36 protein-coding genes, 4 tRNA genes, 1 other RNA gene and 1 pseudogene are annotated in these 40,708 nt (G+C 71.5%); 14 read left to right on the plus strand and 28 right to left on the minus strand.

Annotated elements, in window-relative coordinates:
• The first annotated feature begins 155 nt into the window (after positions 1-155).
• Entirely contained in the window at positions 156-359 is a 204-nt protein-coding gene (locus N5I75_RS26700; protein WP_476681411.1) for a DUF6274 family protein, read from the plus strand.
• 480 nt (positions 360-839) lie between these two features.
• Here N5I75_RS26700 and bldC read toward each other — a convergent pair whose 3' ends face one another.
• Together bldC and N5I75_RS26710 are read right to left on the minus strand one after the other, a co-directional pair.
• Positions 840-1,046: a developmental transcriptional regulator BldC gene (gene bldC, locus N5I75_RS26705; protein ID WP_003949541.1), complete on the minus strand. Its 207-nt coding sequence runs from the start codon at positions 1,044-1,046 to the stop codon at positions 840-842.
• A gap of 521 nt (positions 1,047-1,567) precedes the next feature.
• The gene (locus N5I75_RS26710; RefSeq protein ID WP_476681413.1) at positions 1,568-2,419 is read right to left on the minus strand and encodes a DUF8083 family protein; all 852 of its coding nucleotides are present in this window, start codon (positions 2,417-2,419) and stop codon (positions 1,568-1,570) included.
• A gap of 241 nt (positions 2,420-2,660) precedes the next feature.
• Between N5I75_RS26710 and N5I75_RS26715 the strand changes: the two genes are divergently transcribed.
• Complete coding sequence (locus N5I75_RS26715; protein WP_476681415.1) at positions 2,661-3,782, plus strand: Leu/Phe/Val dehydrogenase; 1,122 nt, start codon at positions 2,661-2,663, stop codon at positions 3,780-3,782.
• Positions 3,783-4,045: 263 nt separating this feature from the next.
• Positions 4,046-4,312, plus strand: a complete 267-nt coding sequence (locus N5I75_RS26720) for a DUF3073 domain-containing protein (protein ID WP_394432651.1) — start codon at positions 4,046-4,048, stop codon at positions 4,310-4,312.
• Between the two features lie 186 nt (positions 4,313-4,498).
• Here N5I75_RS26720 and purM read toward each other — a convergent pair whose 3' ends face one another.
• On the minus strand, positions 4,499-5,569 hold the full coding sequence (purM, locus tag N5I75_RS26725) for a phosphoribosylformylglycinamidine cyclo-ligase (RefSeq protein WP_476681417.1): 1,071 nt from the start codon (positions 5,567-5,569) through the stop codon (positions 4,499-4,501).
• A 51-nt stretch (positions 5,570-5,620) separates the two neighbouring features.
• Positions 5,621-7,147, minus strand: coding sequence for an amidophosphoribosyltransferase (purF, locus tag N5I75_RS26730; RefSeq protein WP_476681418.1), 1,527 nt, complete (start codon positions 7,145-7,147; stop codon positions 5,621-5,623).
• 294 nt (positions 7,148-7,441) lie between these two features.
• On the opposite strand from purF, the gene N5I75_RS26735 reads away from it, so the two are divergent.
• Complete coding sequence (locus N5I75_RS26735; RefSeq protein WP_476681420.1) at positions 7,442-7,537, plus strand: putative leader peptide; 96 nt, start codon at positions 7,442-7,444, stop codon at positions 7,535-7,537.
• A 107-nt stretch (positions 7,538-7,644) separates the two neighbouring features.
• Positions 7,645-9,069, plus strand: coding sequence for a sulfatase family protein (locus N5I75_RS26740; protein WP_476681422.1), 1,425 nt, complete (start codon positions 7,645-7,647; stop codon positions 9,067-9,069).
• Between the two features lie 24 nt (positions 9,070-9,093).
• On the opposite strand, the gene N5I75_RS26745 is transcribed toward N5I75_RS26740, so the two are convergent.
• The 6 genes from N5I75_RS26745 to purS form a co-directional block, all read right to left on the minus strand.
• On the minus strand, positions 9,094-9,978 hold the full coding sequence (locus N5I75_RS26745; protein ID WP_476681424.1) for an META domain-containing protein: 885 nt from the start codon (positions 9,976-9,978) through the stop codon (positions 9,094-9,096).
• Between the two features lie 116 nt (positions 9,979-10,094).
• Positions 10,095-10,922, minus strand: coding sequence for a maleylpyruvate isomerase family mycothiol-dependent enzyme (locus N5I75_RS26750; protein ID WP_476681426.1), 828 nt, complete (start codon positions 10,920-10,922; stop codon positions 10,095-10,097).
• Positions 10,923-10,947: 25 nt separating this feature from the next.
• Positions 10,948-11,460: an ArsR family transcriptional regulator gene (locus N5I75_RS26755; RefSeq protein ID WP_476681428.1), complete on the minus strand. Its 513-nt coding sequence runs from the start codon at positions 11,458-11,460 to the stop codon at positions 10,948-10,950.
• Positions 11,461-11,581: 121 nt separating this feature from the next.
• Positions 11,582-13,843: a phosphoribosylformylglycinamidine synthase subunit PurL gene (gene purL, locus N5I75_RS26760; protein ID WP_476681430.1), complete on the minus strand. Its 2,262-nt coding sequence runs from the start codon at positions 13,841-13,843 to the stop codon at positions 11,582-11,584.
• Entirely contained in the window at positions 13,840-14,523 is a 684-nt protein-coding gene (gene purQ, locus N5I75_RS26765; protein ID WP_476681432.1) for a phosphoribosylformylglycinamidine synthase subunit PurQ, read from the minus strand. Before purQ ends, purL begins: the two co-directional genes overlap by 4 nt.
• The gene (gene purS / locus N5I75_RS26770) at positions 14,520-14,819 is read right to left on the minus strand and encodes a phosphoribosylformylglycinamidine synthase subunit PurS (protein WP_476681434.1); all 300 of its coding nucleotides are present in this window, start codon (positions 14,817-14,819) and stop codon (positions 14,520-14,522) included. The genes purQ and purS overlap by 4 nt, the downstream gene beginning before the upstream one ends.
• Positions 14,820-15,162: 343 nt before the next feature.
• Here purS and N5I75_RS26775 point away from each other — a divergent pair, with 343 nt between their 5' ends.
• The 8 genes from N5I75_RS26775 to N5I75_RS26810 all read left to right on the plus strand — a co-directional run bounded on the left by N5I75_RS26775 (position 15,163) and on the right by N5I75_RS26810 (position 20,192).
• A complete protein-coding gene (locus N5I75_RS26775) occupies positions 15,163-15,483 on the plus strand; it encodes a histone-like nucleoid-structuring protein Lsr2 (RefSeq protein WP_476681436.1) in 321 nt (106 codons plus the stop codon).
• A 134-nt stretch (positions 15,484-15,617) separates the two neighbouring features.
• Positions 15,618-15,689: transfer RNA gene (locus N5I75_RS26780), tRNA-Gly, on the plus strand.
• A 79-nt stretch (positions 15,690-15,768) separates the two neighbouring features.
• Positions 15,769-15,844: transfer RNA gene (locus tag N5I75_RS26785), tRNA-Gly, on the plus strand.
• Positions 15,845-15,972: 128 nt separating this feature from the next.
• Positions 15,973-16,956: an ABC transporter ATP-binding protein gene (locus N5I75_RS26790; protein WP_476681438.1), complete on the plus strand. Its 984-nt coding sequence runs from the start codon at positions 15,973-15,975 to the stop codon at positions 16,954-16,956.
• On the plus strand, positions 16,953-17,735 hold the full coding sequence (locus tag N5I75_RS26795; RefSeq protein WP_476681440.1) for an ABC transporter permease: 783 nt from the start codon (positions 16,953-16,955) through the stop codon (positions 17,733-17,735). Before N5I75_RS26790 ends, N5I75_RS26795 begins: the two co-directional genes overlap by 4 nt.
• Positions 17,736-17,760: 25 nt before the next feature.
• Entirely contained in the window at positions 17,761-19,074 is a 1,314-nt protein-coding gene (locus N5I75_RS26800; RefSeq protein WP_476682313.1) for a sensor histidine kinase, read from the plus strand.
• Positions 19,075-19,462: 388 nt separating this feature from the next.
• On the plus strand, positions 19,463-20,071 hold the full coding sequence (locus tag N5I75_RS26805) for a response regulator (protein ID WP_476681442.1): 609 nt from the start codon (positions 19,463-19,465) through the stop codon (positions 20,069-20,071).
• Between the two features lie 45 nt (positions 20,072-20,116).
• Positions 20,117-20,192, plus strand: a tRNA-Gly gene (locus tag N5I75_RS26810).
• A gap of 55 nt (positions 20,193-20,247) precedes the next feature.
• On the opposite strand, the gene N5I75_RS26815 is transcribed toward N5I75_RS26810, so the two are convergent.
• From N5I75_RS26815 to ffs, 6 genes are all read right to left on the minus strand, one after another.
• On the minus strand, positions 20,248-21,150 hold the full coding sequence (locus tag N5I75_RS26815; RefSeq protein WP_476681444.1) for a phosphoribosylaminoimidazolesuccinocarboxamide synthase: 903 nt from the start codon (positions 21,148-21,150) through the stop codon (positions 20,248-20,250).
• A 91-nt stretch (positions 21,151-21,241) separates the two neighbouring features.
• Positions 21,242-22,687, minus strand: a complete 1,446-nt coding sequence (locus N5I75_RS26820; RefSeq protein WP_476682315.1) for a N,N-dimethylformamidase beta subunit family domain-containing protein — start codon at positions 22,685-22,687, stop codon at positions 21,242-21,244.
• Positions 22,688-22,979: 292 nt separating this feature from the next.
• Positions 22,980-24,806 (minus strand): hypothetical protein, encoded by a 1,827-nt coding sequence (locus N5I75_RS26825; protein WP_476681446.1) that lies wholly within the window; start codon positions 24,804-24,806, stop codon positions 22,980-22,982.
• Positions 24,807-25,268: 462 nt separating this feature from the next.
• Complete coding sequence (gene purD, locus N5I75_RS26830) at positions 25,269-26,528, minus strand: phosphoribosylamine--glycine ligase (RefSeq protein ID WP_476681448.1); 1,260 nt, start codon at positions 26,526-26,528, stop codon at positions 25,269-25,271.
• Positions 26,529-26,652: 124 nt separating this feature from the next.
• The gene (locus N5I75_RS26835) at positions 26,653-28,950 is read right to left on the minus strand and encodes a DNA polymerase III subunit gamma and tau (RefSeq protein WP_476681450.1); all 2,298 of its coding nucleotides are present in this window, start codon (positions 28,948-28,950) and stop codon (positions 26,653-26,655) included.
• 86 nt (positions 28,951-29,036) lie between these two features.
• Positions 29,037-29,131, minus strand: an RNA gene (gene ffs, locus N5I75_RS26840) — signal recognition particle sRNA small type.
• Between the two features lie 73 nt (positions 29,132-29,204).
• On the opposite strand from ffs, the gene N5I75_RS26845 reads away from it, so the two are divergent.
• Positions 29,205-29,292, plus strand: a tRNA-Ser gene (locus N5I75_RS26845).
• Positions 29,293-29,354: 62 nt separating this feature from the next.
• Here the strand turns inward: N5I75_RS26845 and N5I75_RS26850 are convergent.
• The 12 genes and pseudogenes from N5I75_RS26850 to N5I75_RS26905 form a co-directional block, all read right to left on the minus strand.
• Positions 29,355-30,635, minus strand: coding sequence for a tyrosine-type recombinase/integrase (locus tag N5I75_RS26850; protein ID WP_476681452.1), 1,281 nt, complete (start codon positions 30,633-30,635; stop codon positions 29,355-29,357).
• Between the two features lie 78 nt (positions 30,636-30,713).
• Positions 30,714-30,947 carry a helix-turn-helix domain-containing protein gene (locus N5I75_RS26855; RefSeq protein WP_476681454.1) on the minus strand — a complete coding sequence of 78 codons (234 nt, stop codon included), beginning with the start codon at positions 30,945-30,947 and terminating at the stop codon, positions 30,714-30,716.
• 467 nt (positions 30,948-31,414) lie between these two features.
• Positions 31,415-32,890 (minus strand): ATP-binding protein, encoded by a 1,476-nt coding sequence (locus tag N5I75_RS26860; RefSeq protein ID WP_476682317.1) that lies wholly within the window; start codon positions 32,888-32,890, stop codon positions 31,415-31,417.
• A 2-nt stretch (positions 32,891-32,892) separates the two neighbouring features.
• A complete protein-coding gene (locus N5I75_RS26865) occupies positions 32,893-33,726 on the minus strand; it encodes a bifunctional DNA primase/polymerase (RefSeq protein ID WP_476681456.1) in 834 nt (277 codons plus the stop codon).
• Entirely contained in the window at positions 33,723-34,799 is a 1,077-nt protein-coding gene (locus N5I75_RS26870; RefSeq protein WP_476681458.1) for a DNA cytosine methyltransferase, read from the minus strand. Before N5I75_RS26870 ends, N5I75_RS26865 begins: the two co-directional genes overlap by 4 nt.
• A gap of 89 nt (positions 34,800-34,888) precedes the next feature.
• Positions 34,889-35,272, minus strand: a complete 384-nt coding sequence (locus tag N5I75_RS26875; protein WP_476681460.1) for a hypothetical protein — start codon at positions 35,270-35,272, stop codon at positions 34,889-34,891.
• Between the two features lie 17 nt (positions 35,273-35,289).
• Positions 35,290-35,739 (minus strand): hypothetical protein, encoded by a 450-nt coding sequence (locus N5I75_RS26880; protein WP_476681462.1) that lies wholly within the window; start codon positions 35,737-35,739, stop codon positions 35,290-35,292.
• A gap of 166 nt (positions 35,740-35,905) precedes the next feature.
• Positions 35,906-38,005 (minus strand): plasmid transfer protein TraB, encoded by a 2,100-nt coding sequence (gene traB / locus N5I75_RS26885; RefSeq protein WP_476681464.1) that lies wholly within the window; start codon positions 38,003-38,005, stop codon positions 35,906-35,908.
• A gap of 13 nt (positions 38,006-38,018) precedes the next feature.
• The gene (traA, locus tag N5I75_RS26890) at positions 38,019-38,600 is read right to left on the minus strand and encodes a plasmid transfer protein TraA (RefSeq protein WP_476681466.1); all 582 of its coding nucleotides are present in this window, start codon (positions 38,598-38,600) and stop codon (positions 38,019-38,021) included.
• Positions 38,601-38,617: 17 nt separating this feature from the next.
• Positions 38,618-39,133 (minus strand): hypothetical protein, encoded by a 516-nt coding sequence (locus N5I75_RS26895; RefSeq protein WP_476681468.1) that lies wholly within the window; start codon positions 39,131-39,133, stop codon positions 38,618-38,620.
• A 31-nt stretch (positions 39,134-39,164) separates the two neighbouring features.
• Positions 39,165-39,557, minus strand: a complete 393-nt coding sequence (locus N5I75_RS26900; RefSeq protein ID WP_476681470.1) for an RRQRL motif-containing zinc-binding protein — start codon at positions 39,555-39,557, stop codon at positions 39,165-39,167.
• Positions 39,557-40,557: pseudogene (locus N5I75_RS26905) on the minus strand (DUF2637 domain-containing protein). The gene N5I75_RS26900 and the pseudogene N5I75_RS26905 overlap by 1 nt, the downstream one beginning before the upstream one ends.
• Positions 40,558-40,708: the final 151 nt, after the last annotated feature.

The raw sequence follows: 40,708 nt of genomic DNA on the forward strand, positions 1-40,708 counted from the left end.
TTCAAATCCCGTCAGGACCGCAGTGAAGTAGAGGCCCGCACCGGAAGGTGCGGGCCTCTACGCGTGTGCCCCGGGTTCTTGACTCCGGCACGGGCTCTGGGTACGCCGGAACGAGAGGCACGTCCGGCAGGAGACCAGGGCGGGAGGCGGACCCCATGGCGGCACCCGTACAACGTCACGAAGTGCGGGCGCTCCTGCGCGCCCACCTCTCCGCCGCCTCCGGCCACCGCCACCTGACCCGGCACTGCCCGATCTGCCACCGCCTGCTCCGTCTCGCCCTGGACCCCGCCACGGAGGCCCAGGACGGGCCCGAGAGCGTCCGGGAGGAGGGCGGGGACGAAAGTCCCCGGAAGCAGTGACCAAAGCCGTCCCACGCGCCCCTCAGGAAGTGGCACCCTGAGGACAGGTTCCGGGCAGATACCCCTTTAGCGCACAGGCGTCATCAGCAACAAGCTCCCCGGGGTGTGACGGTGTCACCGAACTAGTTTTGGAAACACCGTTTCTTACACCCTCCCTACAACTGCTCAATTTAATATGTGCAATTGCACTGCCCTCACAGCTGACCGCCAGGTACCCACCAGGGACCGATCAAGCACCCACAAGGGCGCCCACAGATCACCGTCCCGGCACGCCGGCCGCCTCCTCGGGCGCACAAAAAAGATCGCGCTGGACCCGGCGGAGTCCAGCGCGATCGACGACGCACCCGTGATGCAGTTGAGATGACGCTTCAGTGGGCGTGGGTCCTGTTGGGGCAGAACCCGCGTCGTGTGGAGCTAGGGGTGGGCGCGGTACGGGTTGGGGGGCCCGAAACGCCCGGTAATGCTGCGTTCTGCGGTGTCTCAGGCCTCGCTGCGCTGCTGCGGGATGCCCGCAAGCAGGGCGCGGACCTCGGCCTCGCGGTAACGGCGGTGCCCGCCGAGCGTGCGGATCGACGTGAGCTTGCCAGCCTTGGCCCAGCGCGTGACGGTCTTCGGGTCCACGCGGAACATCGTGGCGACCTCGGCGGGGGTCAGCAGCGGCTCGGCATCAGGGGTGCGAGCGGTCATGAGCGGCCTCCTCGGGAGAACCGAACCTTCTCGGTTCTTTCCTTTAAATTCTGCACCTTGACCCGCGTTGCCCGAAATGGCGGACACGGGTCGAGTCGGTTATAGGACGAACGGCTTGTCCTCGGCACTACAACTACACCATCCGTCCAGCCTCGTCGGCCAAACCGATGGAATTGCCCTCCCAGGTGTTCATCAGCGACGGAAGCCGATGGACCATGCCATAGCGGACAGTCACGCCACAGTGACGATCAGTCACAGAGCGATCAGGAGTCGTCAGACCCCCCAACGGCAGTGCAATGCTGAGCAATCCGTCCATGGCTGCCTATGGATGGACATAGATGGACGGATGGCGCCCTCCCCGGGCTCCTTGTCCTATTTTGGCACGAGGAGGGGCGATGGGCGCAAGGGTGAAGTTAGTGCAGTCCGTCACGCTTGAGTCAAACGCCCGGATCGGGACGTAGGTCCCGAAGAGACCCGCGCGCCCCGCCAGTTGACGCGCCCTCTGACGCGCCGCCGGTGTCTCAGTTGGCCTGGCGCCTGTCCCGCACCGCGCGCCACCGCTCCACGAGCCGGGCGTACGCCTCGCTCGCTCCGTCCGCGTCGCCGCGACGGAGTGCTTCGATTCCCTCGGCGACATCGGCAGCCGAGTGATCCTCGTCGAGCAGGTCCGGAGGGAGAACGTACACAAGTCCGCCGTAGTCGAGTTCGACGTACGAGCGCGGGTGGAACTCCTCGAGCCAGCGCCCCACGTCCACCAGGCCGTCGATCAACGGCCCCTCGTCGACCGCGTCCCGCAGCGCCTTGAGGCCGCGCGCCACCCGGCGCCGGGCCTGCACCATGGGGGTGCGGTAGCGCAGCGAGGGCCCACCGGCCGCGTCCCCGGCAGCCTTCGCCTCGTACACCCGCTCCTCGTCCGAGACCAGCACGAACCAGTTGATCGGCACCTGCCACGTCTCCGTGCGGATCCACGGCCGGGCGTCCGGATTGCGCTCCAGCCAGCGCTCGTAGTCCCCGGCCGCTTGGCGGCGCACCACCGGCGGGAGCACCGCGTCCAGGAGCGGGGCCGGCAACTGGCCCGGCAGCTCGTCCAGGGCCTGCCAGCCGCGCAGCCGCGTGCGCCACGGGCACACGCACAGGACGCCCTCGATCTCGGCCACGAACGCGTCGTCGCTCTCGTGCACCGGCACCGGGACCGGCGGCACAGGCAGCAAGTCGGCCAGAGAACGGCGGAGTTCGTCCTGGTAGGAGGGGTGGTGCTCGCGCTTCGCGTACCGCTCCCAGTGGTCCCGCTCGGGTTGCGGGAACGCCGCGAGCGGCTCGTACACACGCAAGTACGCCGCATACGGAACGGTCACCGGCGACACCTCGGGCACGGCTGCTCCCTCCCCCGCCCATCGGTTGGAAATCACTGCAAATCGTCCCACGACGGGCTACCGCGGGACGCGGCGGGATTCGACCGTACTTCCGCCGCCGCCCCACGCGAGAGAGTGATCCTCGGCACTGCGGCCGTGGCGGGCCCCCACACGTTCTAATCTCTTGCCCACGAACGGTGGAGAGCCCGCCACCCGCACGGGATTCCGCCCAACCGCCGCTATGTACTTGGGAGTCACCACAGTGACCGATGTGACCGGCGACCCTGTCACCACCTCCGGCACCACCAGCGCCCCGGACGTCCTGAACACCCTCTTCCACTCGGACCAGGGCGGGCACGAGCAGGTCGTGCTCTGCCAGGACCGCGCGAGCGGCCTGAAGGCCGTCATCGCCCTGCACAACACCGCCCTCGGCCCGGCCCTCGGCGGCACCCGCTTCTACCCGTACGCCACCGAGGCCGAAGCCGTCGCCGACGCGCTGAACCTGGCCCGCGGCATGTCGTACAAGAACGCCCTGGCGGGGCTCGACCACGGCGGCGGCAAGGCCGTCATCATCGGCGACCCCGCCGTGATCAAGAGCGAGGCGCTGCTGCTCGCCTACGGCCGCTTCGTCGCCTCGCTCGGCGGGCGCTACGTGACGGCCTGCGACGTCGGCACGTACGTCGCCGACATGGACGTGGTCGCGCGCGAGTGCCGCTGGACCACCGGGCGCTCCCCCGAGAACGGCGGCGCGGGCGACTCCTCCGTGCTCACCGCCTTCGGCGTCTTCCAGGGCATGCGCGCCAGCGCCCAGCACCTGTGGGGCGACCCGACGCTGCGCGGCCGCAAGGTGGGCGTCGCGGGCGTCGGCAAGGTCGGGTACCACCTGGTCGGGCACCTGCTCGCGGACGGTGCCGAGGTCGTGGTGACGGACGTGCGCGCGGAGTCCGTGCGCCGGATCACCGACCAGTACCCGTCCGTCTCGGTCGTCGCCGACACGGAGGCGCTGATCCGCGTCGAGGACCTCGACATCTACGCGCCCTGCGCGCTCGGCGGCGCCCTGAACGACGACTCCGTGCCGGTGCTCACGGCGAAGGTGGTGTGCGGCGCGGCCAACAACCAGCTCGCGCACCCGGGTGTGGAGAAGGACCTCGCCGACCGCGGGATCCTGTACGCCCCGGACTACGTGGTGAACGCGGGCGGTGTCATCCAGGTCGCCGACGAGCTGCACGGGTTCGACTTCGACCGGTGCAAGGCCAAGGCCGCGAAGATCTTCGACACCACGCTTTCCATCTTCGCTCGCGCAAAGGCGGATGGTATTCCGCCGGCCGCCGCGGCCGACCGGATCGCCGAGCAGCGGATGGCGGAGGCGCGCTCGTCCCGCTGAGCGCGGCGCGGACATGACCAGAGTCACGCTCTTCGGCGGGTCGCGGGTCCAGAAGAGGTTAAAATCGCAGCTGACCAGCGAGGACAGGGCTCCTTGCTGGTCCTGTGGGCAGGCGCGTCCTGCGGGCGACGTACCGTATGGGCGTGGGCTCAGGTACCGTGGAAGCCCTACGGACCGGTCTCCTCACGGGGAGCCCGTTCTAGATCATGAACGCGTGTCAAGACTCTGGGGCCGTCGAGCCCCGTATCCGAGGGGGTCGAGCCATGGGGCGCGGCCGGGCAAAGGCCAAGCAGACGAAGGTCGCCCGCCAGCTGAAGTACAGCAGCGGCGGGACTGACCTGTCGCGTCTGGCCAATGAGCTGGGCGCATCGACGTCGAACCCAGTATCGAATCAGCCGCCGAACGGCGAGCCTTTCGATGACGACGACGAGGAAGACGACCCGTACGCCCGCTATGCGGATCTGTACAACGAGGGCGAGGACGAGGACTCCGACGAGTCCGGTCCGTCGTCTCAGCGCCGCGGCGCTTGACCTCGTGACAGCTGCCGGCACGTAATCGATCTCAGCTGACGCTGTTCTCAGCCGACTGATTTCCGCTTACTGCTGCACTCTCACCCGGTCCGGAGTGGTCCACCACGCCGGACCGGGTTTTGTGCTGTCCACGGCCGTGACGGCAGGGGGAGCCGCTGCCCGCCTTGCGACGGGCAGCGGGTCCGTCTACTTGGCGTAGTCGCCGGTCAGCTCGGCGCCCGTCGGGTGTGCGCCGCGGGCGGTGATCTCGCCGGCCACCCACGACTCCACGCCGCGGTCCTCGAGCGTGGCGAGCGCGACGTCGACCGATTCCTGCGGCACGACCGCCATCATGCCGACGCCCATGTTCAGCGTCTTCTCCAGCTCCAGACGCTCCACCCGACCGGCCTTGCCGACGAGGTCGAAGATCGCGCCCGGCGCCCACGTGGAGCGGTCCACGGTGGCGTGCAGGCCGTCCGGGATCACCCGGGCGAGGTTGGCCGCGAGGCCGCCGCCCGTGATGTGGCTGTAGGCGTGCACCTCGGTGGTGCTGGTGAGGGAGAGGCAGTCCAGGGAGTAGATCTTCGTCGGCTCCAGGAGCTCCTCGCCGAGCGTCCGGCCCAGCTCGTCGACCTGCTGCTCCAGGGCCATCCCGGCGCGCTCCAGGAGGACGTGGCGGACCAGCGAGTACCCGTTCGAGTGAAGCCCGGAGGACTCCATGGCGATGACCGCGTCACCCTCGCGGATGCGGTCGGGGCCGAGCAGGTTCTCGTACTCCACGACGCCGGTGCCGGCGCCCGCGACGTCGAAGTCGTCCGGGCCGAGGAGGCCCGGGTGCTCCGCCGTCTCGCCGCCGACCAGGGCGCAGCCCGCGAGGACGCAGCCCTCCGCGATGCCCTTCACGATGGCCGCGACCCGCTCGGGGTGGACCTTGCCGACACAGATGTAGTCGGTCATGAACAGCGGCTCGGCGCCGCACACCACGATGTCGTCCATGACCATCGCGACGAGGTCGTGGCCGATCGTGTCGTACACGCCGAGGCGGCGGGCGATGTCGACCTTGGTGCCGACGCCGTCCGTGGCGGAGGCCAGGAGCGGACGCTCGTACTTCTTGAGGGCGGAGGCGTCGAAGAGGCCGGCGAAGCCGCCGAGGCCGCCGAGGACCTCGGGCCGCTGCGTCTTCTTCACCCACTCCTTCATCAGCTCGACGGCGCGGTCGCCCGCCTCGATGTCCACGCCAGCGGAGGCGTAGCTGGCACCGGAAGAGTCAGAAGACATGGGTGAGAGAGCTTTCGTGTCGAGGCTGCGGAGGTCGGGTCGCGGAGGGGGTTACGGACGACGGATCGCGTCGTTCGCCGCCATGGCCGCCGGGCCCGCCGCCAGCTCCGTCTCCAGGAGCTGCTTGCCGAGCAGCTCGGGGTCGGGGAGGTCCATCGGGTACTCGCCGTCGAAGCAGGCGCGGCAGAGGTTCGGCTTGGCGATGGTGGTCGCCTCGATCATGCCGTCGATGGAGATGTACGAGAGCGAGTCGGCGCCGAGCGAGGTGCCGATCTCGTCGACCGACATGCCGTTGGCGATCAGCTCCGCGCGGGTCGCGAAGTCGATGCCGAAGAAGCACGGCCACTTCACGGGCGGGGACGAGATCCGGATGTGGACCTCGGCCGCGCCGGCCTCGCGGAGCATACGGACCAGGGCGCGCTGCGTGTTGCCGCGGACGATCGAGTCGTCGACGACCACGAGCTTCTTGCCCTTGATCACTTCCTTGAGGGGGTTCAGCTTGAGCCGGATGCCGAGCTGGCGGATCGTCTGGCTGGGCTGGATGAAGGTACGGCCCACATAGGCGTTCTTCACCAGACCGGCACCGAACGGGATCCCGCTGGCCTCGGCGTAGCCGATCGCGGCCGGCGTGCCGGACTCCGGGGTCGCTATGACGAGGTCGGCCTCGACCGGGGCCTCGGCGGCGAGGCGGCGGCCCATCTCCACGCGGGAGAGGTACACGTTCCGCCCGGCGATGTCGGTGTCGGGGCGGGCCAGATAGACGTACTCGAAGACACAGCCCTTCGGCTTTGCTTCGGCGAAGCGGGACGTTCGCAGACCGTTCTCGTCGATTGCCACGAACTCGCCCGGCTCGATCTCGCGGACGAACGAGGCGCCGCAGATGTCGAGCGCGGCGGACTCCGAGGCGACGACCCAGCCGCGCTCCAGGCGGCCGAGGACCAGCGGGCGGATGCCCTGCGGGTCGCGGGCCGCGTACAGGGTGTTCTCGTTCATGAAGACGAGCGAGAACGCGCCCTGGACCTGGGGCAGCACCCTGGGCGCCGCCTCTTCTATGGTCAGCGGCTTGCCGTCGTCGTCGACCTGCCCTGCGAGCAGCGCGGTGACGAGATCGGTGTCGTTGGTGGCGGCGACCTGCGTCGCACGCCCGTTCTCCTTGGGGAGGTCGGCGACCATCTCGGCGAGCTGCGCCGTGTTGACCAGGTTGCCGTTGTGGCCGAGCGCGATCGAACCGTGCGCGGTGGCGCGGAACGTCGGCTGGGCGTTCTCCCATACGGAGGCCCCGGTGGTCGAGTAGCGGGCGTGACCGACCGCGATATGACCTTGGAGGGAGCCTAGGGAAGTCTCGTCGAAGACCTGGGACACGAGGCCCATGTCCTTGAAGACGAGGATCTGGGAGCCGTTGCTGACCGCGATTCCCGCGGATTCCTGGCCCCGATGCTGGAGGGCGTAGAGCCCGAAGTACGTGAGCTTTGCGACCTCTTCGCCCGGAGCCCAGACACCGAAGACGCCACACGCGTCCTGGGGGCCTTTCTCGCCGGGGAGCAGATCGTGATTGAGTCGACCGTCACCACGTGGCACGTTTCCGAGTGTAGGCGAGATCGACCACTGGTCCGAATTGGGGATAGGCGGTTCCTACGTCGTGGAGGGGCTCGCGCGGTTGGTGGAACGCACTGGACGCGCGTAGCGCGGGGTGGGTCCGAGGGGCGTTCGGGCCTGTGATTCCAGGGCTGCAGCGCCGTTCACCGGGGTAAACAGAGGGGCGGCCGGGGGTGGGGGCGCGTGCGCGGCCGAGTGTGACGGGACGCACTCCGGGCGTCCGCACTACGGACCCTCGTTGACAGGTGTAGGTCACGCTCGGCATGGTCCTGGATCATGCAGCCCCTCCTCCGTGACCGCACGGTCACCCTCGTGGAGCGCCGGCACGTCGACCTCGTCCGTGTCGCCAGCGCGATCTGTCGCCGCGGCTGAGCCGTAACACCGCCTGATCTGTCACGGGTTCCGCTCCTTTGCGCCGGAGGAGCGTGACGCCGTCCTGCCCTGCGCTCTTCCCCCTCTCCTTTCCTCGGAGCCCTTTCATGCCTTCGCATGCCTCGAAACTGTCCCGGCGCGCTTTCGGCGGGGTGGTCGGCGCCTCCGCGACCGCCGCCGCGCTCGGTGCGGCGGCCACGCCCGCCGATGCCGCCTCCGGTGCTGAGGAGCGGCTGTTTCGCGCCTCCCCGGGGCGGCCCGCCAAGCGGCCGAACATCCTCTTCATCCTGGGCGACGACCTGGGCTGGGCCGACCTGTCCTCGTACGGCGCCCCGCACATCAAGACCCCGAACCTGGACAGGCTGGCGCGGCAGGGCGTCCGGTTCACCGACGCGTACAGCGGCTCCGCCACCTGCTCGCCGACCCGGTTCAGCCTCTACACAGGCCGCTATCCGGGCCGTACGAAGGGCGGGCTCGCCGAGCCGATCGCCGACCGGTCCGTCGGGCTCGACCCGAACCATCCGACGCTCGCCTCGCTGCTGCGCGGCGCCGGGTACGCGACCGCGCTGATCGGCAAGTGGCACTGCGGCTACCTGCCGGACTACTCGCCGACCAAGTCCGGCTGGGACGAGTTCTTCGGCAACTTCGGCGGGGCCCTGGAGTACTACTCCAAGCTCGGGCTCGGCGGCGAGTACGACCTGTACGAGGGCGACGTGCGCGAGGGTGACGCCGAATACAAGGACCTGCGGTACTACACGCGGATCCTGACGGAGCGGGCGAGCGAGTACGTGCGTCGGGACCATGGCGGCAAGCCGTGGCTGCTCAACCTGAACTTCACCACTCCGCACTGGCCCTGGATCGCCGACGGGGACGAGGAGGAGAGCGCCGAGGTCGTCCGGCGGATCAAGGCCGGGGACGGCCGGGCGCTGTTCCACACCGACGGCGGCTCCGTCGAGAAGTACACGGAGATGGTGCAGGACCTGGACCGGTCCGTCGGCCAGGTGCTGAAGGCGCTCAAGGAGTCCGGGCAGGAGAAGGACACGCTCGTCTTCTTCGCCTCGGACAACGGCGGCGAGCGGTTCTCCTACAACTGGCCGCTCTCCGGCAACAAGGCGTCCCTCCAGGAGGGCGGCATCCGCGTGCCGACGATTCTGCGCTGGCCCGCGCGGCTCGACGGCGGGCAGGTCAGCCACGAGCCGGTCTTCACGCCCGACTGGACGGCGACGCTCCTGGAGATCGGCGGCGCCCGGCCCGACCGCGCCCACCCGCTCGACGGGACCAGCCTCGCCGGGTACCTGCTGCGCGGCGAGAAGCTGCCCGAGCGCGATCTGTTCTGGCGGGTGCGCGGGGAGCGGGCCGTGCGGCGCGGGAACTGGAAGTACTACCGCGGCAAGGGCGGCGCGGACCAGCTGTTCGATCTCTCCGCCGACCGGCGCGAGCAGGCCGACCGGGCCGCCGACGAGCCGGAGGTGCTGGCCGAGCTGAAGGCGGCGTGGGAGAGGACGGACAAGGAGCTGCTGCCGTACGCCTGATACCCCGGCTGATCCACTCGCCCGCTACTTCTTCACCGCGGTGAGGCCGATGCCCGTGCCGTCGGGGGCGGTCAGGGTGAGGGTGTCGCCCTTGATCTCGTACGCCACGGTCGCGTCACCGGTCGCCTTGTCGGTCGCGTCGCCGCCGAGGACCTTCTTCATCGTCTTCTCCACCTCGGCGGCGTCACCGACGCAGCCCATCTTGGTGCTGGTCAGGGTGGAGAAGGCGATGCGGCCGTCCCTGACGGCGGCCTTGGCGCTGCCGCTGTTGCAGCCGAGTCGGGCGTCGACGTGGCCGTCCTTGCCGAAGACGAGCCGGGCCCGGTCCCGTACCGCCTTCGGCAGGGACTCGGCGACGTCGTCGTGGTGCAGGGTGTCGACGGTCCAGCGGGTGCCGGTGAGCGCGGCGTCGTCCTGCGCGGGCCTGCTGGTCAGGGTGACGGTGTCGCCGTTGGCCCGGGTCAGGGTCAGCCGGTCGTCGCCGTCGGCCTCGACGGTGTTCTTGTCGGCGAGCGCGCGGGCGAGGCTCTTCTCGAACGCGCCCTCCTTCTTGTCGGCGCAGGCCATGAGGGTGGTGCGCACCTTGCCCAGGTCGACGCTGTCACCGTCGACCTGGGCCTGCGCGTCGAAGTCGTTGCAGCCGTAGTTGCCGCGCACCCGCTTGTCCGAGACGAACTGCAGATGTGCGGTGTCCGGTGCCTTGGTCGTCGTCCCGTCCACCGTCATGCTCCGCACGTGCCAGGTGACACCGGTGACCGGGGCGCCGCCGACCTCCACCGTGCCGGGGGCCTTCGCGCCGGACGCGTTGTCGTCGGACGCCTTCTCGTTCCCGCAGGCCGCGACAGTGGTGAGCGCGACCAGGGGCAGAGCGGCGGTGAGCAGGGCGCGGGTACTGCGTTGCGTGAACATGCCGATGTGACGGGACGACCCCCGTGTTCGGTTCCGTCCCTTCGCCCCCGCCCGGCAGGACCGTCAGGCCATGATCGGCAGAACCGTCCGTCGGTCATGATCGGCAGGACGATCCGTCAGGCCATGATCGGCAACACGCCCGTCAGATCGGCCCGTTCACCGCTGGCGCTGACGAGCGCGTCGTCGATCGCCACCGACCAGCGCGTACGCCCCGTGGCCAGGCGGACCCAGGTGAGCGGGTCCGTCTCGACGACGTTCGGCGGGGTGCCGCGCGTGTGCCGGGGCCCCTCGACGCACTGGACGACGGCGAACGGCGGGATCCGCACCTCCGTCGAGGCGCCCGGCGCTTTCACGGCGAGCGCGTCGGCGAGCAGCCGCGTACAGGCGGCCAGCGCCTGCCGGTCGACGGGGACGTCGAGCCCCGGCACCGCGTCGTTCAGGTCGTCGGTGTGCACGACGAGTTCGACGGTACGGGTGACCAGGTAGTCGGCGAAGGTCATGGCACCGGCGCCCACCGCGAGCACCCGGCTGTCGGCGGTCTCGTCCAGGTTCGCCGCGAAACGCTCCTCGGTCCGGGCCAGGAGCGCCGGGAGGTCGGGGTTCTCGGCGGCGATGGTCCGGCTGCGGTCGGCGATGCCCCCGGCGTTCGCCGCCGTGGCGAACGGCCAGTCGAGCGCGGCGACCTCGGCCTTGCCCGGCTCCGGCTGCTCCAGGGCCCGGTCGATCGCGCCGAGCGCCATCGACAGATGCGCGAGCAACTCCCGCACGGTCCAGTCCCCGAGCCGCGTCGGCGCCGCGAGCTGCTCGGGCGTGAGGGTCCCGGCCGCCTTCCGTACGTTCCCGAACTGGGCGAGCACGGCATCGCGGATCTTGGCGGGGGCGTAGGAACGGGTGCGCTTCTTGCCAGGGGCGCCCGCGCCCCTGCCGGCCGGCGGAGGAGTCATGACGGCGACCCTACGCCCGTACGGTTCAGGCCGGTCTCGCCGCGGTCAGGGCCACCAGGAGCGGCACGACCCGGCCCGCCGGCACCTCGTAGCGCCCCCGGCCCGCGGAGCGCAGCCAGCCGGCGGCGGTCAACTGGCGCAGGTGGTGGTAGATCTGGCCGCTCGTCCCCACGTCGTCGAGGTCGGCCAGCTCGGTCGCGGAGGTACGGCCGCCCAGGACCTCGCGGAGCAGTCTGAGCCGCAGGCCGTGGCCCAGCGCCGCGAACGCCTCCGCCACGTCCGTCCAGTCGGACGCCAGCAGCTCGTCGGTGACGGCGCCGTACTGCCACTCGTATCCCCCGCTCTCCTCCCCGCCCGGCAGCCGCACCGCCCCGGTGAACAGCACCCCTCCGCTCGCGACATCCGCCAGCTGCTCCTTCAGCCCGTCGAGCGCCCAGAACGTGCCCGGGGCTGCTGCCGCCGGGCCGCTCGCGCGCCCGCTCTCCATGGCGTCGAGCCTCCGCTCCAGCTCGGCGACCCGCTGCTCCAGATCCGTCATGTGTCGAGATTACGTAATTACGTAGGACCGAACAATCCCTCGTTCGGGCGATCCCGAACACGACGGAGTCCCCTGCCCGACCCGGGCAGGGGACTCCGAAACGGAGGAAACGCAGGAACGCTTACGCCAGCAGCGCCGGGATCGTCCCCTCGTGCGCCTCGCGCAGCTCGCTCAGCGGCAGAGCGAACTCGCCCTGCACGTCGACGGTCGCCTCCGCGCCCGAACCGTCCACGACGCCGATGCGCGTGACCGGCAGACCCCGCGCCCCGCACATGTCGGTGAAGCGGAGCTCCTCGCTGCGCGGGACGGCGACGACCGCGCGGCCCGCCGACTCGGAGAAGAGGAACGTGAACGCGTCGAGGCCGTCCGGGACGACCAGGCGCGCGCCCTTGTCGCCGAGGAGCGCCGACTCGACCACGGCCTGGATCAGACCGCCGTCGGAGAGGTCGTGCGCGGCGTCGATCATGCCGTCGCGCGAGGCCGAGATGAGGATGTCGCCGAGCAGCCGCTCGCGCTCCAGGTCCACGGCCGGCGGGAGACCGCCGAGGTGGTCGTGGACCACCTGCGACCAGGCCGAACCGCCGAACTCCTCGCGGGTGTCACCGAGGAGGTAGAGCAGCTGGCCCTCCTCCTTGAACGCGACCGGCGTGCGCCGCGCCACGTCGTCGATGACACCGAGGACCGCGACGACCGGCGTCGGGTGGATGGCCGCCTCGCCCGTCTGGTTGTACAGCGAGACGTTGCCGCCGGTCACCGGGGTGCCGAGCTGCTGGCAGCCGTCGGCCAGACCGCGGATGGCCTCGGCGAACTGCCACATGACGGCCGGGTCCTCGGGCGAGCCGAAGTTCAGGCAGTCGGAGACGGCGAGCGGCTTGGCGCCCGTCGTCGCGACATTGCGGTACGCCTCCGCGAGGGCGAGCTGCGCGCCCGTGTACGGGTCGAGCTTCGCGTACCGGCCGTTGCCGTCCGTCGCGATGGCGACGCCGAGGCCGGTCTCCTCGTCGATGCGGATCATGCCCGAGTCCTCGGGCTGCGCGAGGACGGTGTTGCCCTGCACGAAGTGGTCGTACTGCGAGGTGATCCACTTCTTGGACGCCTGGTTCGGCGAGGAGACCAGCGCCAGGACCTGCGCCTTCAGCTCATCGCTCGAAGAAGGGCGCGGCAGCTTGCCCGCGTCGTCGGCCTGGAGCGCGTCCTGCCACTCGGGGCGCGCGTAGGGGCGCTCGTAGACCGGGCCGTCGTGCGCGACCGTGCGCGGGTCGACGTCGACGATCTTCTCGCCGTGCCAGAAGATCTCCAGGCGGTCGCCGTCGGTCACCTCGCCGATGACGGTGGCGATGACGTCCCACTTCTCGCAGATCTCCAGGAAGCGGTCGACCTTCGAGGGCTCGACCACGGCGCACATGCGTTCCTGCGACTCGCTCATGAGGATCTCCTCAGGAGAGAGCGTGGAGTCGCGCAGCGGTACGTCGTCAAGGTCGACGCGCATACCGCCCGAGCCGTTGGACGCCAGCTCGCTCGTCGCACAGGAGATACCCGCCGCGCCGAGGTCCTGGATGCCGACGACGAGCTTCTCGGCGAACGCCTCCAGGGTGCACTCGATGAGCAGCTTCTCCTGGAACGGGTCACCGACCTGCACCGCGGGACGCTTCGACGGCTTGGCGTCGTCGAAGGTCTCGCTCGCCAGGATGGAGGCGCCGCCGATGCCGTCGCCGCCCGTCCTGGCCCCGTACATGATGACCTTGTTGCCCGCGCCGGACGCCTTCGCGAGGTGGATGTCCTCGTGTCGCATGACGCCGATGGCACCGGCGTTGACCAGCGGGTTCCCCTGGTAGCAGGAGTCGAAGACGACCTCGCCGCCGATGTTCGGCAGGCCCAGGCAGTTGCCGTAGCCGCCGATGCCGGCGACGACGCCGGGCAGCACGCGCTTGGTGTCGGGGTGGTCGGCGGCGCCGAAGCGCAGCGGGTCCACCACGGCGACCGGACGCGCGCCCATGGCGATGATGTCGCGCACGATGCCGCCCACGCCCGTGGCCGCGCCCTGGTAGGGCTCGACGTAGGACGGGTGGTTGTGCGACTCCACCTTGAAGGTGACGGCGTAGCCCTGGCCGACGTCCACCACACCGGCGTTCTCACCGATGCCGACGAGCATGGCGTCCGACTGCGGCGCCTTCTCGCCGAACTGGCGCAGGTGGGCCTTGGAGGACTTGTACGAGCAGTGCTCGGACCACATGACGGAGTACATGGCGAGCTCGGCGCCGGTCGGGCGGCGGCCGAGAATCTCGACCACGCGCGCGTACTCGTCCTTCTTGAGGCCGAGTTCGGCCCAGGGGAGCTCGACGTCGGGGGTCTTGCTCGCGTTGTCTACGGTGTCGAGGCTCATGAGGCGGCGACCAGCTTCTTGAGGATCGAGGTGAAGAAGGGGAGGCCGTCGGTGCGGCCGGAGCCGACGAGGGGCTCCACGGCGTGCTCCGGGTGCGGCATCAGACCGACGACGTTGCCCGCCTCGTTCGTGATGCCGGCGATGTCGCGCAGCGAGCCGTTCGGGTTGACGTCGAGGTAGCGGAAGACGACGCGGCCCTCCGCCTCCAGCATGTCGAGCGTGCGCTCGTCGGCGACGTACCGCCCGTCCATGTTCTTCAGCGGGATGTGGATCTCCTGGCCCGCCTCGTAGTCGACGGTCCAGGCGGTGTCCGCACTCTCCACGCGCAGCTTCTGGTCGCGGCAGATGAAGTGCAGGTGGTCGTTGCCGAGCATGCCGCCGGGGAGCAGGTGGGCCTCGGTGAGGACCTGGAACCCGTTGCAGATGCCGAGGACGGGCAGGCCCGCCTTCGCCTGGTCGATCAGCGTCTCCATGACCGGCGAGAAACGCGAGATGGCGCCCGCCCGCAGGTAATCGCCGTAACTGAATCCGCCCGGCAGGACGACCGCGTCGACCTGCTTCAGATCCTTGTCCTTGTGCCACAGCGCCACCGGCTCGGCACCGGCCAGGCGGATCGCGCGCTGGGTGTCGCGGTCGTCGAGGGAGCCCGGAAAGGTGACGACGCCAATACGAGCGGTCACTTTTCGGCCCCTGCCGCGGAGGAAACGGGCTCTTCCGCGCCCGCGGCGTCTTCCACCTTCACGATGAAGTTCTCGATCACCGTGTTGGCGAGGAAGCTTTCCGCGAGCTCATGGATACGGGCGAGGGTGGCGTCATCCACCGGCCCGTCCACTTCGAGCTCGAATCGCTTTCCCTGGCGAACGTCGGAGATGCCGTCGAAACCGAGGCGCGGCAGCGCACGCTGCACCGCCTGGCCCTGGGGGTCGAGGATCTCCGGCTTGAGCATGACGTCGACTACGACGCGTGCCACTGGCACTCCCGGTGTGTGGTGCTGAGCAGGTCCGTTCAGCGTACCTGCCCAAATCTTCTACTCGCGTAGACGGTAGGAAGCTACGAGAGCCGCGTCACGTTACGGCAACAAGCGGAGATCCGCACGGAAAATCAAGGGAAAGACTCCGGATAACTCGCCCCGGGGACACGCGCAGGTTATTAACTGGTCTTCCCAGCACAATGCCGGGCAGGGTAAAAAGGAAATGGCGCATACAGGCAACCTGCCTGCACTCGGGCGCGCGTTTAGCCCGAACATTGCTCATACAGAGCTGGACAGTCGACATCACCGCACGTCAAAGCGGGGGTGCCGGACGAAGGGACCGATATTCGTGGCGCAGCGTGTCGTGGTCACTCTCTTTGACGACATCGACGGCGGAGAAGCGGCGGAAACGGTCGTCTTCGGTCTCGACGGCAGGTCGTACGAGATCGACCTCAATCAAGCCAATGCCGAAAAACTCCGCTCGACCCTGGCCCCGTACCTGGAGGCGGGCCGCAAGCGCTCCAGCCGGACCGGCAAGGCGTTCACGCACACCGACCTCAGCCCGGACCCGGCCGCCGTGCGCGCCTGGGCCCGCTCCAACCGGTTCGAGGTGCCGCCGCGCGGCCGGATCCCGAAGCGCGTCTACGAGGCGTTCGCCGAGGCCAACTGAGGGACGCGGATCGCTGTCGGGGCTCCGTCAGGAGCCCCTCGGCAGAACCGACTTGCGCTGCACCCCCGGCGGTCGGCTAAAGTCTGGAGCACGCCGAGGGGCGAGGCCGACAAAGCCGAAGCCCACAAGGTCGTGCGGGTGTAGTTCAGTAGTAGAACATCCCCCTTCCAGGGGGAAGGCGCAGTGTGCAATTCCTGTCACCCGCTCCGCATCGCGTACCAGGCACTCTTTCGAGTGCGGTAGGCTGATGCTCGCGCCGGTCAGTGAGAGCTGGTCGGAGGCAATGCGAACGTAGCTCAGTTGGTAGAGCGCAACCTTGCCAAGGTTGAGGTCGCCGGTTCGAACCCGGTCGTTCGCTCCAGAAAAGAAGGCCCCGGATCCCAGGATCCGGGGCCTTCTTCATGCCCGCGCGGGACACCTGACATTTGTCATGCGGGCCGATGACAGCGCGCACTGCCGACCGGCCCCGGCCGCAGCGAGGCTGGATCCATGACCAGCAACGAGCGCGTGATCGATGTCACTGATCTGCGCCGCGTGTACGGGGACGGCAAGCGGGGCTCCTACGAGGCGGTGCGCGGAGTCTCCTTCTCCGTGGGCCGCGGCGAGCTCTTCGCCCTCCTCGGCACCAACGGCGCGGGCAAGACCTCCACCGTCGAACTCCTCGAAGGACTCGCGGCGCCCGCCGGCGGCCGGGTGCGGGTGCTCGGCCACGACCCGCACCGGGAGCGCGACCACGTACGGCCGCGGATCGGCGTCATGCTCCAGGAGGGCGGATTCCCCGCCGAACTGACCGTCGCCGAGACCGTACGGATGTGGGCGGGCTGCACCAGCGGGGCGCGGCCCGTCGGGGAGGCCCTGGAGATGGTGGGGCTGACCGGCCGGGGGAACGTCCGGGTCAAGCAGCTGTCCGGCGGCGAGAAGCGGCGGCTCGACCTCGCGCTCGCGCTGCTCGGCCGGCCCGAGGTCCTCTTCCTCGACGAACCCACGACCGGGCTCGACGCCGAAGGGCGCCGCGAGACCTGGGAACTGGTGCGCCGCCTGCGCACCGACGGCACGACCGTGCTGCTCACCACCCACTACCTCGAAGAGGCGGAGTCGCTCGCCGACCGGCTCGCGATCCTGCACGAGGGGCGGATCGCCGCCGAGGGGCGCGTCGACGAGGTCGTCGCCGCCCAGCCCTCGCACATCTCGTTCGAGCTGCCCGACGGGTACCACGTGGGCGATCTTCCGCCGCTCGGCTCGCTCGGCGTCGGCGACCACGAGACCGACGGGCGTCTCGTCCGGCTCCGTACGGACGAACTCCAGCGCGCCGCCACCGGGCTGCTCGTCTGGGCCAGGGACGCGGGCGTGGAGCTGCGCCGCCTCGACGTGCGCGGGGCCTCGCTCGAAGAGGCGTTCCTGCGGATCGCGCGGGAGGCGAAGGACGGAACCGGGGAGCCGGGAGACGAGCGGGCGAAGGAGATGGCGGCATGAGCACAGCGACGATGACGACCACCCCGGCGGGGCGGCTCCGGTCCCTCGCGCGGGCCGAGCTGACGCTCATCGGACGGAGCAAGGGCGTGCTGTTCAGCGCCGTGTTCGTACCCCTGGTGCTGCCGTTCAGCGCCAGTGCGGCCCTCGACGAGAAGGCGCTGAAGGGCACCGGGCTCAGCGTCGGCGTCGTCGTGCTGTCCGGAGCGATCGGGTACTCCCTGCTCTTCGCCGTCTACGGCTCGCTCGTCAGCGTCTACGCGGCGCGGCGCGAGGAGCTGGTCCTCAAGCGGCTGCGCACCGGTGAGCTGCGCGACGGTGAGATCCTGACCGGGGCCGCGCTGCCGTCCGTCGCGATCGGGCTCGTCCAGTGCGTCGTCCTGGCCGTCGCGTGCAGCGTGGCGCTCGACGTGGGCGCCCCCGGCGCACCCCAATACGCCGTACTGGGACTGCTGTTGGGGTTCCCGCTGTGCGTCGCGCTCGCCGCGATCACCACCGTGTTCAGCCGCAGCGTGGAGAGCGCGCAGGTCGCCTCCATGCCGATGCTGCTCGTGTCGATGTTCGGCTCGGGCACGATCGTGCCGCTGGAGGTCATGCCGGACAAGCTCGCCGCCGTCTGCGAACTGCTGCCGCTCACCGGGCCGCTCACGCTCGTCCGGGGCGGCTGGAGCGGGGAGCTGACCACGCACGACGCGCTCGGCGCGCTCCTCACCACGGTGGCCTGGATCATCGTCGCGGTGTTTGCTGTACGACGGTGGTTCCGCTGGGAGCCGCGACGGTGAAGCGGGCGGGAGCGTAGCGGTGCGGATGCCGGGCCGGCGGTGGCGGGAGCGCAGCAAGATCGAGCGGGTGGAGTGGCAGAGCCGGCTCGTGCTGCGCGCGGTGAACTGGTTCTACGTCGCGGCGTGGAGCGTTCCGGCGCTCGTTGGATCGCTGCGTCCCGGCGGCACCGCGATCGCCTTGGGCGTCGCGCTGGCCGTGGTGAACGTCGCCCAGTGCGCCGTCGCCCACGTCCATGTGCGCGCCGCCCTCGACCAGTACCTCGGGCGCGGTCCCGTACCGCCCGTGCAGACACGCGTGGCGGCGGGGCTCACCGTGGTGGCGCTCGGCCTGATCGCCGCTCTCCTCGCGACCGACAGCGTGCAGCACGGCATGGTCGCCCTGCCCCTGCTGTTCGTGCCGATGCCGTTCGCCTGCGCCTACGTGCTCACCGTGCCGATCCGTACGTTCCTGAGGCGGAGCGGCGTGGCCATCGCGGCGGCGCTGGCCCTGTTCGCCGCTGTGGGCGCGGGCCTCGGCACGATCGTCGGGCTGGCCATCGTGCTGGCCATCACCGTCCCCCTCGAACTGCTGACCGCGCGGTGCAGCGCCTGGAGCCTCGCCGTCATGTGGGAGTCCGAGCACGCCCGCGAGGTCGAGGCGCGGCTCGCCGTCGCCGAGGAGCGGTTGCGGTTCGGCCGCGACCTGCACGACGTCATGGGCCGCAACCTCGCCGTGGTCGCCCTCAAGAGCGAACTGGCGGTGCAGCTCGCCCGGCGCGGCCGGACCGAGGACGCCGTGTCCCAGATGATCGAGGTGCAGCGCATCGCCCAGGACTCGCAGAAGGAGGTCCGCGAGGTCGTACGGGGTTATCGCGAGGCCGATCTGAGCGCGGAACTGGCGGGGGCACAGGGCGTGTTGAGCGCGGCGGGAATCGACTGCACGGTGACCGGTTCCGCCGCGGGGCTCCCGTCCGAGGTGCAGTCCGCGCTCGGCTGGGTCGTCCGGGAGGCCACGACGAACGTGCTGCGGCACGGCGACGCGAGCACCTGCCGGGTGGAACTGGCGAAGGGGCCGCGGGAAGTCGTGCTGACGGTGGAGAACGACGGGGCAGCCGCCCCCGGCACCCCCGGCCGCGGCTCGGGCCTCACCGGCCTCCGCGAGCGCCTCGCCGTGCTGGAGGGGACGCTGGAGGCGGCTGTGGTGCGGGACGGGGTGTTCCGGTTGACGGCGACGGTGCCGGTGCCAGCGCCTGCGGCGGAGGCGGAGGCGGAGGCGGCGATGACTACGGCGCGCCGCGAGCGGCAGGGCGCGGGGGCGGCGACCAGGTCCGGCGGGCGGCGTGAGGAGGGGGAGGGGTGAGGGCGGTGACGGTTGCTGCGGTGCGGCTTCAGCGGGAGGGGTGCGAGGGGGAGTCCCCGTCCGCGGTGCGGCTTCAGCGGGAAGGGTGCGAGGGGGAGTCCCCGTCCGGGATGCGCCTTCAGCGGGAAGGGTGCGAGGGGGAGTCCCAGTCCGCGATGCGGCTTCAGCGGGAAGGACGTGAGGGGGCGTCCCCGTCCGCGATGCGGCTTCGGCGGGAGGGGGCGTTCCTCTCTGGGCGAGGCGTTCGCGTGCGCGGTGTGTCGCGCGCGGGAGGGCGGCTTGGCGGCAGCGGGGCATGTCAGGGCTGTGGGGGGAGTCGGCCGGTCGGTGCGGATGGAGAGCGTGTGATGGTGGGTACCGCGGCGCGGCCCAGGTGGGAGGGCGTGTGATGGCGTTGCGTGTGCTGCTCGCCGATGACGAGCACCTGATTCGCGGCGCGCTCGCCGCGTTGCTGGCGCTCGAGGAGGATCTGGTCGTGGTCGCGGAGGCGGCCAGTGGACCCGAGGCGCTCGCCATGGCGCGGGCCCACGCACCGGACGTGGCCGTGCTCGATCTGCAGATGCCGGGCGCCGACGGTGTGAGTGTGGCCACAACGCTGCGAGCCGAGCTGCCCGGCTGCCGGACCATGATCGTGACCAGTCACGGCCGCCCGGGGCATCTGAAGCGGGCGCTCGCGGCAGGGGTGCGCGGCTTCGTGCCGAAGACGGTCAGCGCACAACGGCTCGCCGAGATCATCCGCACCGTGCACGCGGGGAACCGTTACGTGGACCCGGAGTTGGCGGCCGACGCGATCTCCGCCGGGGACTCACCGCTGACCGCGCGCGAGGCCGAGGTGCTCGAACTGGCGGCCGACGGCGCCCCCGTCACGGAGATCGCCGAGCGCGCCGCGCTGTCGCAGGGCACCGTACGGAACTACCTGTCGTCGGCCGTCTCGAAGCTCGGCGCCGAGAACCGGCACGCGGCGGTGCGGATCGCCCGCGAGCGAGGTTGGGTATAGTAGGCGTCGCGCTTCGGCGCACGGAGCACCGCGCAAGCGGAGCTTGCGAACGTAGCTCAGTTGGTAGAGCGCAACCTTGCCAAGGTTGAGGTCGCCGGTTCGAACCCGGTCGTTCGCTCCAGTTCGAGCCGAGAGCCCCGGTCCGCGAGGACCGGGGCTCTCGTCGTTCCCGAGGGCTACGACCAGGGCGTCCCGGTCAGCAGCTCGAACGCCTCGATGTACTTGCCGCGCGTCGCCGCGACGACCTCCTCGGGCAGCGGCGGCGGAGGCTGCTCGCTCTTGCGGTCCCAGCCGGACGCGTCCGAGGTCAGCCAGTCGCGCACGAACTGCTTGTCGTAGCTGGGCTGCGCGCGGCCCGGCTGCCACTCGCCGGCCGGCCAGAAGCGCGAGGAGTCCGGGGTGAGCACCTCGTCGGCGAGGACGAGCGCGCCCTCCTTGTCGAAGCCGAACTCGAACTTCGTGTCGGCCAGGATGATGCCGCGCTCACGCGCGATGTCCCGGGCCTTGCTGTAGACGGCGAGGGTCGACTGGCGCAGCTGCGCGGCGGTCTCCGCGCCGACCTGCCGGGCGACCTCCTCGTAGGAGACGTTCTCGTCGTGCTCGCCGACCTCGGCCTTGGTGGCGGGGGTGAAGATCGGCGCGGGCAGCTCCGAGCCGTCCTCCAGGCCGTGGGGCAGGGCGAGCCCGCAGACCGTACGCGTCTCGTTGTACTCCACCAGGCCGGAACCGGTGAGGTAGCCGCGGGCGACGCACTCGACCGGGACCATCTCCAGGGACTTGCAGACGAGCGTGCGGCCCGCCCAGTCGGCGGGAGCGCCGTTCGGCAGCTCCGTGGAGATCACGTGGTTCGGCATCAGGTCCTGGAGCTGCTCGAACCACCACAGCGAGAGCTGCGTCAGGACGCGGCCCTTGTCCGGGATCAGCGAGGGCAGCACCCAGTCGTAGGCGGACAGGCGGTCACTGGCGACCATGATCAGGTCGCCCGCGTCGTTCTGGTACAGCTCCCGCACCTTGCCGGTGTGGAGGTGCGTCAGGCCCGGCACCTGAACTGGCTCGGGCTTTTCGACGAATCCGGACACGGTTCCTCCCCGTGGTTCTGTACGAGTGCCTTCTGATTCTCCCGTACGGGGGGACGAGTTCTGGCCAGGGGTGGCGCGGGGCGCCGCGCGTTCAGTCCCGTTTGCAGATGCGGTCGAGCAGGTTCGCCGTCGCACGCTGGATACGGGGGTCGACGTGGCCGGGCCGGTCGAGCGCCGGGGACCAGGCGAACGTCCCGGACGCGAAGACCAGCGCGCCCGACGGCGCCCGGTACAGGGACGTCTCCTGATGGCGGCGGATCTTGTCGCCGTCCCGGTACGGGGAGTGGGCGAGCAGGATGCGGTCCTCGTGCTCGGGCAGGGCCGTGCGCGGGAAGTACCGATCCGCCTCACCGGCGACCAGGCCGTCGATCTCGTCGCCCTCGTGCGCGCCCGTCGCCTCCCACAGCCAGTGGTCCGCGTTCCGTACGACCAAGGGGTGCGGCTCGGGGACACGGCCCGCGTACTGGATGCCGAGGAGTTGCTGCTCGGGCCGGTCGATCTCGCGCCAGAGCGACGCCTTCCCCGGCCCGCGCCGCTTGCGGCAGGTCAGCAGCCGGTCCGGCACACCCGACGCCGACGGGCCCAGCTCGACCTGCCAGTACATGGTGTTGGCGGAGAGGAAGACGAGGGAGGTGCCGGACTCGCGGGCCAGCTCGGTGGTGCGGCGCATGTTCGCCGACCAGTACTCGTCGTGCCCGGGGAAGACCAGGCCCCGGTAGCGGGTCGGGTCGACGCGGCCCGCGTGCAGGTCACGGGTGTCGGCGTAGGCCAGGTCGTAGCCGTACCGCTCGCCCCAGCGGATGAAGTCGTAGGCGTGGCCGACGTGCAGGGGCAGGCCCGCGCCCGCGTACGGCCGGTCGAAGGAGACCGTGACCGCGGCCTCGCTCTCGCCGAGCAGCCGGCCCTCGTCGTCCCACGCGTGGTAGAGGCTGGCGCCCGTCCGGCCGTCCTCCGGGTACAGGTTGTACGCCTGCCAGGTGATGTCCGGGAGCAGCAGGAGCAGGTCGGCGGGCTGGGAGTCGCGGATGGTGAACGGGACGTGCGAGCGGTGGCCGTCGGCGGTGGTGAGGACGGCGACGTACGCCCCCACGTTCCAGTACGAGGGGATCTGCAGGCGCCAGGAGAGCCACCAGTGGTGGCAGGAGACGGTGCGGTCGGCGGTCAGCGGGGCGGGCTGGACGATGCCGGACAGGCGCGGGCTCGTGGTGATCTTGCGGGCGCCGTCGCCGCCGTAGTGGCCGATGCGGTAGATGTCGACGCTGAACTGCTGCGGCGGGTCGACCGTGATGTGGAAGTCGATCGCCTCGCCGGGAGCGGCGGCGCCGGTGGAGGTGAATCCTTTGATCTGCCGGTGCACGTCGTCGGCGGTGCGCGGGCCGTTGGTGCTGCGCGGCGCCGGGATCGGGACCCCGCCGGACTGCGCGACCGTGTCCACGTACCAGGGCACGACCTGGCCGGTGTCGTCGAAGTAGTTCTCGCTGCCGCGCAGCCAGGGCAGCGGGCCCTGCCCGAACGGGTCGCTGACCGCGTGCGCCATCGCGCCGGACTCCCAGCGGCGCGTCCGCGCGCGAGGTGGCGGCGCGGCGCCGTCTGCCGCCGCGTCCTCCGGGTGCCCCACGCTGTCCGGCCCCATGGCTGCTCCCCTCCCTCGCGCCCCCGAGCCCTGATGCGCGGTGTTGTTCCGCGACCGGTCCCCAGCACATCACATTACGCACGCACAACGTCACCGTTCGTCGTGAATTGACGAGAGTGGAACGTTTACCTCCGGGTAAGGCGGGGCGGCTGCTCCCTGGCCCTCAGCGGAGGCAGAACCGGCGCCGAGGTGGAGGTCAGACCAGCCTGACGGGCTTCTCCGGGCGGATGCCGAGCCGGGCCAGCCAGCCCTTCAGCGGCTCCGGATCGCCGTCCTCCACCAGGCTCAGGACACGGGGCGCGAGGTCGCCCGCGCGCTCCCCGTCGACGAGCAGCGCGGGGCCGTCGAGCCAGTCGAGACCCGGGACCGCACCGGCCGTGTCCACCGCCGCGCAGCAGACCATAGCCGTGACATGATCAGCCAGCAACTCCCGCCCGCCGCGCGGAGGTTGGAGCGGGAAGAGCGGCAATGCGCCCTCGTCCCAGAGCGCGTCGTCCGGGCTCTTGCTCGTCGGCGTGGACGCGGCGGGGCGGGCGCTCTCCTCACGGGCCAGCTCGGCGCTGAGCCCCGCGGAGAGGGAGTCGGCCTCGGGGCGGGGGGCCGGGGCGAGCAGCGCTTCCAGTTCGGCGTCGGTATAGGTCTCCGGGGCCGCGTCACCGGGCGGGTTCCTGTGCCCGGGCTCCGGATGGTTCCCGTCTTCCGAGCGGATCCCGGGCCCCGGGCGGGCCCCTGGCTCCGTCGCCAGGTGGTCGAGGACGCGGGCCAGGGTCGGGCCCTCGGGGGCGCTCGCCGCGTCGGTCCGGGTGCTGCGCACGCCCAGGGTGTCCAGGACGCGGTGGAGCCGGGCGGCGTCCGCGCGCCAGGTGCGGTCCACGACCTCGTCCGGATACTCCTGCCAGTCCACGGGCGCCCAGTCCGGGCCGGGCTCGGCGGGGCCGCCGTGGAAGAGGCGGGCGGCCAGCAGCGAGGCGGCCTCGTCCACGGCGCCGGGCTCTTCGAGGAGGTCGCAGGCGGGGCGCTCGCCGAGCCGGGAGGCGAACCCTTCCGCCAGCCGGTCGCGCCGGGACAGCTCGGTGAGGGCGGCGACCACGCCCACGTCGAGCCGGGACGGCCAGCGGCCCATGCGCCAGGCGGGCAGCGCGACCCGGGTGAGCAGCCGGTCCCAGCCCGCGTACGCGAGCCCGACCTGCTCCTGCGCGACGATCCGCAGCCCGTAGTCCACCGCCTGTGCGCGCTCGGCACCGGCGGCGGCGACCCCGCGCTCCATCTCGGCCGCGTGCACCCGGCAGCCCCGCAGCATCAGGCGCGCGATCCGGCCGATGCCGCCGAGCAGGAGCCGGGCGACGGGGCCGCGCCCGGGTGAGGTGGCGATCGCGACGGCCGCGTCCAGACCGCGCACGAAGCGCCGGGCCGCCGCTATGTCGGGGTGCGCCGAGGGGCCCGTACCGGCGACGACCGGGGCGAGGACGGCGCGCAGCTCGGCGACGCGCATCCACCACAGGAAGGGGGAGCCGATGACGAGGACGGGCGCGGTCGGGGCCTTGGGGCGGTCGCCGTGCGCGTCGAGCCCTTCTTGGGAACCTCCCGCGGCGGGCCTGGGCGGGCCGTGGGCCGGATGGGTGCGGTCCTCCAGCCAGCTGTCGCAGTCCGGGGTGAGCGCTATGGCCGAGGGCGCCGGGACGTCGAGCCGGTCCGCCAGGTCCCGCACCAATCGGTACAGGTCGGGGGCGGTCTCCTCGGCGATCGGGACGGTCGGGCTGAGGGCGGGCCTGGCCCGCGCCACGACCAGCGCGACGGCCGCCGCGACGAGGAGCACGAGCACCGCGAGGACGGTCACCACGAGGCGCGCCGCGTCCCAGCCGCCGCCCGTGAGATGCCCGGTGGCGCCGCCCGCGAGGAGGATCACCGACGCGGCCGCGGGCAGCAGCGCGAGCGCCGTGGCCCTGCCGCGGATGCGCAGCACGGCGACGGCCCGGGAGCGCGCTGCCTGCGCACCCGCTTCCGCACCCATACCGGAACCCATACCGGACACGATCGATGTCACCCCCTGCTGCCTGTGCTCCTTGTCCGGCCGCGGACCGAGGCCCGTGGCGGGACGCTGGTGGCGTTGCTCACTCCCCCACTGTGGCACCCGCCACCGACATCGCAATGCCGGTGGTCCGTCCGGATCTGTCCGTTCACCGGACCGTTCCCGACGCGTAAGGGTGCACTTCGCGGGGTGTCTGAACGCCGTGCGCCGCACCCTAGTTGGGGCTCGGGCCACCGTCAGCAGGATGGGCCATCGGTCACTCGATGGAATGGCTTTGGGCAAAGGTGGCTGACATCAGGGGGCCGGACGGGAGAGGGTGACACCCCGCCCGACGCCATGAAATGTCTTCGGCCGTATGCGAAGAGGCCGAATTCGGTCGATCGCGGTCAGCTGTGTGCGGACCGAGTCGTTCAAGCCAGGTCGTCCGGGTGGTCCGGGGCGGTCCCCCGGCCGCCCTCAGCTCTCCGAGGCGGCCTTGGCGGCGATGTCCGTACGGTGCTGCGATCCGTCGAGGCCGATGCGGGCCACCGCGGTGTACGCGCGCTCGCGGGCCTGCGTGAGGTCGGCGCCCGTCGCCGTGACGGACAGGACCCGGCCACCGGCGCTCAGCACCGGCCCGTTCCCGCTGTCGGTCCTCGTTCCCGCGTGCAGGACGTACGCGTGCGGGGCGTCCTGCGCGGCCACCGCGTCGAGGCCGGTGATCGGGTCGCCGGTGCGCGGGGTGTCCGGATAGTTGTGCGAGGCGATGACGACGGTGACGGCCGCGTCGTCGCTCCACCGCAGCGGCTCCAGGTCGGCCAGCGTGCCGTTCGCGGCGGCGAGCAGGACACCGGCCAGCGGGGTCCGCAGCCGGGCGAGCACGACCTGCGTCTCGGGGTCGCCGAAGCGGGCGTTGAACTCGATGACGCGCACGCCGCGGCTCGTGATGGCCAGACCGGCGTAGAGCAGCCCCGAGAAGGTGGTGCCGCGCTTGCGCATCTCGTCGACCGTCGGCTGCAGGACGGTGTCCATGACCTCCTGCACCAGCTTCGGGTCGGCCCACGGGAGCGGCGAGTAGGCGCCCATACCGCCCGTGTTCGGGCCCTCGTCGTTGTCGAGCGCGCGCTTGAAGTCCTGCGCGGGCTGCAGCGGGACGACCGTCGTGCCGTCGGTGATCGCGAAGAGCGAGACCTCGGGCCCGTCGAGGAACTCCTCGATGACGACGCGCTCGCAGGCGTTCGCGTGGGCGCGGGCCTTCTCGACGTCCTCGGTGACGACGACGCCCTTGCCGGCGGCGAGCCCGTCGTCCTTCACGACGTACGGGGCGCCGAACGCGTCGAGCGCCTCGTCGACCTCGGCCGGGTTCGTGCAGACGTAGGAGCGGGCCGTCGGCACACCGGCGCCCGCCATGACGTCCTTCGCGAACGCCTTCGAGCCCTCCAGCTGCGCGGCCTCGGCGGACGGGCCGAAGACGGGGATGCCGACCGCCCGGACGGCGTCGGCGACGCCCGCCACCAGGGGGGCCTCGGGGCCCACGACGACGAGCCCGGCCTCCAGCTCCTGGGCGAGGGCCGCGACCGCGGCGCCGTCGAGCGCGTCGACGGGGTGCAGCTCGGCGACCTCGGCGATGCCTGCGTTGCCAGGGGCGCAGTGCAGGGCGGAGACGGCGGGGTCGAGGGACAGAGAGCGGCACAGGGCGTGTTCGCGGGCGCCGCCGCCGATGACGAGGACCTTCACGCCGGTCAGCCTATCCGTACGGGTGGGGTGGTCTTGTACGGGCTTCCGAAGGCGGGGCGGGGCTGTGGCTGTGGGTTCCTACAGGGAACTGGTGCAGACGTGCGGCGCGGGACAGCCGTGCGGGCTACTCGTTGGTGAACTCCTCGACCACCGTCGCGCCGAGTTCGCGGACGATCAGCTCGTGGCCGGACAGCGCGTTCTCGTCCAGGTCGGGGTCGTCGTCCTCCGGGATGTCGTCCTCGACCGAGACCGGCGGGCGGGGCGGGGCGGGGGCCGGGGTCGGTGCGGGGGCGGACGGGGCGGGGGCCGCGGCGGGCGCGGAGGCTGCTGCTGTCGGCGGGGCGGGGGCTGCGGACGGGGACGGGGCCGGGGCGGGGGGCTGCGGGTAGCCGCCACCGAAGTTGCCACCTCCACCGCTGCCGTAGCCACCGCCGCTGCTGTAGCCGCCGCTGTTGCCCTGGCCGCCGCCTCCATTGCCGTAGCCGCCGGGAGCGGGGGGCGCCGGAGGGCCGCCGCCGCTGTCGACGACCGCTTCGACCTTCCAGTTCACGTGGAACTGCTCGGTCAGGGCGGCGCGCAGAACGTCCTCGCTGCCGCTGCTCACGAAGTTGTCCCGGGCGCCGGCATTGACGAAGCCGAGCTGGAGCGTGACCCCGTCGAACCCGCTGACCTGCGCGTTCTGGCTCAGCAGGATCCAGGTGAAGCGGCGCTTGTTCTTCACCGCCTCCAGGATGTTCGGCCAGAGGGTACGGGGGTCGAGGCCGCCGGCCGGGGCGGCCGCCGCCGGGGCGGGCTGCTGCGGTGCGGCGGGCGCCGCGGGGGCGGGTGCCGCCGGGGTGGGCGTCTGGCCGGACGGCTGGGCGGATCCGGCGGACGCCGCCGTGGGCCAGCCGCCGGGTCGGCGGGCGCCGCCTCCTGCTCCGCCGCCGCCTGCCGGGGTGGCGGTGGGCCAGGCGCCGGGGGCGGTGGGCGGGGCGGGGGCCGGTTCCTGGGCGGGAGCGGGGGCCTGCACGGGGGCCGGAGCCGGAGCCGGGGGCTGAGCCGCGACGGGAGCCGGTGCGTGGGCCTGGGCCGGGGCCTGGGCGGGGGCCGGAGCCTGCGCCTGGGCCTGGGCCTGGGCCTGGGTCTGGGCCTCCGGAGCGGTGCCGCGTACGGCGGCGCGGGCCGCGGCCGGCCCACCGCCCGGCGCGACGGGAGCGTGCGCATCCGGCCCGGGAACGTACGCCATGGCCGGACCTGGCCCCTGCCCGCCCGGGGTGAAGACGCCGCCGCGCTCGATGCGGTCGAGGCGGGCCATGACGGAGCGGGCGTCGTCGTACGCGGCGGGCAGCAGCACGCGCGCGCAGATCAGCTCCAGCTGGAGGCGCGGGGAATTGGCACCGCGCATCTCGGTCAGCCCCTCGTTGACCAGGTCGGCGGCGCGGCTGAGCTCTGCGGCGCCGAACGTGGAGGCCTGTGCCTGCATCCGCTCGACGACATCGGCGGGCGCGTCGATGAGCCCCTTCTCGGCGGCGTCCGGAACGGCGGCGAGGATGACGAGATCCCGCAGTCGCTCGAGCAGATCGGTGACGAACCGACGCGGGTCATTACCGCCCTCGATGACCCGGTCGACGACCTCGAAGGCCGCAGCCCCGTCCCCGGTGGCGAAGGCCTCGACGACGGAGTCGAGCAGCGAGCCGTCCGTGTACCCCAGCAGGGCCGTCGCCATGGCATACGTCACACCGTCCTCACCGGCACCGGCGAGCAGCTGGTCCATGACGGACATCGAGTCACGCACGGACCCGGCCCCGGCGCGCACGACGAGCGGCAGCACGCCCTCCTCGACGCGGCTGTCCTCCTTGGCGCACACCTCGCCCAGGTACTCGCGGAGCGTCCCCGGCGGCACGAGCCGGAAGGGGTAGTGATGCGTACGCGACCGGATCGTCCCGATGACCTTCTCGGGCTCGGTCGTGGCGAAGATGAACTTGAGGTGCTCCGGGGGCTCCTCGACGACCTTGAGCAGGGCGTTGAAACCCGCCGACGTGACCATGTGGGCCTCGTCGATGATGTAGATCTTGTAACGACTGGAGGCCGGCCCGAAGAACGCCTTCTCGCGCAGGTCACGGGCGTCGTCCACACCACCGTGCGACGCGGCGTCGATCTCGATGACGTCGATCGAACCCGGCCCGTTGCGCGCGAGGTCCTGGCAGGACTGGCACTCGCCGCACGGCGTGGGCGTAGGACCCTGCTCACAGTTCAGGCAGCGGGCCAGGATGCGCGCACTGGTCGTCTTGCCGCAGCCGCGCGGACCACTGAACAGGTACGCGTGATTGACCCGGTTGTTCCGCAGCGCCTGCTGCAACGGGTCGGTTACATGTTCCTGCCCGATGACCTCGGCGAACGACTCCGGGCGATAACGGCGGTACAGCGCGAGAGACGACACACCTACGAGGTTATAGGCGCCCACTGACAACAGGCCCCGCCCGACCCGGGCCCCGGAAGACGCGGGCCGCCCCGTGCTCCGGAAACGCAGACGCCCCCCACGCACCCGCCAGAGCCAACCTACCCTTGCTGCCTTCCGGCCCTGGGGGAGTTCAGTCAGATAGCGCCACGTGAGGGGCTGCGCCAAGAGTACATGCTCCGGGCCCGGGGGAACGAGTTCGCGAGCACTCCTCAACGTCTTGTATTGTTTGCCGCGGAGGATTCGCCTAGAGGCCTAGGGCGCACGCTTGGAAAGCGTGTTGGGGGCAACCCCTCACGAGTTCGAATCTCGTATCCTCCGCCAGTGCCTCACCGGGCACGATGTCGAAGGGCCCCCTGGAAACAGGGGGCCCTTCGTCGTTGTCCCTACGCCTCGTTGTCCTGGTCTTTGTCCACAGCGAGGTTTTCGGGCGCTCCCCAGATGGCGCGCTCGATCTTCCGCGCCGCCTCCTTCAGCATGGGGTCGGTCACGTGCAGATACCGCGCCCGCATCCGAGCAGCGCCGCCCGGCTCCCACCCCATGATCTGATCGATGACCCTGTCCGGGACTCCGAGCAGCATCAGCACAGTGCCGGCGGTGTGGCGGGCGTCGTGCAACCGGCCGTCACGGACCCCGGCGTCCTCCAGCAGCCGCTTCCAGTCGTGGTAGTCCGTGTTCGGGCTGAGCGGCCCGCCCAACGGCTTGGTGAACACGTAGTCGGACTCGACCCAGAGGTTCCCGGCGGTCGCGCGCTCCTTCGCCTGCGCCTCCCTGTGGAGGCGCAGCATCGCGACCAGAGGGCCCGGAAGCGGTACGGCGCGACGTCCGGCCCGGGACTTCGTGTTCTTCGTCTCGCGCCGCACCTGCACCCGTGCCGGGCAGTAGCCAGCCTTCCGCCCGCAGGGAGCTTCCTCACCGCATCCGTGCTCGTACTTCGGCCGCAGCCGATTCCGGCGCAGCTTGAGGTACTCGTTCTCCAGGTCCACGTCGGACCACCGCAGCCCGAGCGTCTCCCCCTGCCGCAGCCCGAGTGCCAGGGCCAGCATCCAGCGGGCACTGTTCCTGCGCTTGTTCACTTGGAGCAAGAGGCGCTGCACCTCATCCACCGAGTAGGGCTCGACTTCCGTCTCTTCCTCTTCCATCCGGGGCGGCTTGGCGAGCGCGGCGGCGTTCTTGGCCGTGTGGCCGCGCCGCACCGCCTCCCCCAGAGCCGTACGGGCCGTTCGGTGCGCCTGGTGGGCTGTGGCCGCCTTGCTTCCCGCGCTCTGCATTCGGCGGTAGAGGCTCTCCAGATGTTCCGGTTCAAGGCGGTCGATGCGGTGGCGTCCGATGCCGGGCACCAGGTGCACCCGGACCGCCACCTCGTAGCCGTCGTACGTGTTCTCGCTCACGACGGGCTTGGCGATGTTCTCGACCCAGTGCTCGAGCCATTTCCCCACTGTCCAGGGCTTGCCCGGCTGCCGCGCCGATCCCTCGTCGCGCTGCTTTTCCAGGCGCCGTACTTCGTCCACGAGATCCTTGCGCGTGGGACGTGTCAGGTGCCGCCGGTAGGGCGTTCCGTCGTCCTTGTAGCCCATGGGAACGCGCGCGTGCCAGCGTCCGTCTGCGCCCAGGTAGATAGCCGATTCGCCGTTCGCTCGGCGAGTGCGCTTCTTCTCTTCTGCCACTGGCAGTCCCTCCGGTTGATGCGAGGTAGACAGACCGGAGCGCCCCCAACAGTTGGGCGGCGCTCCGGAACGGTGATGTCAGGCGGCGTGCTGCTCGGCGCGGCGCCGCGCGAGGTAAGCAGCCGGAGCGTCAGCGGGGACGCGCCGGAGGCCGCCGATGGTCAGGGACTCCAGTTGTCCGGTGCGGATCAGGGCGTAGCAGGTCGTGCGCCCGATACGGAGACAGCGGGCAGCCTCTTCGACGGTCAGCAAGACGGGTGCCAGGCGGTCAGCCTCGGGGGGCAGTGCGATGTCCACGGTGGTGATGCTCATGGAACGGTCTCCTGTGGGTCTGTCCGTCGCGGGCGTAGCGACGGTCGGGAGTTCGCTTGTGTCCGAGGTTCGGATTTCTGCGTCACCGCGTCACCTGCGTCATTCAGGCTGCTGACCTGCGGTTATTGGTGACGGAGCGCGGTGGGGGTGCGTCACCGCCGCGTCACCTGTGTCACCGGGGGGTGACGCAGGTGACGCAGGATGACGCAGAGGGTCGGGCTCTGCGTCACCGCTTTCTCTGCTGGTCATGGGCCGTTTTCCGGCGTGGGTGACGCAGGTGACGCAGCGTTTCCCTACTTAGGAAAGAGAGGGGGTGGTGTCTGTTGTTGTGCGCGGCTCAGAGCGGGAAGAAGGAGCCGCTGCGCGGCACGTCCTTCGGGCGGCGCGCTGCGCCGAACAGCAAGAGGAGCACGCAGCGCCGCGTCGTACCGGGTGCTCTTCTTGCTGTTTCGCGGTGACCTCGCGGTTCAGAACGCGGCTTCCTGCTGCGCTTCGGGTGCGGGTGCCGGGGTGGACAGCTCGATGTAGCGGGCCGTTTTGGTGCGGCCCCAGTCCACGAGGAGGCCGCGGGCGGCAAGGGTGGGTTGTAGCCGCTTGAGCCGGTCGGAGAGCACCTTGCCGGTGGTCGGCCACCCCTTGGGCAGCGGCCGGCAGTCCTCGCCGCTGTAGAGGGCGGTGAGGCGGTGCAGCCACTCCGCCGAGGTCATCCGCTCCTGCGTCCCGGCGGGCATGGTGGCCGCGAATTGCAGCACGGTCTGCGCGAGCAGGTCCCCCTCGATCACGTCGTCGTTGAGGTCGTCCAGCCCGGCCCGGTAGGCGGGCAGCGCCCCGAGCCCGGTGGCTGCATCGAGCTGGGCGCACAGGTGGGCGAAGTCCGCCATGCGCAGATCGGTCGGTGTCTCGGCGGTGGCGGCGCGGACCTTGACGGTGAGGTCGAGCAGGGAGCCGAGGATGACGGGCAGGGCTTCGGCGTACTCCGCCCACAGCTCCGCTTCGGTGCGCCGTACCTTCGGGCGTTCCAGGCGCAGCGGCAGCAACCGCTCAGCAAGGTCCGGACGGATGACGCCCACGTCGATGCCGGTCAGCAGCAGGGGGCGGCGGTAGCGGGCGCGGAAGACGTCCCCGTCGGTGAACAGGGCCCGCTTGACGCTCTCGGCTCCGGTGACGATGCAGCACATCGCGTCGGACAGGTCCGGGGTCATGTGGGAGAGGTTGTCCAGCGCGGTCACCCACCCCGCCGCGACCGCGGCAATCAGGTTGTCCTCGTCCTTCGGGGCGCGGCGCAGGTCCCCGCTCATTCCCTCGATGATCCGGATGAGCATGCGCCCGCCGGTGGACTTGCCCGCGCCTTGGGGGCCGGTGAGGAAGGGGGCGGGGACGGGGACGGAGGGTTCCAGGCAGCCGATGAGCCAGGCCATGGCCAGGCACTCGGTTTCGGCGTTGGCGAAGTTGCACAGCCGGAACAGCAGGTCGATGCCCTTGCCGTTGGTGTCCTTGGTGGGCAGGGGCAGTTCCCCGGTGAGCTGGGTGCGCCGCCAGCACACCTCGCTCGGGTCGGGGACAGCGATGTCCCAGCCGGTGGGATGGATGCGCACCGACTGTCCGTCGGTGCGGCCCAGATCGAGCCAGGTGGCGCCGTCGAAGCCGGGGGCGACGCGGATGTGCACGGGCTGGACCTGTTCGGTGAGGGCGAGTGCTTCGATCAAGTCGAGTGCCTCCTTCATCGCGGTGCCGTTGAACGTGCCGAGCCCGTCCTTGAACAGCCCGACCATGAGTTCTTGGCGGTGGCTGCCGGTGGTGCCCTGGGAGCGGATCGGGCGGGCCACGGGGTGGCCCTTCTTCTGGGCGTAGACGGTGCCGTCGGCGGTGCGGAAGTAGCGGAAGCGCTCTTGCGCGTAGTCCGCGATCACCTTCCTCGCCGGATTCTTGTCGTCGTCTTCCATGCTCAAAGCCCCAACGTCGTGCGGGCGTTGGTCCACGCGTCCGTGCAGTGCCGGGCGGTCTCGCCCTTGGTCTGCGCGGCGGTGAACAGGCGCGTGATGTGGTCCTCGGTGAGGCAGCCGCACCGCCCGTGGGTGGAGAGCACGGCTAGGAAGGTGGCGTAGACGGTGTGGTGCACGCCGCTGGTGGCGGCGGTGATGCGCTGCTCTGCCATGGTGATGCCGCGTTCCAGGTAGGCGGGGCTGCGGTGGCGGCACGGCCCGCCCCCGGCCGGCGCGGGCACCGGGACGGTGACCGATGCGGGCGCGATGGGCCGGGCCGCAATGAGCGCCCGCACGACATCAGGCAGGGCGGCCAGGGTGCCGGTGCCGGGGCCGAGATAACGGGCGTAGGCCATGGTGGACTTGATGTCCACGCCGGGCCGCACGCCGTTGGCGGAGGCCATGGCGCCGCAGTAGAGCCAGTGCTCACCGCGAGTGGTGGGCACGGTCCGGGTGGCGGGCAGGTGCTCGCGGGCCCACGCGATGGCGGCGGCGTCATCGAGATCGACGACCGTGAGGCCGGCGCCGCCGGGGTGGTAGGCGACCGCCGCCGCACTACGCCAGGCCGCGGCCCACTCCTTCGATGTGAGGATGCTCGGGTCCGTGGTGGCGGCGGCCCACCCGTGGCACGGGGCGGGGCAGGTGCAGGGGCCGGGGGTCTTCATGTTCGGGCGCCCGCCGCACGCGTTGGGGGCGCAGGCGGGGCAGTTGGCGAAGGGCACCTTGCCCTTCCGCAGCGGCAGGACGGGCAGGCCGTCGGTCGCGAGCCGCAGGGCGGTGCGCAGGTGCTCGTTCATGCCGCCACCCCCCACGCGTCCTGCGTCCCGGCCACGGGCGTGCCGAGCAACAGGCCGTAGGCGTGACGGGCTTGGCGGGGGATGACGCCGTTGCCGATGATGCGGAGCTGTTCCTTGCGCGGGGTGTTGGGCACGGCGGTGACCCAGCCGACGGGCAGGCCCATCATCCACTCGGCGAACGCGGGCGACAGCCGGCGGTTGCCGCGCGTTCCGGGCTCGGTCGGGCAGGGCGCGGCCTGGCCCGTGACGTGCTCCCACCGGCGGATCGCGGGCCCGTAGTCGATGCCATCGGTGGAGATCCACGCACCGCTGTAGGGGAGGCGGTTGACGACGAACTCGTTGAGCGGGCGGGCGTTGCGGTCCATGAGATTGGAGGCGCCGGACTTCCAGTCCCGGGCCGCCGGGGTGGGCAGCAGGATCACGTTTCCGGTGGTGCCGGCAGACGGGTCACTGCGGTGCGCAGGTTCAGTCCGCCCTTGCGCTTCGGCGACGTTCCGGGGCCGCCAGTGCCGTCCGAGGTGGTGGGGGTCGGCATCAGCGGGATGGGCAACTGCGAACCAGCGGTCGCGCTCGTGCGGGGCGCCGACTTCGGGGTCACCAGCTCGTAGACATGTCCACCGGACGTCATACCCGTGCGCGGCCAGGTCTTGGGCGACGACGTCCAGCCCCCGCGAGCGGAGCGCCGCCACGTTCTCCAGGAAGACGAGGCGCGGTCGAAGGTGGCCCACAGCCTCAGCGACGTTCTTCCAGACCCGCGACCACTGGCCATTGATCCCATCCCTTCGTCCGGCGTTGGAGGTGTTGCGGCAGGGGAAACCGGCGCTGAGCACGGTGGGCCGGTACAGGTCGCGCACCTTGTGCCAGTCGGCGCGGGTGATGTCCCCGAGGTTGGGCAGGCCGGGGTGGTGGTGGGCGTGGACGGCGGCGGCGTAGGGGTCGTTCTCCGCGACGGCGACGACCTGGCCGCCGATCTGCGCCCGCACGGCGGCCTCCAAGCCGCCGTAGCCGGCGCACAGGCCGACGATGCGGGGCGGCGAGGTGGGGGCTCGCCGGATGTCCGTGCGTTGCGTCATGCTGGATGTCTCCAGTTCTGTTGGAAGTGCTGGATGACAAGGGCGGCCCCGGAATCATTGGCGTGAGGCGGGGGCCGCCCTTGGCGTCGCTAGGAGTCGGCGTCGTCGGGGGCGCGGATGCCGAGTACGCCCACGGCGCTGTGGGCGCATTCCAGGACGGTGGCGAGCCTGCGGGCCAGGTCGTCCGCCTCGTTCAGCGCGTCGATGGCGGCGGCGACGTGATACTCGACGTCGCCGTGGGTGGCGGTCAGGTTCCCGTCGTCGGCCAGGGTCTCCAGGGCGTTGCCGGTGTGCTCGAACGCCTGCGGCAGCCGCTCGGCCAGGGCCTTGAACGCGGCGACGGCCCGGTAGACGTCGCCCGGGGTGGGGAGCGGGAAAGGGTTGGTGGTGGTGGCGTAAGTGGCGTGGTTGTACTTACGGATCGCTTCGGCCGCGTCCTGCGGCTGGACGACCGGATCGGGTGTGCTGGTCATGGCGGTGGCCTCCCCGTTCAGGAGTAGAAGCGGTTGCGCTTGATGACGGCCTTGCCGATGTTCACGACCGTGCCGCCGCCCCGGGCGGGCCCGAACACGACCGCGGCGACGTAGCCGCCGAAGATGACCGCGGCCAAGACCATGAGCTGATGCACGAGCGCGGCCAGCGCGGCAATGAAGGTGGCGGCGAGGGCGAGCCCGCCGCACACGCCGGCGAACCCGACCCCGGTGAGCGCGATGTTCACCGCGGCCCGCGAGACCGGGCGCGGGGCGGGCGCGGCGGGCACCGGCAGCGTGGCCGGGGCGGGCGCGGGGGCGAGGGGGTAGCCGGTGACGACCCGTCCGTCCGGCAGCACGATCGATTGCACCGGGGGTGCGGCCGGCGCGAGCGGGGCGGGCACCGGAGGGGTGAGGGGGATGGGGTGGTGGACTTCGACGGCCGGGGCGGGCCGCTCGGGGTACTCCATGCAGGGCTCCCGGTTCCGGGCGCGTGGGCCCGCACCCACGGGGGTACGGGCGGGCGCGCGTGGGTGTCAGCGGGTGTCAGGAGGCGGTGTCACGCGTTGCTGACAGCGCGTGTGCCTAGGGTTTTGGGTGTCAGACCGGTCTGACGGTGTCAGGCGGTGTCAGGTGTCAGGCGGCCGTCAGGAGCGGCTCGGGGTCGGGGACGATGCGCCACCGGCCGGTGGTGTTCGTCGCCTCCAACCGGCCCTCCAAGGCGGCTTCCTTGAGGCGGGCGGAGACCCACGGACGGGAGAGGCTGTTGCGGTCGCACCAGTCCATGAAGTCCTTCGGGCCCACGATCATCTGCCCGCGCTGCTCGAACTCATCGAGCGCGGCGGCGAACAGCCGGCGGGCCTCCTCCGGGGACGGCTTGTGCCCGCTCTCCATCCCGAAGAACGGCTGATCGTCGCCCTCCTCCGTCGGCGGCAACTCGCGCTCGGGGTCGATGTCGAGGTCCTCGTCGTCCACGAGCGGCTCGTAGTCGGCGGCGTCCATGTCGTCCTCCTGCGTGCCCCATCGATCCGGCTGAACGGTGGCGGCGTGGCGGCCCCGCCCGGACGCCGTGGCGTCCGGGTCGGTGCCGGGGCGGCCGGTGTAGTGCGCGCCCGCGACCGCGGTGGCGGCGCCCGCGGTGACCGGGCCCGCGGCGGCGCCGTGGGCCTGCGTCCAGGTGGCGAGTTCCTCCATGGCGGGGGTGGCGCGGTGGGTGAACTGCTGCGTGCGCCCCGGCGAGGGATAACGCGCCTCGTCGATGCCGGGGGAGACGACGTAGCAGTAGCCGGGCTTGCGGTTGGCCCAGGCGCCCGGGTGGGCGCCCTGGTCGATGACCGCGTCCGGCAGCGAGAACCCCTCGTCGCGCGGGTCGCAGCCCAGCGCCACCACCGACGGGAGGGAAGCCCGGGTGCTGGTGGACATCTGGTCGTACGACGGGCGCTGCAGGGAGACGACCAGGGAGATGCCCGCGGAGCGGGCCTCCTGCGCGATCCCGGTGAACGCGTCGTCCCCGAGCGCACGCAGGGTGTTGGCGGCTTCCTCCATCCACGCGACCAGGAACGGCAGTCCCGGGCAGCCGCAGGCGCCGCCGGGGCGGCAGGAGTGGTCGGGGTCGTTCTGGACGCCGGCGGCGGCCGGGGACCACTGCCGGTAGCCGTGCTGCCCCAGCCACTTGGTGCGGGCCGGGATGGCGTGCTCGACGGCCTTGACCATGATTTCGGTGCCGGTGCCGCCCTCGACGGCCCAGTCCAGGGCCGGGCGCAGGGCGCCGAAGTCCTGGAACATCTTCGGGTCCGACATCCACACGATGACATCGCGGCGGGACAGGATCTCGGTCAGCAGGTTCAGGGCGGCATCGCCCTTGCCCGAGCCGGACTGCCCGGCCACCAGCACGTGCGTGCTGTTCCGCCCGGCGTCGGGGTCGCCGGGCAGCCACAGCATGAGCGGGGCGCCGTCGTCGTAGCGGCCGATGATGAGCGGGTCGGCAATCGAGCCGCCCAGGTTCGACGGCCCCGCCCACGCCACCGTCTCGGCGAGCATGTCCTCGGGGACGATGACCAGCTCCCCGCGCCGCTCGGAGTCCGGATCGGGCACGTAGCGCACCGCGCGGGACGGCAGATCGGCGGCGGAGGCCAGGAGCTTGAGGGCCTTGGCCACGTCGTCGTTGGTCTGCTCACCGGGCGCGAGGGCGAGCGGGGCGGTGACCCGGTTGGGCTCCACCTTCGCCGCCCCGATCTGCGCCCGCGCGAGCCCGATCTTCTCCAGCAGCCCCGCATCCCCACCGGCCCCGCCGCCGGCACCATCGGGGTTGTGCCGCATGAGCTGGCGCACGTTCCACGACAGCGCGACCGCGGGCCCGCCCATCAGATACAGGTCGTCCATCGGCCCCGCAGTCGGGCCGGCCAGGCAGGCCGCGGTCAGCCACGCGGAGCCGAAGGCGGTGGTGATGGCGGAGTGGATGCGGCGCTGCTTGCTGGTGGTCTTGCCGATCAGGTAGGCCCCGCCGGTCACCGCCACCGAGGTGAGGGTGAGGCCGGTGGCGGCGGCGGGGCTGTCGGCCCACTTCAGGTGACCGAGGGTGCCGGCCAGGCCGATGCCGGCCATGCCCAGCCACGGCGGGATGTGCGGCTTGGCCCGGTGCAGCAGGTACTTGCCCACCCCGCCCCCGTCCGAGCCGCCCCGCAACTGGTTCTCCAGCAGCTCGGCAAGCTGCTGCTGCGCATCGCGCTCCACCATCACACTGCCTCCTTTACTGCTGGGCCCAGTTCATCTGCGGCTGCTGCGGGCGCCGGGCGCGGTGCCGGACGCGGTTGATCTCTTCCTCGTACTGCTGCTGGAACATCGCGTAGGTCGCGGCGGCGTTCTTCGCGGCGTCCCGGGCGGCGTCCGCGGACTTGCGGAGCTTGCGCGAGACCCGGTTGGCCCGCATCCGCGAACCCCCGAGTCGGCCCTCGGGGTCGGGGACGGTGGAGAGCACGCCCTTGAGGATCTCGGCGCCCATGGCGACCTCGATGGACAGCGTCACGCACACCGCCCGCAGGTGGTTGCAGTAGTTGCGGACCTGCGCCGGGGAGGTGAACTCCGGCGCGGGCAGCAGGGCCTGCGAGTGCGGGCCCCCGGTGCCGCCGGCGCTGGCGGCGCGGATGCCATGGCCCCCGCCGCCTCCCCCGCCGTTGGCGTTGTAGGTGATGTTGATGGGCGGGGCGAACGAGCCGCCCATGGCGCCCAGGAAGCCGCCCGCGGCGGCGCCGGCGTTGGCGAACTTGTTGGACTTGGCCGAACCGTTAGAGCCGCCGGCCGGGCGCGCTCCGGTACGCGGAGGGGTACTCATGGTTGCTTCTCCTCAGGTCAGCGGGCGTGGTGGCGGACGATGAGCCAGCCGGTCTGCGCGAGCGTCCACAGCAGCAGCCACAGCACCCCCAGCGGGCCCGCGAGCGGGCCGAAGGCGGCGGCGAGCGCGGTCCAGGCGAGGGCGGCGGTACTCAGCAGCGCGAGGGCGAGGCGCCAGGCGAGCACGGTGCGTTCACCGGCCGGGCGGCGGCGCTGCATGGTCAGCAGCCACACCAGCGGGCCCGCCGCGAGCGGGGCCAGGACCAGGCCGGTCCACCAGGCCAGCGCGTGCAGCAGCGCGGTCAGCGGCAGCACGGCCAGCGCCCCGAAGGTGGGGATCAGGGCGCGGCGCTGGTTCCAGATCGCGCGGCCGGCCGCGGCGGCGAGGCGCTGCTTCCAGGAGTGGTGGGTGGGCACGACCACGATGAACGGCTGTCCGCCGCGGCCGGTGCGGCGCTGGCGGGGCAGGTTGATGACGGTGGCGCCGGCGGGCACCTTCGCGGTGCGCCGGCGCGATGAGGTTCGGGAAGGCACGACGGAAACTCCCAGCTCAGGTGAGGGATGCTCAGGCGGCGCGCTGTTCGTTGGGGGTGGCGTCGTGGCACAGCAGGCACATGCCGAGCGAGGTCGGCAGGCAGTAGCTGTAGGTCACGCCGCACACGGGGCAGGTGCAACGGGCGTGCATCGCCAGCGCGAGCGCGCCCCACTTGCGCGAGGTCATCGGACGGACCGGCTTCGCGAGGTCGATCCGGTACAGGTAGGCCACCAGCGCGCCGGACTTCCGGCCGCGGTGACGCAGCATCAACTGCGCGCAGACCGGCTGCCCGCCGGGCCGCAGCCCGCGGGCCCGCAGCTGGCGCCGGGTGGCCAGGCCGTCCGGCGCGTACTTCCACGGGTAGGTCGGTATCCCGTAGCGGGCCCCGGTGGGGTCGTAGCACTTGCTGTAGGCCGTCGGCATCACGCACTCGCAATCGCGAGACCGCCGGCGTCCGGGCCGCGGTGCTCGGCGTAGCGGGAGGACACCCAGCCCACCGACCAGCCGCACACCTCGGCCGCCTGCCGCACCGACAAGCCCGCCTGGAACGCTGCGGCGACCGTCCGGCGCGCTTCGTCCTCGGCCAGCTTCACCTCAGCCGGCCCCGAGCGAGCAGCGCGGCGCGTTCACGCTCGATGCGCTCCGCGCGTTCACGGCGTTCACGCTCAACCGCCGCAGCGTGCTCACGGGCCTGCGCTTCGGCGCGCTCCCGCTCCTGGCGTTCACGAAGTTGCCGTTCGTGTTCACGCTGTTCACGCTCGCGTTCACGGCGTTCACGGACCTCCCGCTCGGCCGCCTCCGCCCGCTCCCGGGCCTCCCGCTCCTCACGGGCCCGCCGCTCCTCCCGCTCAGCCTGTTCACGGGCCAAGGCGGCCTCATGCTCACGCTGTTCACGGGCCAGCGCGGCGGCGTGCTCGCGCTCCTCCCGCGCGGCAGCACGGGCCCGCTCCGCACGCTGTTCGGCCCTGCGCTCGGCCTCCTCGCGCTGCGCCTTCCGCTCCGCCTCCAGGGCGGCTTGCGCGGCGGCGAGCGCACGCCGGTAGGCGAGGCTGGTCTCCGCGGTGACGATCAAAAGCAGCGGCGCCACCGAGTGCACCGCCACTCCGACCAGGTCTTTTCCAAGGGCGGAGTCCCCGACGTTCAGCGCCCAGGTCATCAGTCCGGTCATCCACCGCAGGGCCAGCGGCCAGCGACCACTGTCCCCGCCCAGGCGGGCCAGCACGTCATCGAGCTTGACCACGATGACCACTGCGGCATCCACCACCAGCGGCAGGATCGGCGCCGTCCAACGCCAGTCGGGCGCGGTGTGGGCGGCCATGAGCGGGGTGACGGTGAGGATCGAATAGAGCATCGCCCCGCACACGATCAACCACGTGCCGCCGGACAGGGCGCGCTCGGCTGAACGCGTCTGAACACTGTTCATGCCGCACCCCCCACCGGCTCCGCAGCGGGCATGTAGACGCGGCGGAACCCGTTCGAGGTGGCGTCGTAGAGGAACGGCTCGCAGCGCCACGTGAACGCCGACGCGGGCCGTTCATCACCGGCCTGCCATGCGTCCTCGGGGACTCCGTGCG

The organism is Streptomyces sp. R818 (assembly GCF_056172735.1).

Excerpts from the sequence above, each read along its gene's own strand:
- N5I75_RS26700 (WP_476681411.1), top strand. The coding sequence starts at position 156 with ATGGCGGCACCCGTACAACGTCACGAAGTGCGGGCGCTCCTGCGCGCC.
- bldC (WP_003949541.1), bottom strand. The coding sequence starts at position 1,046 with ATGACCGCTCGCACCCCTGATGCCGAGCCGCTGCTGACCCCCGCCGAG.
- N5I75_RS26720 (WP_394432651.1), top strand. The coding sequence starts at position 4,046 with ATGGGGCGCGGCCGGGCAAAGGCCAAGCAGACGAAGGTCGCCCGCCAG.
- purM (WP_476681417.1), bottom strand. The coding sequence starts at position 5,569 with ATGTCTTCTGACTCTTCCGGTGCCAGCTACGCCTCCGCTGGCGTGGAC.
- N5I75_RS26735 (WP_476681420.1), top strand. The coding sequence starts at position 7,442 with ATGCAGCCCCTCCTCCGTGACCGCACGGTCACCCTCGTGGAGCGCCGG.
- N5I75_RS26740 (WP_476681422.1), top strand. The coding sequence starts at position 7,645 with ATGCCTTCGCATGCCTCGAAACTGTCCCGGCGCGCTTTCGGCGGGGTG.
- N5I75_RS26745 (WP_476681424.1), bottom strand. The coding sequence starts at position 9,978 with ATGTTCACGCAACGCAGTACCCGCGCCCTGCTCACCGCCGCTCTGCCC.
- N5I75_RS26750 (WP_476681426.1), bottom strand. The coding sequence starts at position 10,922 with ATGACTCCTCCGCCGGCCGGCAGGGGCGCGGGCGCCCCTGGCAAGAAG.
- N5I75_RS26755 (WP_476681428.1), bottom strand. The coding sequence starts at position 11,460 with ATGACGGATCTGGAGCAGCGGGTCGCCGAGCTGGAGCGGAGGCTCGAC.
- purL (WP_476681430.1), bottom strand. The coding sequence starts at position 13,843 with ATGAGCCTCGACACCGTAGACAACGCGAGCAAGACCCCCGACGTCGAG.
- N5I75_RS26790 (WP_476681438.1), top strand. The coding sequence starts at position 15,973 with ATGACCAGCAACGAGCGCGTGATCGATGTCACTGATCTGCGCCGCGTG.
- N5I75_RS26795 (WP_476681440.1), top strand. The coding sequence starts at position 16,953 with ATGAGCACAGCGACGATGACGACCACCCCGGCGGGGCGGCTCCGGTCC.
- N5I75_RS26800 (WP_476682313.1), top strand. The coding sequence starts at position 17,761 with ATGCCGGGCCGGCGGTGGCGGGAGCGCAGCAAGATCGAGCGGGTGGAG.
- N5I75_RS26805 (WP_476681442.1), top strand. The coding sequence starts at position 19,463 with ATGGCGTTGCGTGTGCTGCTCGCCGATGACGAGCACCTGATTCGCGGC.
- N5I75_RS26820 (WP_476682315.1), bottom strand. The coding sequence starts at position 22,687 with ATGGCGCACGCGGTCAGCGACCCGTTCGGGCAGGGCCCGCTGCCCTGG.
- N5I75_RS26825 (WP_476681446.1), bottom strand. The coding sequence starts at position 24,806 with ATGGGTTCCGGTATGGGTGCGGAAGCGGGTGCGCAGGCAGCGCGCTCC.
- N5I75_RS26855 (WP_476681454.1), bottom strand. The coding sequence starts at position 30,947 with ATGAGCATCACCACCGTGGACATCGCACTGCCCCCCGAGGCTGACCGC.
- N5I75_RS26860 (WP_476682317.1), bottom strand. The coding sequence starts at position 32,890 with ATGGAAGACGACGACAAGAATCCGGCGAGGAAGGTGATCGCGGACTAC.
- N5I75_RS26865 (WP_476681456.1), bottom strand. The coding sequence starts at position 33,726 with ATGAACGAGCACCTGCGCACCGCCCTGCGGCTCGCGACCGACGGCCTG.
- N5I75_RS26870 (WP_476681458.1), bottom strand. The coding sequence starts at position 34,799 with ATGACGCAACGCACGGACATCCGGCGAGCCCCCACCTCGCCGCCCCGC.
- N5I75_RS26875 (WP_476681460.1), bottom strand. The coding sequence starts at position 35,272 with ATGACCAGCACACCCGATCCGGTCGTCCAGCCGCAGGACGCGGCCGAA.
- N5I75_RS26880 (WP_476681462.1), bottom strand. The coding sequence starts at position 35,739 with ATGGAGTACCCCGAGCGGCCCGCCCCGGCCGTCGAAGTCCACCACCCC.
- traB (WP_476681464.1), bottom strand. The coding sequence starts at position 38,005 with ATGGTGGAGCGCGATGCGCAGCAGCAGCTTGCCGAGCTGCTGGAGAAC.
- traA (WP_476681466.1), bottom strand. The coding sequence starts at position 38,600 with ATGAGTACCCCTCCGCGTACCGGAGCGCGCCCGGCCGGCGGCTCTAAC.
- N5I75_RS26900 (WP_476681470.1), bottom strand. The coding sequence starts at position 39,557 with ATGCCGACGGCCTACAGCAAGTGCTACGACCCCACCGGGGCCCGCTAC.